General features: G+C 35.1%; 55 protein-coding genes and 1 riboswitch (2 of these 56 only partly in view). Of the genes, 27 read left to right on the top strand and 28 right to left on the bottom strand.

Annotated elements, in window-relative coordinates; genetic code table 11:
• The 5 genes from BMX53_RS01595 to BMX53_RS01575 form a co-directional block, all read left to right on the top strand.
• Positions 1–1211, top strand: the 3' portion of a protein-coding gene (locus BMX53_RS01595; RefSeq protein ID WP_074744312.1) for a TolC family protein. 85 nt of this gene lie to the left of the window's left edge; 1211 of the gene's 1296 nt are visible here — the last part of the coding sequence; its start codon lies beyond the left edge, outside the window; it ends in the stop codon at positions 1209–1211.
• A gap of 117 nt (positions 1212–1328) precedes the next feature.
• Positions 1329–2459, top strand: a complete 1131-nt coding sequence (locus BMX53_RS01590) for an Mrp/NBP35 family ATP-binding protein (RefSeq protein WP_038985017.1) — start codon at positions 1329–1331, stop codon at positions 2457–2459.
• A gap of 23 nt (positions 2460–2482) precedes the next feature.
• The gene (locus BMX53_RS01585) at positions 2483–2722 is read left to right on the top strand and encodes a NifU family protein (RefSeq protein WP_038985016.1); all 240 of its coding nucleotides are present in this window, start codon (positions 2483–2485) and stop codon (positions 2720–2722) included.
• 119 nt (positions 2723–2841) lie between these two features.
• Positions 2842–3894: an NAD(P)/FAD-dependent oxidoreductase gene (locus BMX53_RS01580; RefSeq protein ID WP_038985014.1), complete on the top strand. Its 1053-nt coding sequence runs from the start codon at positions 2842–2844 to the stop codon at positions 3892–3894.
• A gap of 1 nt (position 3895) precedes the next feature.
• Positions 3896–4234 (top strand): 2Fe-2S iron-sulfur cluster-binding family protein, encoded by a 339-nt coding sequence (locus BMX53_RS01575; RefSeq protein ID WP_038985012.1) that lies wholly within the window; start codon positions 3896–3898, stop codon positions 4232–4234.
• A gap of 120 nt (positions 4235–4354) precedes the next feature.
• Here BMX53_RS01575 and BMX53_RS01570 read toward each other — a convergent pair whose 3' ends face one another.
• A complete protein-coding gene (locus BMX53_RS01570) occupies positions 4355–5059 on the bottom strand; it encodes a DedA family protein (protein WP_038985011.1) in 705 nt (234 codons plus the stop codon).
• Positions 5060–5078: 19 nt separating this feature from the next.
• Positions 5079–6332, bottom strand: coding sequence for a dicarboxylate/amino acid:cation symporter (locus BMX53_RS01565; protein ID WP_038985010.1), 1254 nt, complete (start codon positions 6330–6332; stop codon positions 5079–5081).
• A gap of 304 nt (positions 6333–6636) precedes the next feature.
• Between BMX53_RS01565 and BMX53_RS01560 the strand changes: the two genes are divergently transcribed.
• From BMX53_RS01560 to BMX53_RS01545, 4 genes are all read left to right on the top strand, one after another.
• Positions 6637–8538: a S9 family peptidase gene (locus BMX53_RS01560; RefSeq protein WP_074744310.1), complete on the top strand. Its 1902-nt coding sequence runs from the start codon at positions 6637–6639 to the stop codon at positions 8536–8538.
• Positions 8539–9010: 472 nt separating this feature from the next.
• Positions 9011–10210 carry a C1 family peptidase gene (locus BMX53_RS01555; RefSeq protein WP_074744308.1) on the top strand — a complete coding sequence of 400 codons (1200 nt, stop codon included), beginning with the start codon at positions 9011–9013 and terminating at the stop codon, positions 10208–10210.
• 20 nt (positions 10211–10230) lie between these two features.
• On the top strand, positions 10231–11064 hold the full coding sequence (locus tag BMX53_RS01550) for a mechanosensitive ion channel family protein (RefSeq protein WP_038985007.1): 834 nt from the start codon (positions 10231–10233) through the stop codon (positions 11062–11064).
• A 112-nt stretch (positions 11065–11176) separates the two neighbouring features.
• A complete protein-coding gene (locus BMX53_RS01545; RefSeq protein WP_074744392.1) occupies positions 11177–11767 on the top strand; it encodes a type 1 glutamine amidotransferase family protein in 591 nt (196 codons plus the stop codon).
• A gap of 183 nt (positions 11768–11950) precedes the next feature.
• On the opposite strand, the gene dusB is transcribed toward BMX53_RS01545, so the two are convergent.
• Positions 11951–12943, bottom strand: coding sequence for a tRNA dihydrouridine synthase DusB (gene dusB / locus BMX53_RS01540; protein WP_074744306.1), 993 nt, complete (start codon positions 12941–12943; stop codon positions 11951–11953).
• Between the two features lie 154 nt (positions 12944–13097).
• Here dusB and BMX53_RS01535 point away from each other — a divergent pair, with 154 nt between their 5' ends.
• A complete protein-coding gene (locus tag BMX53_RS01535) occupies positions 13098–15464 on the top strand; it encodes a hypothetical protein (RefSeq protein WP_074744304.1) in 2367 nt (788 codons plus the stop codon).
• Here the strand turns inward: BMX53_RS01535 and BMX53_RS01530 are convergent.
• On the bottom strand, positions 15445–16602 hold the full coding sequence (locus BMX53_RS01530) for a Pycsar system effector family protein (RefSeq protein WP_038985003.1): 1158 nt from the start codon (positions 16600–16602) through the stop codon (positions 15445–15447). The genes BMX53_RS01535 and BMX53_RS01530 overlap by 20 nt on opposite strands.
• A 27-nt stretch (positions 16603–16629) precedes the next feature.
• Between BMX53_RS01530 and BMX53_RS01525 the strand changes: the two genes are divergently transcribed.
• Positions 16630–20373, top strand: a complete 3744-nt coding sequence (locus BMX53_RS01525; RefSeq protein ID WP_074744302.1) for a BamA/TamA family outer membrane protein — start codon at positions 16630–16632, stop codon at positions 20371–20373.
• Here the strand turns inward: BMX53_RS01525 and BMX53_RS01520 are convergent.
• Positions 20356–21237 carry an esterase-like activity of phytase family protein gene (locus tag BMX53_RS01520; RefSeq protein ID WP_038985000.1) on the bottom strand — a complete coding sequence of 294 codons (882 nt, stop codon included), beginning with the start codon at positions 21235–21237 and terminating at the stop codon, positions 20356–20358. The genes BMX53_RS01525 and BMX53_RS01520 overlap by 18 nt on opposite strands.
• A gap of 292 nt (positions 21238–21529) precedes the next feature.
• Between BMX53_RS01520 and lepA the strand changes: the two genes are divergently transcribed.
• Positions 21530–23326, top strand: a complete 1797-nt coding sequence (gene lepA / locus BMX53_RS01515) for a translation elongation factor 4 (RefSeq protein WP_038984998.1) — start codon at positions 21530–21532, stop codon at positions 23324–23326.
• Positions 23327–23412: 86 nt separating this feature from the next.
• The gene (locus BMX53_RS01510; protein WP_074744300.1) at positions 23413–24228 is read left to right on the top strand and encodes a hypothetical protein; all 816 of its coding nucleotides are present in this window, start codon (positions 23413–23415) and stop codon (positions 24226–24228) included.
• A gap of 71 nt (positions 24229–24299) precedes the next feature.
• Here the strand turns inward: BMX53_RS01510 and BMX53_RS01505 are convergent, their stop codons facing one another.
• The 7 genes from BMX53_RS01505 to BMX53_RS01475 form a co-directional block, all read right to left on the bottom strand.
• The gene (locus BMX53_RS01505) at positions 24300–27035 is read right to left on the bottom strand and encodes a M16 family metallopeptidase (protein ID WP_074744298.1); all 2736 of its coding nucleotides are present in this window, start codon (positions 27033–27035) and stop codon (positions 24300–24302) included.
• A 135-nt stretch (positions 27036–27170) separates the two neighbouring features.
• Positions 27171–27488, bottom strand: coding sequence for a thioredoxin (gene trxA / locus BMX53_RS01500; RefSeq protein WP_038984992.1), 318 nt, complete (start codon positions 27486–27488; stop codon positions 27171–27173).
• 1 nt (position 27489) lies between these two features.
• Positions 27490–28923, bottom strand: a complete 1434-nt coding sequence (locus tag BMX53_RS01495; protein ID WP_074744296.1) for an MBL fold metallo-hydrolase — start codon at positions 28921–28923, stop codon at positions 27490–27492.
• 73 nt (positions 28924–28996) lie between these two features.
• A complete protein-coding gene (locus BMX53_RS01490; RefSeq protein ID WP_074744294.1) occupies positions 28997–29788 on the bottom strand; it encodes a sulfite exporter TauE/SafE family protein in 792 nt (263 codons plus the stop codon).
• Positions 29789–29796: 8 nt separating this feature from the next.
• Positions 29797–30429: a Crp/Fnr family transcriptional regulator gene (locus tag BMX53_RS01485; RefSeq protein WP_038984983.1), complete on the bottom strand. Its 633-nt coding sequence runs from the start codon at positions 30427–30429 to the stop codon at positions 29797–29799.
• A gap of 89 nt (positions 30430–30518) precedes the next feature.
• Positions 30519–30932 (bottom strand): DUF6691 family protein, encoded by a 414-nt coding sequence (locus BMX53_RS01480; protein ID WP_074744292.1) that lies wholly within the window; start codon positions 30930–30932, stop codon positions 30519–30521.
• A gap of 211 nt (positions 30933–31143) precedes the next feature.
• Positions 31144–31704: a YeeE/YedE family protein gene (locus BMX53_RS01475; protein ID WP_038984980.1), complete on the bottom strand. Its 561-nt coding sequence runs from the start codon at positions 31702–31704 to the stop codon at positions 31144–31146.
• Between the two features lie 177 nt (positions 31705–31881).
• On the opposite strand from BMX53_RS01475, the gene BMX53_RS01470 reads away from it, so the two are divergent.
• The 8 genes from BMX53_RS01470 to BMX53_RS01435 all read left to right on the top strand — a co-directional run bounded on the left by BMX53_RS01470 (position 31882) and on the right by BMX53_RS01435 (position 40232).
• Entirely contained in the window at positions 31882–32241 is a 360-nt protein-coding gene (locus tag BMX53_RS01470) for a DsrE family protein (protein WP_038984978.1), read from the top strand.
• A gap of 64 nt (positions 32242–32305) precedes the next feature.
• Positions 32306–34750, top strand: coding sequence for a bifunctional UDP-N-acetylmuramoyl-tripeptide:D-alanyl-D-alanine ligase/alanine racemase (locus tag BMX53_RS01465; RefSeq protein ID WP_074744288.1), 2445 nt, complete (start codon positions 32306–32308; stop codon positions 34748–34750).
• 44 nt (positions 34751–34794) lie between these two features.
• Positions 34795–35235 (top strand): large conductance mechanosensitive channel protein MscL, encoded by a 441-nt coding sequence (gene mscL, locus BMX53_RS01460; RefSeq protein WP_038984975.1) that lies wholly within the window; start codon positions 34795–34797, stop codon positions 35233–35235.
• A gap of 146 nt (positions 35236–35381) precedes the next feature.
• Positions 35382–35999 (top strand): 4'-phosphopantetheinyl transferase family protein, encoded by a 618-nt coding sequence (locus BMX53_RS01455; protein ID WP_074744286.1) that lies wholly within the window; start codon positions 35382–35384, stop codon positions 35997–35999.
• Positions 36000–36046: 47 nt separating this feature from the next.
• The gene (locus tag BMX53_RS01450) at positions 36047–36766 is read left to right on the top strand and encodes a Bax inhibitor-1/YccA family protein (protein ID WP_038984971.1); all 720 of its coding nucleotides are present in this window, start codon (positions 36047–36049) and stop codon (positions 36764–36766) included.
• A 72-nt stretch (positions 36767–36838) separates the two neighbouring features.
• Positions 36839–37465, top strand: coding sequence for a nicotinamide riboside transporter PnuC (pnuC, locus tag BMX53_RS01445; RefSeq protein WP_074744284.1), 627 nt, complete (start codon positions 36839–36841; stop codon positions 37463–37465).
• Positions 37450–37848: an alternative ribosome rescue aminoacyl-tRNA hydrolase ArfB gene (gene arfB, locus BMX53_RS01440; RefSeq protein WP_074744282.1), complete on the top strand. Its 399-nt coding sequence runs from the start codon at positions 37450–37452 to the stop codon at positions 37846–37848. The genes pnuC and arfB overlap by 16 nt, the downstream gene beginning before the upstream one ends.
• Before the next feature lie 239 nt (positions 37849–38087).
• Positions 38088–40232, top strand: a complete 2145-nt coding sequence (locus tag BMX53_RS01435) for a TonB-dependent receptor (RefSeq protein WP_074744280.1) — start codon at positions 38088–38090, stop codon at positions 40230–40232.
• Between the two features lie 161 nt (positions 40233–40393).
• Here the strand turns inward: BMX53_RS01435 and BMX53_RS01430 are convergent, their stop codons facing one another.
• Positions 40394–40849, bottom strand: coding sequence for a hypothetical protein (locus tag BMX53_RS01430; protein ID WP_074744278.1), 456 nt, complete (start codon positions 40847–40849; stop codon positions 40394–40396).
• A gap of 154 nt (positions 40850–41003) precedes the next feature.
• On the opposite strand from BMX53_RS01430, the gene greA reads away from it, so the two are divergent.
• Positions 41004–41480 (top strand): transcription elongation factor GreA, encoded by a 477-nt coding sequence (greA, locus tag BMX53_RS01425; RefSeq protein WP_074744276.1) that lies wholly within the window; start codon positions 41004–41006, stop codon positions 41478–41480.
• 16 nt (positions 41481–41496) lie between these two features.
• Complete coding sequence (locus BMX53_RS01420; protein ID WP_038984960.1) at positions 41497–41886, top strand: HIT family protein; 390 nt, start codon at positions 41497–41499, stop codon at positions 41884–41886.
• A 37-nt stretch (positions 41887–41923) separates the two neighbouring features.
• On the opposite strand, the gene BMX53_RS01415 is transcribed toward BMX53_RS01420, so the two are convergent.
• Positions 41924–43075 carry a sensor histidine kinase gene (locus BMX53_RS01415; RefSeq protein WP_074744274.1) on the bottom strand — a complete coding sequence of 384 codons (1152 nt, stop codon included), beginning with the start codon at positions 43073–43075 and terminating at the stop codon, positions 41924–41926.
• A gap of 133 nt (positions 43076–43208) precedes the next feature.
• Here BMX53_RS01415 and BMX53_RS01410 point away from each other — a divergent pair, with 133 nt between their 5' ends.
• The 3 genes from BMX53_RS01410 to aat are packed head-to-tail and all read left to right on the top strand — an operon-like array spanning position 43209 to position 45474.
• Entirely contained in the window at positions 43209–44081 is an 873-nt protein-coding gene (locus tag BMX53_RS01410) for a flavin reductase family protein (protein WP_074744390.1), read from the top strand.
• A 25-nt stretch (positions 44082–44106) separates the two neighbouring features.
• On the top strand, positions 44107–44775 hold the full coding sequence (locus tag BMX53_RS01405) for a DUF3127 domain-containing protein (protein ID WP_074744272.1): 669 nt from the start codon (positions 44107–44109) through the stop codon (positions 44773–44775).
• Positions 44776–44829: 54 nt separating this feature from the next.
• Complete coding sequence (gene aat, locus BMX53_RS01400) at positions 44830–45474, top strand: leucyl/phenylalanyl-tRNA--protein transferase (protein ID WP_074744269.1); 645 nt, start codon at positions 44830–44832, stop codon at positions 45472–45474.
• 1 nt (position 45475) lies between these two features.
• On the opposite strand, the gene BMX53_RS01395 is transcribed toward aat, so the two are convergent.
• The 14 genes from BMX53_RS01395 to rplM all read right to left on the bottom strand — a co-directional run bounded on the left by BMX53_RS01395 (position 45476) and on the right by rplM (position 56996).
• Complete coding sequence (locus BMX53_RS01395; RefSeq protein WP_074744267.1) at positions 45476–46186, bottom strand: HesA/MoeB/ThiF family protein; 711 nt, start codon at positions 46184–46186, stop codon at positions 45476–45478.
• A gap of 15 nt (positions 46187–46201) precedes the next feature.
• Positions 46202–47311, bottom strand: a complete 1110-nt coding sequence (thiH, locus tag BMX53_RS01390; protein ID WP_074744265.1) for a 2-iminoacetate synthase ThiH — start codon at positions 47309–47311, stop codon at positions 46202–46204.
• Positions 47312–47313: 2 nt separating this feature from the next.
• Positions 47314–48090, bottom strand: a complete 777-nt coding sequence (locus BMX53_RS01385; RefSeq protein ID WP_074744263.1) for a thiazole synthase — start codon at positions 48088–48090, stop codon at positions 47314–47316.
• Positions 48087–48707, bottom strand: a complete 621-nt coding sequence (locus BMX53_RS01380) for a thiamine phosphate synthase (RefSeq protein WP_074744261.1) — start codon at positions 48705–48707, stop codon at positions 48087–48089. The genes BMX53_RS01385 and BMX53_RS01380 overlap by 4 nt, the downstream gene beginning before the upstream one ends.
• Positions 48697–49452 (bottom strand): hydroxymethylpyrimidine/phosphomethylpyrimidine kinase, encoded by a 756-nt coding sequence (locus BMX53_RS01375; protein WP_074744259.1) that lies wholly within the window; start codon positions 49450–49452, stop codon positions 48697–48699. The genes BMX53_RS01380 and BMX53_RS01375 overlap by 11 nt, the downstream gene beginning before the upstream one ends.
• On the bottom strand, positions 49419–50051 hold the full coding sequence (locus BMX53_RS01370) for a thiamine phosphate synthase (RefSeq protein ID WP_074744257.1): 633 nt from the start codon (positions 50049–50051) through the stop codon (positions 49419–49421). The genes BMX53_RS01375 and BMX53_RS01370 overlap by 34 nt, the downstream gene beginning before the upstream one ends.
• A gap of 12 nt (positions 50052–50063) precedes the next feature.
• The gene (gene thiC, locus BMX53_RS01365; RefSeq protein WP_074744255.1) at positions 50064–51878 is read right to left on the bottom strand and encodes a phosphomethylpyrimidine synthase ThiC; all 1815 of its coding nucleotides are present in this window, start codon (positions 51876–51878) and stop codon (positions 50064–50066) included.
• 47 nt (positions 51879–51925) lie between these two features.
• Positions 51926–52132: a sulfur carrier protein ThiS gene (gene thiS / locus BMX53_RS01360; RefSeq protein WP_074744253.1), complete on the bottom strand. Its 207-nt coding sequence runs from the start codon at positions 52130–52132 to the stop codon at positions 51926–51928.
• Between the two features lie 64 nt (positions 52133–52196).
• Positions 52197–52296: riboswitch (TPP riboswitch) on the bottom strand.
• 95 nt (positions 52297–52391) lie between these two features.
• Positions 52392–52871 (bottom strand): methyltransferase, encoded by a 480-nt coding sequence (locus BMX53_RS01355; RefSeq protein WP_038985156.1) that lies wholly within the window; start codon positions 52869–52871, stop codon positions 52392–52394.
• 49 nt (positions 52872–52920) lie between these two features.
• Positions 52921–54108, bottom strand: coding sequence for a dicarboxylate/amino acid:cation symporter (locus BMX53_RS01350; RefSeq protein ID WP_074744251.1), 1188 nt, complete (start codon positions 54106–54108; stop codon positions 52921–52923).
• 89 nt (positions 54109–54197) lie between these two features.
• Positions 54198–55163: a translation elongation factor Ts gene (gene tsf, locus BMX53_RS01345; RefSeq protein WP_038984936.1), complete on the bottom strand. Its 966-nt coding sequence runs from the start codon at positions 55161–55163 to the stop codon at positions 54198–54200.
• Positions 55164–55265: 102 nt separating this feature from the next.
• The gene (gene rpsB / locus BMX53_RS01340; RefSeq protein WP_038984935.1) at positions 55266–56006 is read right to left on the bottom strand and encodes a 30S ribosomal protein S2; all 741 of its coding nucleotides are present in this window, start codon (positions 56004–56006) and stop codon (positions 55266–55268) included.
• A 148-nt stretch (positions 56007–56154) separates the two neighbouring features.
• Positions 56155–56541, bottom strand: coding sequence for a 30S ribosomal protein S9 (rpsI, locus tag BMX53_RS01335; protein ID WP_038984933.1), 387 nt, complete (start codon positions 56539–56541; stop codon positions 56155–56157).
• A complete protein-coding gene (gene rplM, locus BMX53_RS01330) occupies positions 56541–56996 on the bottom strand; it encodes a 50S ribosomal protein L13 (RefSeq protein WP_038985154.1) in 456 nt (151 codons plus the stop codon). The genes rpsI and rplM overlap by 1 nt, the downstream gene beginning before the upstream one ends.
• Before the next feature lie 272 nt (positions 56997–57268).
• Here rplM and BMX53_RS01325 point away from each other — a divergent pair, with 272 nt between their 5' ends.
• On the top strand, positions 57269–57671 hold the 5' portion of the coding sequence (locus tag BMX53_RS01325) for an immunoglobulin-like domain-containing protein (RefSeq protein ID WP_074744249.1). The gene runs 134 nt beyond the window's last position; the window shows 403 of its 537 coding nt (coding positions 1–403); its start codon is at positions 57269–57271; its stop codon lies off the right edge, out of view.

Raw genomic sequence — 57671 nt, 5'->3', positions numbered from 1 at the left:
TGGATAAAGGGAAAGAAAATAGTTTAAGACTAATGGTGTCTGCTTTACAAACGCAAGTTGCTGAACGTCAAAAACAGAGTGTAGCATCTTACTATTTGCCAGATGTAACGTTTAATGGAGGTCAGAGTTATAACTTCGGTTCTGCTATTGATCCTACTACAAACAGTCGCGTTAGTTCAAATATTCAATCTACTAGAGCATCTTTAGACGCAGGAATAACACTTTTTGATTATGGTAATTTTATTCAACATAAAAGAGATTTGCTGAATGTTGATTATGCGCGATTAGATGAAGCTGAAGTGTTGTTTCAATATCAGATGTCTATTCTAGAGCTGTTTTACGAAATTATCGGCTCTCAGTCTTTGTTGGAAATTCAGAAGCAGCAATTAGTAAATAGTATGGCAAATCTTGACCGTGTACAGAAAGAGGTTGAGGCTGGTGCTAAACCTAAAAGTGACTTCTATGATATAGAGTATATTTATCACAGTGAAACGATTAGTATACAGCAGACTGAGAATAGTCTGTACAATCAGAAGTTAAAGTTACTTCATCTGTTGAATGTGGATACTGTTGAAGCTACTGACTTAAGTCTGGTACAAAAGGAGGAATCTATTGCACAATTGACAGCTTATGAGTTTAATCCTACAGTGGAACGAAACCGTGTGAAGCAACGACTTTTAGAGCAAGATAGAAAGCTGATAAAGTCGAAAAACTTACCTCGATTAGTAGGGAATTATCAGTATGGATCTTTCTTCTCAAAACCGTTTAATAGTGATGTAGAAGTACGCAGTAACCCCTTCTCTAAGCAAATGGGAGATAATAAGAGTCAGTATGTTAGTTTTGGGTTGAGTATACCTGTTTTTCAAGGAGGAAATGTACGTAGACAGTTACGTGTAAAGAATGAGGAAATACGGTTGAATACCTTGAAAATAAAGGAAAGTGAAGTAAACTTATCTAATCAAGTAAAGGAGCTAGAACAAGAGATTGTACAGCTAGATAATATTGCTAAACAACTGCATAGAAGTATTGAATTGTCAGAGAAATCCTTCAGTACAACACAAGCAAAATACGAAAATGGGAAGGTAGATATCTTCTCTTTTAACGCTGCAAAAAATCAATTATTGAATTCACAATTTGCTCTAATAAAGAACGCTTATAACCGCTCTTTCATGGGGGATAAAATGAGATTATATAATACAAATTCACTATAGATATTGGTTATCAGGGTATTTGTATTTAGAATATATTAACTTTAAAATTTCAAATTTTACTACTATATTTGCGATAGTCAGAATTTATATTAAATTGTTGAAAACTAATCGCATATAATGAAATTAGATAGAAAAGAAATCCTTAAGGCATTAGAGACTATTACTCTAGCTGGAGAAGGAAAAAACATGGTAGAGAGTGGAGCAGTCAGTAATGTAATGACGTTCGGAGATGAAGTAGTGGTAGATTTAGTGTTAAACACTCCAGCTTTACACATTAAGAAAAGAGCAGAAGTTGACGTGATGAAAGTAATTCACGATCAAGTATATGACAAAGCAAAAGTAAAAGTAAATATAAAAGTAGAAGCTCCAGAAAAACCTGAGATTAAAGGAAAAGCTATCCCTGGTATTAAAAATATCGTAGCTGTTTCTTCAGGAAAAGGAGGAGTAGGTAAATCTACTGTTACAGCTAACTTAGCTGCTAGTTTAGCTAATATGGGGTTCAAAGTAGGTGTTTTAGACGCTGATATCTATGGACCTTCTATGCCAATTATGTTTGACGTAGAGAGTGCTAAACCTATCTCTGTAGAAGTAGATGGACGTTCTAAAATGAAGCCAGTTTCTTCTTATGGAGTAGAAATTCTTTCTATTGGATTCTTTACTAAAGGAGACCAAGCAATTATCTGGAGAGGACCTATGGCTGCCAAAGCATTAAATCAAATGATCTTTGATGCAGACTGGGGAGAACTAGATTTCTTATTATTAGACTTACCTCCTGGTACAGGAGATATTCACCTTTCTATTATGCAGTCTTTACCGATTACAGGTGCAGTAGTAGTATCTACTCCACAAGCTGTAGCTTTAGCTGACGCTAAGAAAGGAGTATCTATGTTTATGTCAGAGAGTATCAATGTGCCAGTATTAGGTATTGTTGAGAATATGGCATACTTCACACCAGAAGAATTACCAAATAATAAATATTACATTTTTGGAGAGAATGGAGCTAGAAATTTAGCTGCAGACCTTAATGTACCTTTCTTAGGAGAAGTGCCTATCGTACAGAGTATTCGTGAAGCAGGTGACTATGGTCGTCCAGCTGCGTTACAAAACGATACTATCATCGCTAAAGTGTTTGAAGACTTAAGTAGAAATGTGGTAGAGCAAGTTGTATTGCGTAATGAATCATTGCCAGCAACTGAGGCTATTAAAATTACAACAATGGCAGGATGTTCTTCTGTTAAGAAAAACTAAGATTATAATTTATAGGAAAATATATGGCATCACAAACTATACAACAGAATGTAGAAAAGGCGTTAGATGAGATTCGCCCATTCTTACAATCAGATGGAGGAGATATTACTCTTATCGAGATTGTAGATGATAAGCACGTAAAAGTTCGTTTAGAAGGAGCTTGTACTGCTTGTAGCGTTAATCAAATGACGCTAAGTGCTGGAGTTGAGACTACTATTAAAAAGTATGCTCCAGAGATCGAAACTGTAGTTAATGTGGGATAAAAATACATAGTCAGTAATGTGTAATTAAGTGCAATCATGGTACTTATTACATATTATTGACTTTTATCATTTTTAATAAAAATCGCAAAGTATAGCTTTGCACTAAATTAAACTACATCATGATTGAGACCGATATAATAATTATTGGAGCGGGCCCTACTGGTCTGTTCGCTGTATTCGAAGCAGGATTATTAAAACTAAAATGTCATCTAATAGACGGACTTCCTCAACCAGGAGGTCAGCTAACAGAGTTATACCCTAAGAAACCTATTTTTGATATCCCTGGATATCCAAGTGTAGGAGCTGCAGAGTTAATAGACAACCTAATGGAACAAATCAAACAGTTCCAACCTGGTTTTACATTAAATGAAGTAGCTGAGACTGTGGAAAAACTTGAAGATGGTACTTTTATAGTTACAACTAATAAGGGGACAAAACATCATGGTAAGGCAGTAGCTATAGCTGGTGGATTAGGTTCATTCGAACCGCGTAAACCAGAGTTAGAGAATCTTGCATTTTATGAGGATAAAGGAGTTGAATACTTCGTTAAGAAACCAGAAATGTTTGCTGGGAAAAAGATTGTTATCGCTGGTGGTGGTGACTCTGCTTTAGACTGGAGTATTTTCTTAGCTGATGTTGCTGCAGAAGTGCATTTAGTTCACAGACGTAATGAGTTCAGAGGAGCTCTAGATTCAGTAGAAAAAGTACAAGCTTTAAAAAATCAAGGTAAGATTAATATGCTAACTCCTGGTGAGATAGTTGAATTAAAAGGATCTGATAAATTAGAGTCTGTAGTGGTGGACATCGAAGGTGAGAAACGAGAAATAGCTTGTGATTACTTCATTCCACTATTTGGATTAACTCCTAAATTAGGACCTATTGCTGATTGGGGATTAGAGATAGAGAAGAATGCTATTAAAGTAAATAATGCATTAGACTATCAAACTAATATTCCTGGTATTTATGCAATCGGGGACGTGAATACTTATCCAGGTAAACTTAAATTAATCTTGTGTGGATTCCACGAGGCTACTTTAATGTGTCAGAGTGTTTATAACATGCTTAACCCAGGTAAGAAATTTGTATTAAAATATACTACTGTTTCAGGAATTAACGGATTCGATGGAACACGTAAAGAAGCTGAAAAAGCAGTAGTAAAATCAATTGACTAAAATGGCAGAAGATATCAAAATTACTATTATAGATAGAGACGGAGTTTCTCATGAAGTTGACGCTCCTACTGATATGCAAATGAATGTAATGGAAGTAGTACGTGCTTACGAATTAGCTCCTGAAGGTACTATAGGTATCTGTGGAGGTATGGCTATGTGTGCTTCTTGTCAGTGCTATGTAATAAATGGTGATGAGGTAGAATTGCCAGAAATGAATCCAGATGAAGAGGCTATGTTGTCTGAAGCATTTAATGTGAAAGATAATAGTCGTCTAGGATGCCAGTTACACATAGAGCCTTCAATGGAAGGATTAGTAGTGGAATTAGCACCAGAATCATAACAAATATCCTTTATTATAAGAAAAGGGCTGTATCACATCGATACAGCCCTTTTTTGTTAGGTATAGTGTATAAAAAAAGGCTGTCTCAATGAAACAGCCTTCTGTATATTAAAATGTAGATTAAGCTTGATCTACATTGTCAACTTCTTTTTTTCCACCTTTACTTTTAACTAGTTTTAAAATTACTGGTAATGTAGTAACTAAAACTAAGAATAGAATGATGTACTCAATATAGTGTTTTAAGTCAATACCATAATCATTCAATAACCATACTTGTAAGTAGTGTCCAGCGAAGATTAAAGTAGTTGCCCATAAGAATGAACTAATCACATTGTACAACATAAATTTCTTAATATCCATGTGTACAATACCTGCAATAATAGGAGCAAATGTTCTCACTACTGGTAAGAAACGAGCGAAGATAATAGCTCTTCCTCCATGTCTTTCAAAGAATACTTTTGATTCGTATAAATACTTCTTCTTATAGATAAAGTTGTCCTTGACGTTGTAGAGGTAATTACCACTCTTCTTACCAAACCAATAACCAAAACTATTACCCAATATACCAGATAAGGCTACTAACGTGGCTAGTAATGCAACATTAAGAAAATCACTTTCGATAGGAAGTACTTCTTCCATTAATGCTGTACTGTAGATACCTGAAAGGAATAACAAGCTGTCTCCTGGTAAAAAGAAACCTGCAAATAAACCTGTTTCAGCAAATACAATAAATAAAACTACATATATACCAATAGAGTGTCCTGCAATCTGTAGATTTATATAGAATTCAGGGTTAATAAGTTGTGAAATTGTAAATTCGTCCATTATGTTTTATTTCTGTAACCTAACTTATTTGGCTAGGTTGTTCATGTTTTGTTTCAAATTTGTCAATTGCAGCAGTTGATAAAGCGTTACCTAACACGTTAGTCATACTTCTTCCCATATCACAGAAGTGATCAATAGGCAAGATGAATGCAATACCTTCTGGTGGAATATTAAACATCGCACAAGTAGCTACAATAACGATTAGCGAAGCACGTGGTACACCAGCTACTCCTTTACTCGTTACCATAAGTACTAGTAACATCAATATCTGATCTGCTATACTCATGTGAACATCGTAAATCTGAGCAATGAAGATAGATGCAAATGTCAAATACATCATACTTCCGTCAAGATTAAACGAGTAACCCAAAGGTAAGGTAAATGAAACGATTTTAGGAGAACAACCATACGCTTTTAACTGTTCTACAAGTTTTGGGAAAACTGCCTCACTACTTGTTGTCGAAAATGCAATTAATAGAGGTTCTTTTATAGCTTTTAATAATCTCCATACGTCTTTTCCGATAATTAAATAACCAACGAAGATTAGTACTACCCATAATAATGCTAAACCTGAAGCGAATGCAACTAAATATTTAGCATAAGTAAGGAAAATACTTAATCCGTATTTAGCAACAGCACCTGCGATAGCACCTAGTACACCTAGTGGAGCAGTCCACATGATATATGTTACCATTTTTAAAACTACCTCAGAGATTCTATCAAATAATTTGATAATAGATTTTCCTTTTTTTCCTAGTGTTGATAGGGCAATACCAAAGAATACTGAGAAAACAACGATTTGTAGTACTTCATTATGAGCAAAAGCTTCGAATATACTCTTAGGAATCATGTGCTCGATAAAGGTCTCTAATGAAAGTGAATTAGTCTTAGTAAGTAAGTCACTTGCGGAATCAGCCGAAATATCTTTAGAATCATTTAGACCTGTTCCAACACCTGGTTTAAACCAGTTTACTAATAGTAAACCAATCGTAAGAGAAACTAATGAAGCTGAAAGGAACCAACCCATTGCTTTAGCTCCAACACGTCCTACCATACTCATATCTCCCATCTTAGCGATACCTACCACAAGTGTACAGAATACTAAAGGAGCAATGATCATCTGCACAAGACGGATGAATATAGTACCTAATAATTTAATGTTACTTGAAAAAGATTCAGCATAATCATGGAAGTTATAATGAACAATACTTCCTGCTACTACACCTATTACTAGCGCAATAATAATAGCGATGAATAGTTTGTTGTTTTTCATATTAAAATAATTTGTGCGTGAAAATACCTATTTTTTTTTCAATAATGGAGTTCTTAATGAAAAAATAACGCACTTAGAGTTAGTTAGTATGAATAATTGATTGAATCCGTGCTTTTATAGCCTTTTTTTGATAATATTTATGAATATTTGGCTACTGACTTATTATACCTAAATAATATATGTAGAAGATGTTGGATAAAAATGTTCTTTATGTAATAAAAGGCCTTCATAATAATAGAATTACTTATCTTTCGGACGAAATCAAAAGAAAAGCCTATTTTTACGCTTTTATAAAACTCTAACAATGAAAAAAATATTCTTATTTGCTTTAAGCTTAGCGAGTTTATCTGCTTTTTCACAAGAAGTAATGACTAAAGAGCTTCTGTGGAAATTAGGAAGAGTAAGTCCTATTGGAGTTACTAAAGATGGTAAGAACCTAATCTTTAAAGTTAGCCATGCTAATATGGCTGAAGATAAGTTTGACTCTAAGACTTATCAGATTCCTGTAACTGGTGGTAATCCAGTAGAGATTAAGGAATATAAACACTTATTAAGTGATAAAAATATTTCTCCTGATGGAAAAACTATCTTATCACACGAAGCAGTTAAGATTAATAAAGTACTAGGTAAAGATATTTATCCTACTATGGAGAAATCTGATGCTTATGTATATGACGGATTAGATTACAGACACTGGGATACTTGGAATGATGGAACGCATAACCACGTATTCTTTGCTAACACAGATAATAAAGAGTCAAAAGTAGACATCATGGGTAACGAACCTTATGATGCTCCACAGAAACCTTTCGGAGGAGACGAAGATTATATCTGGACTCCTGACGGTAAAGGTATTGTTTACGTTTCTAAGAAGAAGTTCGGTACAGAGTACGCGACAAGTACCAATACGGATTTATACTTATACGACTTAGCTTCTAAACAAACTAAGAACTTAACAGAAGAAAATAAAGGTTACGATACACACCCTACTTATTCTCCAGAAGGACACCTTACTTGGTTACAAATGAAACGTGACGGGTATGAGGCTGATAAGAATGATATCATCGTAGATTACCACGGTATTAAGATGAATCTTACTGCTGGATGGGATGGTACTGTAGATAGTTACAGATGGAGTAAAGATGGTAAGAAGATTTACTTTATCGCTGCAGTAGGTGGTACTGTACAGTTATTCGAAGTTAACTTCCCAGGAAGAACTCGTATTGCTATTACTGTTAGACAGATCACTGATGGTAACTTTGACGTGAATAGTATTGTTGATGTTACTGGTGATACAGCTATCGTAACTCGTACAGATTTTAACCATGCTTCAGAAGTATATGCTTACAATATGTCTAAGAAGACATGGAACCAAATCACTAAAGTAAACAATGATGTTTACTCTAAACTTGCTTTAAGTAAGAGTGAAAAGAGAATTGTGAAGACAGTAGATGGTAAAGATATGGTTACTTGGGTAGTATATCCACCTAATTTTGATCCTAACAAAAAGTATCCAACATTACTTTATGCTCAAGGAGGACCACAGTCAGCATTATCTCAATTTTATTCTTTCCGTTGGAATTTCCAATTAATGGCAGCAGAAGGATATATCGTAGTAGCTCCTAACCGTAGAGGTATGCCAGGTCATGGTGTAGAGTGGAACGAAGCAATCTCTAAAGATTGGGCAGGTAAACCAATGCAAGATTATTTAGCTGCTATCGATGACGTAGCTAAAGAGAAGTATGTAGACAAAGAAAGATTAGGAGCAGTAGGAGCTAGCTACGGAGGATATTCAGTATTCTACTTAGCAGGTATCCACGAGAACCGTTTCAAATCATTCATTTCTCACTGTGGAGTATTTGACTTAGTGAGTATGTATGGTACTACAGAAGAGGTGTTCTTCCCTAACTTTGATACAGGAGGAGCATACTGGGAAAAAGACAATAAAGATGCTCAAAACGCTATCAAAAACTTTAACCCAATCAACAACGTTGATAAATGGAATACTCCAATCTTAGTAATCCAAGGAGGTAAAGACTACCGTGTGCCAATCGGACAAGGGCAAGAAGCTTTCCAAGCTGCTCAGTTAAGAGGTATCAAAAGTAGATTCTTATACTTACCAGACGAAAACCACTGGGTAGTAAGACCACAAAATGCTCAAGTATGGCAAGGTGAATTCTTCCGTTGGTTGAAAGAGACTTTATAGTATTTAAATAATATATATGTAGACAGTGCATTCTTGAGATAGGATGCACTGTTTTTTTATGGTGTTTAGTTCTAGATAGATTTATTGCTGTATCTATTTATTGAATGTATAATTTGGGATAAGATTGTTATGTGAGAATAGTATGAGTAGTGTACCAGCATTGTGACTCCATTAAAACCTGTTGTTTTAATGGAGTCACTATGCACACACTATGGAGTCAGTATGGACTCATACCTATCAAAATCAGTATAAGAATGCTCTTGTGTTGGTATAATTATAAAAATACTAGTATTTAATAGTGTATTGATGACAAAAGAAAACACTACGGCAATCACCACTTATTAAGTAGTTTAAAGAGGGAGTAACTAGTGTTTCGAAGAGGAGTGAAGTTAGTAAAACTAATTTTAATATATGAATAAGGGACTGTTTAAATCACTTTTTTTATCTTTACGATTCTAACAATCTAACAATTATGTATAAAAACCAATTAAAAGCATGGGTTTTAGCCTTAATGCTATCAGCCGGATATTCTGTAACTACGTTTGCTCAGGATAATTTAGTTAACTCATTAAAGCTTAATGCTAGTGCTAAGAGTAAAGAGTTATTTACATTCACAGATGTAGTTAACATCGAGAATACTTCTATTAAAAATCAAGGTTCATCAGGAACATGTTGGTCATACTCAGCTAACTCATTTATAGAGTCTGAGATGATGAGAATGGGAAAACGTCCTGTAGAAATCTCTCAAATATTTTCTGCACGTAATGCTTACATCGAGAAAGGTAAAATGTATGTGAAGATGCATGGAGCTGTTACTTTAGGTGACGGAGGAGCATTTCACGATGTAATGAATATGTATAAAAAATACGGTGCTGTGCCTCAATCTGTTTATTCAGGTTTGAACTATGGTACTGCTAATAATAAATTTGCAGAGATGGCTGCTATCCAAGAAGGAATCTTGAAAGCAGTAGTATCTAATCCTAACAAAAAATTGACTCCTAACTGGGAAAAAGCTTATACAGCTGCGATTGATGCTTATTTAGGAGAAGCTCCTAAAGAGTTCACTTGGGAAGGAAAGAAGTATACTCCTCAGAGTTTTGCTAAAGAGGTAGTAGGGATTAATGCAGATGAGTATCTAGAGATCGGTTCTGACTTAAACTACCCAATGTATGAGAAGTTTGTTCTATTAGTACCAGACAACTGGGCTTTTGATCAAGTGTACAATGTACAGATGAATGAATTAACAGAGATTATTGACAATGCTGTTAATAATGGATTTACTGTTGCATGGGCAGGTGATGTAAGTGAGAAATACTTTAGCTGGAAAAATGGTGTAGCATTTGTACCGGAGAAAGATTGGGAAGATATGTCTTCTGAAGAGAAAGATGAAATGTTCAATGGGCCAAAACCTGAGCGTAAGGTAACTCCTGAGATGCGTCAAGAAGCTTTTGATAATTATACTACTACTGATGACCATGGTATGCATATCGTAGGTATCTCTAAAGATCAAAAAGGTCGTGAGTACTATATCATCAAAAACTCTTGGGGAACTACGAATGACTATAAAGGGTATATGTATATGAGTAAAGAATACGTGAAGTATAAAACTACTGATATCATGGTACACAAAGATGGTTTACCAAAAGGTATTGCTAAGAAATTAAAAATGTAAAAAGAAAATAAATAATTGCTATGGAAAAATTTGCTGGAGGTTTAGAGAATATGATAAGTAATATTATGGGAGCCCTACCTAAGATAGGTGTAGGGGTTCTGATATTAATTATCGGAGGTTTTATAGTTAAAGCCTTTTTAAGAGGGTTGCGTCATCGCTTCGAAAAACGTGAAATGGAGAAGTCTCTTATGGGATTCTTATTGAGTATTATTCAAGCGATATTGTATATCTTATTATTATTGACTGCTGCGTCAACTATGGGAATACAGACATCGTCTTTCTTAGCGATGTTTGCATCTGCAGGTTTAGCGATTGGTTTAGCACTTCAGGGGAGTTTATCTAACTTCGCAGGAGGAGTATTGATCTTATTGTTTAAACCGTTTAAGGTAGGTGAGTATATCTCTAATACTAGTGGTGTAGAAGGAACAGTAGAAAAGATTGATTTACTATATACAACAATAACAGGAGCTACTGGGTTAAAGATCTATTGTCCTAATGGACCATTAGCGAACTCTGTTATTACAAATTATACAGATATCACTTCGCGTAGATATGATTTCGTTGTAGGGATTTCGTATGATGCTAATATTAAGACTGCACAGGACGTGATCTTAGCAGCGTTAGCTAAGTTTGATTTAGTAAAACAAGATCCTAAACCTATAATATTTGTAAATAGTTTAGCAGATAGTTCTGTTAATCTAAATGTACGTGTATGGATGGATAGAGCTAATTATTGGGATTCTGTATTTGTGATACAGCAGATCGTTAAGAATGCCTTGGATGAAGCTAATATTGAGATTCCATTTCCGCAAAGAGATGTACATGTTATCTCAGATAAACATATAAGAGATTAATAAATTACTTTAACTCCTTTCAATTTGAAAGGAGTTTTTTTTGCTATAATTTGTAGCTGTTGTTTTATTTATGTTGATACAAAATTGCTATATATTTGATAAAAAGAATAAGATGAAAGCAAATCATATTTATGTTTATTTATTTGATGGATATTCAGATTGGGAACTAGGATATCTGATGCCTGAGTTAAGAGAGGATAGTAGATATAAGATATTAACTGTCTCGGATACAGGAACTGATGTAGTGTCTAAGGGAGGCTTAAAGGTGAGTGTAGATATCAGTTTAGAAGATTTAGAGATAGATAATATTAGGTTATTTGTCATTCCTGGAGGACAGATGTGGGAGGAGAATCAGAATGACTTTAGCAATCTGGATAGAGTAGTCTATGGAGCATATACTCATAAATTACCTATAGCGGCTATATGTGGAGCTACGGTATATCTAGCACATAGAGGAATGCTAGATCAGGTCAAACATACTAGTAATGCTTTGTTTTATCTGAAAGGATTGGTTTCTACGTATGGAGGAGAAGTTAACTATAGTAATGAACTTGCAGTGTCTGATGTTAATATTATAACAGCATCAGGAATAGCACCATTAGAGTTCACTAAAGAGATTATGAAGGAATTAGAGTTTAACTCTGAGTATGTAGAGAGATGGTATCAATTGTTTAAATATGGAATTTTTCCTACAACTCAATAATATTGTTGTAAAAAGAACGTTTATAAGTAAATCGCTGCTCTAGCTTAGTTAGAACTTTGATTTAGTTAGTACAGCATAAGTTGTTGTTAGAGGCTTATGTCTGAGAATTTATTCAAAAAAGTGTTAGAAAAAGAAAATCCACCTGTAAGGTGGATTTTTTTTTATGATGTGAGATAGATATTTCTATTCTATTACGTAGTCTTTATACTCATCAGCTATCTTATCAAATAGAGCTAATAGCTCGATAGGATCATCTGTAGTAACTAACTGTAAACGGTGTGGTTTGAAACCATGAATTCCTTTAAAGTAGTTTGTATAGTGACGTCTCATCTCTACGATACCTAATCGCTCTCCTTTCCACTCCATAGACCAGATAAGGTGATTCTTAGCTGCATCTAATCTATCTTTAATAGTCGGAGGAGGTAATATTTCTCCAGTATTAAAGAAGTGCTTAATCTCATCGAATATCCAAGGATAACCGATAGCTGCACGTCCAATCATCATACCGTCTAACCCAAAAGTCTCTTTGTACTCTAATGCCTTTTGAGGACTGTCTATATCTCCATTACCAAAGATAGGGATTTGAATACGTGGATTGTTCTTAATGCGCTCTATATGTGTCCAGTCTGAGTGGCCTTTATACATCTGTGCTCTAGTACGTGCGTGTATGGTTAGTGCCTGTACACCTACATCCTGTAGTCTCTCTGCTACTTCGTCTATGTTGATAGAATCTTCATCCCATCCTAGACGTGTCTTTACAGTCACAGGTAGGTGTGTACTGTTAACTACAGCTTTAGTTAGACGTATCATTAAGTCAATATCTTTTAATACACCTGCACCTGCACCTTTAGAAACTACTTTCTTAACAGGACAACCGAAGTTAATATCTACTAAGTCTGGCTGTACAGTCTCTACGATTCTAGCTGACTGTGCCATAGCCTCTTCGTCACCTCCGAATATCTGAATACCCACAGGGCGTTCATAGTCAAAGATGTCTAGTTTCATCTTACTTTTCATCGCATCTCTGATTAATCCCTCAGAAGAGATGAACTCAGAGTACATTAAGTCAGCCCCATGTTTTTTGCACAGACGGCGAAAAGGTGGGTCACTCACGTCTTCCATTGGAGCTAAAAGTAATGGATGATCAGGAAGTTCTATATTGCCTATTTTAATCATATTCGTTCAAGAAATTTGTTGCAAAAGTACAATTTTTTTGGATTTTAGATTTTTAGTTTAGTTAATGTTATCTATAAATGGTATAAGTGAAGGTTAAGCAAGAGGTACACATTTAGTTATTTCGTATCTTTATATTCTAAATCACACCACTATTATGAGATTAGCTACTTTCGATTTTACTCCTTTTGAAATCAAATTTTCATTTCATCGATTGATTAATGCGATGCATCTGTTTATAGATGATCCAGAGAAAAATGAGATGAAGAAAACTTATTTTAAAGATCTATTGGATCGAGTTAGTCAAGTACCTAGTCTGTTAGAACCTATAGTAGAACCAAAGATACTACATGATAACGCTGTATTAATTAATGAATTATTAGAAATACTCTTTCCGATAGCTCTGACAGATAATGAAATTAAAGCTGTAGGTATGCCTTTTCAGAATCTGATGTTTAATCACAGTAGAAGGTTTAAAAAAATAATAGAGGAGAGTGGGGGTAATTATAATATAGAGATTCGAGATTTTAATCAACATCAGTACTATATAGCTTGTTGTTGTATTATTATGAATCACTACTTTAAAGCTTCTTTTGACTTAACTAGACCTTTATTTATTGACTTACCTGATGAGAGAGGAATTATACATCACTATCGCGTTCTTTATAATGCAGACTTTGTGGAGGTAGTTCCTAAAGAGAATGCTGTGATGTTATCTAAGGAAGACATTGAATTGTTAGAAGACAATTTCGACAATTTTGAATTGTGGGTAGAGAAGTTTCCTCAGCACAGTTGGCAACTGAATGGTTTTGGTATTATTAATTTAGTAGATGTAACTATAGAGAATGCTCTATCATTACTTAAAGAGAATTTCTTAAAGTCAGAGCTTCAGTGTGTGCCTATCGGAGATATTATCGAACCTTTATTTAGCTCGATCTTTAAAGTGCCTAACCTACAGATTGGGTTTACTCCTTTAGTACCTGATATTATTGTACAAAAGGAGACTAATGAAATGATGGCTATGTCTAGTTTCTTATTAGATGAAGAAGAAGGAACTATTGTGTTGTCAAAGAAGGCATATAATACGATAGTAAACGAACATGGATATTATAGTATATCTGATGTCGACCTAGCTGTATTAAATGATGAAGATGCGCAGATGTGTCTTAACTTACAAGCTAAGGGAGTTAAGAGTTGTCTGTTTAGCCCTGTTGTTATCTCTAGTGGTGTAGAGGGAGTTTTAGAGATTATATCGACTGAAAAGCGTGTGCTAAATAGCGTAAATGCTCAGAAACTTAATGCATTGATGCCTATTATATCTGAAACATTTGAGCGAGTGAAGTCGGATATGCAAAATTATGTAGAGGCTATCATACAACGTGAGTTTACGACTATACATCCTAGTGTCTATTGGAAGTTTATAGAGGAGGCTAGACGTAATTATATCGAGAGTGTGGTAGATAAAGATTCTTTTATCAATCCTATTTCGTTTAAGAATGTGTATCCGTTGTATGGTGAGATAGATATTAAAGGATCAGGAGCGTTGCGTAATGAGGCTATTCTAAGTGATCTTAGAGAGCAGTTGCAGAAGCTTATTGCTATATTTAATAATTGTGCTTTAGCAGGAAATGCTTTGATATTAGAAAGACATATTCTGAAACTAGAGGCTTATTTACGACAGTTAGAAGCGAACTTTATAAGTGGATTAGAGCAAAGAATTCAAACGTATGTAACAAATGAGATACATACTTATTTAAACAAAGAAGAACACTTGTTCTGTAAAAACTCCTTAGAAGAATACTTTACTTATATAGATAGACAATTAGGTATCTATTATAGATATAGAAAAATATATGATACACAAGTAGGGAAGATGAATAAGAGCTTCTCTGACTTGTTAGATTATCGCCAAGAGGCTGCTCAGAAGGTGTTTCCACATTATTATGAGCGATTTAAGACGGATGGAGTAGAGCATAATCTGTATATAGGTAGTTCTATCTGTCCGACAATGTCCTTTGACTTTACTTATTTACATAATCTTCGCTTGTGGCAATTACAAGTGATGAGTGAACTGATGTGTGTACATTATCGCAATAATATACAGGATGCTTTGACGATGGACGTTACTGTATTAATTTTAGTATATGACTCCTCTCTAGGTATTCAGTTTAGAATGGATGAGAAACGATTTGATATAGATGGTTCTTATAATACTCGTTATGAGATTATTAAAAAGCGTCTAGATAAGGCGTGTATTAAAGGATCTACTGAGCGCATTGTACAACCTAAGAAGATTACAATAGCATTTGCGTCTAATTATCATCTAGAGGAGTATCTAGGTTATATAGAGTTTGGACAAAAGATAGGTTTACTAGACAGCCATCTAGAGCAGTTTTTGATAGAAGATATGCAGAGCGTATCAGGTCTAATAGGGATACGTATAGGTGTTAACCTTGACTACGATGTAGAAGACCTTGATTACGATACGTTAATGCATAGATATCTTAAAAGCCAATACCTCTAAATGCTAGTGTAAACGTGATTACAGATAACAATATTCCTAGAGTGAAGATCGCATAAGTAATACGCAAGAACTTATACTTCTTGTTTAGGACAATACCTAAGCTATAAAGATCCTTTGTTAAGGCATGATGTAGATAATCTTTATCCTTCATGATTTCTTTTAAAGCTTCTTCATATTCTTCAAAAGGCATTTGATGGAATGTTCCAAAGAATAATAGATTCACTTCTCTTTTCTCTACTTGAGCTTTAGTAAACTGACCAGAAGTTAGCTTAGGACGTGTTGACTGTATCGCAAAGATAATGGTGGCTACACTAAAGATTAGTAGTACAAATGTCGGTATAATCAAGTGAGCATTACCTGGACTGTCTAACTTAGGTATAAGTGTAGATAGACAGATAGAAATAATAATAGCATTAACAGATAATAGAATATTCGCTTTCCTATCTGCTATAGCACTTAATGATGTGTGATTTCTAAGAGTTGTTCTGAATAGCGTATCGATAGTTCTATTAGATTCTACCTTTTCTTTTTTCTTCTTGTTAGACTTTATTTTGTCTATGTTAGACAGTACGTCTAGTAGATTCTTTTGTTTGTTAGGTTGCCAGTGTTGTTGTGTGTAGGCTGTGTAGTAGCGATGTCTGTATAACATCACATCTCTATTCTGTTCTAACCACTCCAATTTAGTAAATGTTTTACAACACAGTTGTTCGATTTCTTTTTTAAGAAGGTTACTCGTCGCTACATAGTTGTCGTCTGAGAAGTGTGCAAAGTCAGCATCCTTAATAATGCATTCTAGGTCATTCTCAGGTGTATAGTCTAGCTTGGTAGCCCTGATTAGTTGCATTACAGTTAAGACGTCATCATGAGCTACACCATTCTCTAAAAGGTAAGTTTGTGCAATCTGTGCACCTCTTTCTTCATGACCTTCCCAAGAGTTGATGTAACCTACATCGTGAAACCATGCAGCATAACGCAATAAGTCAGCTTCATGTGAAGTAACTGTCTCATGTGTTAAAATTTCTTCTAAACCATTAACTACACGTAGAGTATGGTTAAAATTGTGGTACGTATATTGATGTGATAGTGTATCTTTGTGTATCTGAAAGATATGCTCTTCAATCTTTTGTAGAATAGTCATGTTCATAACATTTATAACCCCTAAAATATGAAATTATTTTCTGACATACCGTTAAAGCTTTCGAAAATCCCTGTTATACTATCGATTAGTACTGTTGGAGTGTTGTTTTCATGTGCAACATTAGAACCTCAGTATAAAATTGGAAAAGGTGAAAAGGTAGAAGTTGTACATAATGAGAATAGTTCAGTAGCTCATACTTATTATCTGATAGGTAATGTAAGTCAGGCAAATAACAAGGAAGAGAAAGCTCACTTTAAAGCTTTTGACAATATTATAAAACAGGCAAGCACAAAGGAATCAACGCTTGTGTTCTTAGGGGATAATACAAAGAAAGGAGTGTCTAAAGAGACTTCTAAAAAGCGTGTGAAGGAAGAAGAGGCTTTAGAGAGACAACTTCAATTGGTCAAAAACAATAAGGGTAATACTGTTTTTATTAATGGTGAGTCTGATTGGGATGGAGGTTACGAGGGAGTTAAACGATTAGAAAAACTCTTGGTAGAAAAGACAGGTGATAAGAAAATATTGTTGCCTCGTAAAGTATGTGGATTAGAGCGATTAAAGATAAATGAAGAGACTGTTTTATTAGTTATTGATAGTCAGTGGTATTTAGAGAATTGGGATGATCACTCTAACATTAATGAAGATTGTGATATTAAAACAAGAGAAGATTTCTTCGAAGAAGTAAGAGGAGAGATTAATAAAAATCAGAATAAGGTGGTATTATTAGCTATGCATCATCCTGTGTATAGCAATGGTAATCACGGAGGAAAGTTCTCTGTAAATGATCACTTATTTCCTTTTGGAGGGAGTGTTCCTTTGCCTGTTGTAGGAAGTATTTACAACTATACTCGTTCTATGTCAGGCTTTAATAATCAAGATTTACAGAGTAAAAAATATAATGAACTGAATAAGCGTATTCGCACTACTGCTCAGATGTATAACAATGTAATTATCGTATCTGCTCACGAGCACAATATGCAGTATGTAGAGAGAGAAGGTGTTAAGCAGGTGATTAGTGGAGCGATGAGTAATCTTAGTCCTGCCAGGGCTATAGTGAAAGGCGACTTTTCTGCTGGACAGTATGGATATACTACGGTAGAGGTGATGAAGGATAAGAGTGTGAAATTGTCATTCTATGGATATGATGGAGAGAAATACGATAAGTTGTATTCTAATACTATATTAAATTCTTTTGCCAATCAAGACAATGCTGTAGCAGTAGAGAACAAAGTGAATACCGCTGAGGTAGAAGCGAGTGTATATCCTAAAGAGTGGACAGAGAAGACAGGTTGGTATAAGTTCTTATGGGGACAACATTATAGAGATGTATATGGTACACCTATCACTGCTTCTGTGGCAGACTTGACTACATTAAAAGGAGGACTTACACCTACTATTTCGGGTGGAGGTAATCAGTCGATGTCTTTAAGGATGGTCGATAAAGATGGAAAAGAATATGTAATGCGCGGTGTGAGAAAGAGTGTTAATCGCTTTGTGCAGACTGCTGTGTTTAAGGATCAGTATGTAATGAACTCTTTTGAGAATACTTGGGCAGAACGTTTTATCTATGACTTTTATACTACTTCGCATCCCTATACTCCATTCATAATAGGTGGATTATCTGATAGAATAGGATTGTATCACACTAATCCAGAGTTGTTCTATGTTCCTAAGCAGATTGCTTTAGGACGCTTTAATGATAAGTATGGTGATGAACTATATATGATAGAAGAGCGTCCATCTGCTGGGTATGAGGATGAAGTAAGCTTTGGTAATGCAAAGGAGATAGTGAGTACTACTGATCTTATTGCTAAACTGCGTAAAGATGAGAAGTATGAGGTAGATCAGAAAGCGTTTATGAGAGCACGTATTTTCGATATGCTTATTGGAGACTGGGACAGACATGGTGATCAGTGGAGATGGTCAGAGTTTATAGAAGGAGATAAGGTTATTTATAGACCTGTACCAAGAGATAGAGACCAAGCTTTTGCTAAGATTGATGGAGCTTTATTATCACTGATAAAAAAGTTACCACCACTTAGACATATGCAGAATTATACTGAGGAGTTTGCTAATCCACGTTGGATTAATAAGACTGCTTTTCCTCTAGATCAATATTTATTGAAGGGAACTTCATTAGAAGATTGGTTAACGGAGGCGAGAGATATTGTTGCTCAATTAGATGATGAGGCATTAGACGAAACCTTCAGTAAGTTGCCTAAAGAGGTACAAGGAAAAGAAGTAGATGATATTAAGAGAATATTCAAAGCGAGAAGAAGTAAGATAGGGGAGTTCTTACCTAAATACTATAAGCAATTACGCGAGTATGTTATTTTATCAGGAACAGATAAGAAGGACTTGTTTAATATAGAGAGATTATCAGGAGGAGATGTATTATTAAAACAATACCGAATTAAAAAGGACAATAGTGAGGTATTAGTTTTCGAGAAGACATATAAAGCAAATGAGACAAAAGAACTTTGGTTATATGGCCTGAATGATGAGGACTCTTTTAAAGTAACTGGAGACGAAAAAGCGAAGATAAAAGTAAGACTAATAGGTGGGAAGAATCAGGATAGTTTCTTGATTGATAATCCTTCTAAGGTCATCGTATATGATTATGCAGATAAGACGAATGAGGTAACGGCAGGTAGTTCTAAAGTGAGAACAGTATTGAGTAACAAGTATGATATCAATAACTTTAACTATGAGAATGTTCCACTTAATGTAAATATGTTATTGCCTAATGTTGGTTATAATCCTGAAGATGGTGTTAAACTAGGATTACATTACAGTTCAACTCGTTCTAAGTTTATACAGGATCCTTATACAGCTAAGCACGTTGTTAATGCGTTCTATTCATTCAATACAAAAGGGTTTGAAGGAGAATATAAAGGTTTCTTTCCAAATGCTACGAATAATTGGATGTTTACGATAGGTGGTCGTGCTACCAGTCCTAATTTTGCTGTAAACTATTATGGTCTAGGGAATGAGACGCATTACTTTGATGAAGAGAAAGGTGATGAATACAAACGTGTAAGAGTAGAGAGTTATTCTGTTACGCCTGGATATAGATATGAAGGAAAACAAGGAGGAAGCTTTGAAGCTAATGTAGAGTATAATGCACTGAAAGTACAGGACAAAGAAGGGCGTTTTATCACAGATAATCCAGAGTCAGTTAATGTAAGAGTATTTGATGTTCAGCACTACGGTGGATTGAAGTTAGAATACCACTATGAGCAATATAATTATCCCGCAAATCCTACAGTTGGTTTTGGTTTTACATCAAAATTAGGATGGAAGATGAACTTAAAAGAAACAGAACAGAACTTCCCTTACTTAGATTTAAAAGCAAACTTTGTTCACTTTATTGATAGAGGAGAGAGATTAGTCTTTGCTACGAACTTTACGTATCAGACAAGATTAAATGATAATTATGACTTTTACCATGCTGCTACGATAGGAGGAAATGCTAATCTGAGAGGATTTAGACCAGAGCGTTTTACAGGTAAGACATCTTATGTTCAGACTACAGATTTAAGGTTTAATGCAGGTCAGTTTACTGCTGGATTTATTCCTATGAGCTATGGTTTCTACGGAGGATTTGACTATGGTAGAGTATGGCAACCAGGAGAGTCATCTAATAAGTGGCATAACTCTTATGGTGCAGGTCTGTGGGTTAATGCAATAGAACAAGCGACTCTACACTGCTCTTATTTTAGCAGTGCAGATGGAGGTCGCTTTGTATTTGGATTAGGGTTTGGGTTTTAAAGCACCCAAATCCACTTTATAGATTTTACCACCTGTGTTATCTTTTACTTCATCAGCTAGATAGACAGTATTATTGTCACCAAATGTTACTGATTCTTTTTGAGATACGTGGTGAAGTTTGTGTTCAGTTATTTTACCATCCATAATTGCATTAGGATTAAACCCTTCGATTATCCATAGTTTAGAATGAGAAAGCAATACAAATGTCTTCTCATCAGGACTCATAGCTGCACCAGTTATAGCACAGTGTTTATATACATTACATCCATTGAATGTCTGTACATGCTCAGCTTTGTGGTGACCAGCTTTATTTGGTACTTTATATACTAAAGATGTTCCATCAAATCCTTTACTTCTGTTCTTTGTGAAGATATAGAAGTTGTTGTTGTATAGAATGAACGCCTCTGCATCATAGAATAATTCAGTGTCTTTAGGAGGGAAGGCTTTTTGTTCAGGATATTCAAAAGAGATGATATCTGCTACATCTGCCTTGTCTTTTTGTAAGTCTTCTTTATTGATCTTTAGAATACGCAGGTCTTTTCTAGTATTTTTATTATTTCCGAAATCTCCGATATATAGGTTTCCTTCTCTATCAGCTGTTAACTCTTCCCAATCAATATTCTTTTGATTTTTAATCTTTAACGTATGTGCTATTTTACCATCAGCTTTTACTTGATATAGTTCACCTTTGTTTCCACTATCTTGTAAAGTCCAAAAGGAGTTAGATGAGGTATCATAGTATAATCCTGATACTTCTTTTAAGTTATTAGGTAGTATGATATGATCTTTAGTTATTTCGCTTTTCTGTCCACAGCTAACCAATGTAGTTAGCGAGAATAGAGATACTGCTAGAAGTGATTTCATAGTCTGAATTTTTAAAACATAAAGTTACTAAATGTGTCAATACAAAACATATATTCTGAAGGGATTTGTGAATGTATAGATACAGAATACCTTTTAAAAGAATAATACCCTTGCTTATAGATAAAAAAATCCCTAAAAATTGAAACTTTCAAGTATATTTGCAAAATATAGGCTAAGTCTCTTTTAAATAGAAGAAAACAAAAGTCTTACAATAGAGATACACGATTATTGAATGTCATTTCAATGCTTCTAATGGGCGTGTACTCGTAATTATAACTTTGATTTAACGAAGATGAAGAACATTAGAAACTTTTGTATTATTGCTCATATTGACCACGGTAAAAGTACGTTAGCAGATAGATTATTAGATGCTACACAGACTGTAACTGCGCGTGAGCAACAAGCTCAGCTTTTGGATAGTATGGACTTAGAACGTGAAAGAGGTATTACTATCAAATCTCACGCTATCCAAATGGAATATACTTATAAAGGAGAGCAATACATACTTAACTTAATCGATACCCCAGGGCACGTAGACTTTTCTTATGAAGTTTCTAGGTCTATTGCAGCGTGTGAAGGTGCGTTATTGATTGTAGATGCAGCTCAGAGTATTCAGGCTCAGACTATCTCTAACTTATATTTAGCATTAGAGAATGACTTGACTATTATTCCAGTTTTAAATAAAATTGACTTACCAAGTGCTAACCCAGAAGAGGTAAGTGATGATATCGTTGATTTATTAGGATGTGATTACGAAGAGATTATTCCTGCATCTGGTAAAACAGGTCTTGGAGTAGAAGATATCTTAGCAGCTATTATCGAGAGAGTACCTGCACCAAAAGGTAATCCTGATGAACCATTACAAGCTTTAGTTTTTGACTCAGTATATAACCCATTCCGTGGTATTGAAGTTATCTTCCGTGTGGTTAATGGTTCTATTAAGAAAGGTCAGAAGATTAAGTTTATGGCTACTGGTAAAGAGTATTTCGCAGATGAGATCGGAACTCTTAAATTAAACCAAGTGCCTAAACAAGAGATTAAAACAGGTGACGTAGGTTATCTAATCTCTGGTATCAAAGAAGCAAAAGAGGTTAAAGTAGGGGATACTCTTACTGATGCTAAAGAACCTACTCAGAACATGATTGAAGGTTTTGAGAACGTGAAACCGATGGTATTCGCAGGTATTTATCCAGTAGACACTGAGGATTATGAAGAACTGCGTAACTCTATGGAGAAACTTCAGTTAAACGATGCTTCTTTAGTATTCGCAGCTGAGAGTTCTGCAGCTTTAGGTTTTGGTTTCCGTTGTGGATTCTTAGGAATGTTACACATGGAGATTATCCAAGAGCGTTTAGAGCGTGAGTTTAATATGACTGTTATTACTACAGTACCTAACGTTTCGTACTTAGCTTATACTAAGAAAGAACCTAATACGCCTATCGTAGTAAATAACCCATCTGACTTACCAGAACCATCTAAATTAGAGAGAGTAGAGGAGCCATATATTAAAGCTACTATTATTACTAAATCTGACTTCGTAGGTCAAGTAATGAGTCTATGTATCGATAAACGTGGTGTTATCACAAACCAAACTTACCTAACAGAAGATAGAGTAGAGTTAATGTTTGATATGCCATTAGCAGAGATTGTATTTGACTTCTATGATAGATTAAAAACAGTATCTAAAGGATATGCATCTTTTGACTATTCACCTATCGGAATGCGTACATCTAACTTAGTTAAAGTTGACGTAATGTTAAACGCTAACGTAGTAGATGCTTTATCAGCATTAATGCACGCAGACAATGCTTACCACATTGGTAAGAAGATGTGTGAAAAGTTGAAAGAATTAATCCCTCGTCAACAGTTTGATATTCCTATCCAGGCAGCTATCGGAGTGAAAGTTATCGCTCGTGAAACTGTAAAAGCGTTACGTAAAGACGTAACAGCTAAGTGTTATGGAGGGGATATTTCTCGTAAACGTAAATTACTTGAAAAACAAAAAGCAGGTAAAAAACGTATGCGTCAAGTAGGTAACGTAGAGATTCCACAAGAAGCATTTATGGCTGTATTAAAGTTGAATGACTAACAGCTATTCACAATATTTAATGAAAAGACTATCAACTTTGGTAGTCTTTTTTTTTGATTAAAACTGACAAACAAAACAAAAACCTAATGAAAAAAACGCTAATCGTATTTGCATTGCTTGCATTAGTAGCATGTAAAGACAAAAAAGAAGAAGAAGTTTCTGCAGAACCTATCACTCCAACAGAAGAAGTGGTAGAGGAGGTAGAAGAAGAGAAACCTGTATTAACAATTTACGAGAAAGAAGAAAACATACTTTTAGACATTCTTATACCTCGTTATTACGATAAGGATGTGCATCAAGCACAGTTTAATAAGGTTAATGACAAGTGGCTTGCTTTTGAAGAAAAGAAAGGTTTGTTTCAAGTGATAAAGGCTGATTATGCTATAAGCGAAGAAGTAAATGAGTGTACAGAAAGTGAACAGTTAGGAATATTCACGACAGGACCTATTGAACCTATTTTCTTTTTAGGGCCAAATGCATTGATTAAGAAAGGAACTAAAGTAGCCGTTAATATAAAAGAACAACCACTATGGCCTGAAACTCCACAAGAGTACTTGTTCAATGGGAAACAATATATCCTTAGAGCAGAAGGAAAAGAACTAGATTCTTATAATTATACTGATGATAGTGGTAAAGCTAAAAAGTATAAGAAGTTTAAGAATTATAAGCTATACTTGTCTGTAGATGGTGAAGCAGAGCAGTTAGTATTAGATATACCAGAGTTTAATGATACTTTCGTTAAATTGTTATTTGTAGGAGACTTGGATGATGATGGTAACTTAGACTTTGTATTTGATACTTCAGCAGATTACGAAGTTCAGACAGTAGAAGTATATCTATCTCGAGGAGCAAAACACTTTATCTATTTAGCTGGAGAAGTTTCTGTAGACTTTGCATGTTAATAGATTGATATAAAAGAGCGAAAGCCCATTGACTAGTCAATGGGCTTTCGCATTTATAAAAAATAATCTAATTATTTCTTCGTAAAATCACCTGCATAGATAGTAGTGAACTTAGAAGGTTGTAGATACTTCTTAGCAGCATCATTTACCTGTTTTACAGTTAACTTCTCTATTTCAGCATTTAATTTCTCATACTCACTAAATGGGATGTCATATTGTAAGAACTGAGATGATAAAGACATTAAGTAACCGTCTAGCCCTAGATTAGTCTGTCTAGTACTTACCCATGAAGATTTGTTTGCTTTTAGCTCTTCTTCAGTGATACCAGATGTTACTAACTTATTGAACTCTTCATTGATTGCTTTTTCCACATCTCCACGTTTAGTAGGGTTTAGGAATGCATAGATCATCCAAGCAGAATCATCTCTTTTAGGATCAGTAGGAACACTAAGAGAAGTACCTGCACCATAGCTAATACCTTCTTTCTCACGTAGACGTTGAGGTATACGAGCAGTCATAAATCCTCCACCCATTACTTCATTAACGAATGTTAATGCAGCGTAGTCAGGGTTTGATCTATTCATCTTGAAGTTAAGTTTACCTACTGCTACAGCATTTTCTTTATCTGGAGTTTCAAACAATTGTTTGTCTTGTTTAGTCTCCACATAGTTAGGAGTAGCTTTTTCGTACTTAGCTTTACTTGTAAAGTTAGCGAATGTACTTTCGAATAACTTATCTGTAGCAGCTTTGTCACTCATACCGATAACTGTAGCTACACCATTATTAGCACCAAAGAAGTCTTTATAGAACGCCTTGATATCAGCTGTTTTTACATTCTTGTATCCATCGATATCTTCTTGCGTAGATGGAGAGTAATAGATACTACCTTTCTCTTCTTTAGAGGTTAATTGAGATAGCTTATTAAAAGCAATAGATTGTGGATCACTAAGCTCTGCTTCTAAAGCTGTAATAGTCTCTAATTTTAGTTTCTCTAACTCTGATTCAGGGAATACAGGATTAGTAAGAACATCTTTTAAGATAGCCATAGTCTCGTTTATACTGTTTCTATAAGAAGAAATATTAATGTAAAAACTTTGTCCACCAAAACGAACACTTACAGAAGACTTCAGTTGATCTAACTTATCTTTTATCTGTTGTTTAGTCATTGTAGTAGTACCAGCAGTAAGCAAGTTAGCAGCTACTTCACCAATGTATTGTTTGTTCAGTAAATCTTTTTGGTTACCTACAGGCAGTGTCATACTGATCTGTACCTTCTCACCTTTAATATCTTTATCGATTACTCCGTATTTTAATCCATTCTGTAGCTTGTTAGTAGAATAGTTCTTTTGAAGATTAGCGATAGAGGCTTCAAAAGGTCTAAGCTCAGCAGAAGCTTCGCGTCCTTTATAGTTTTCTACTAATGCTTTGATATCTTTATTTTGGAACTCATCAGCCTTAACTCTTTCCTCACCTTTAGTAGGAATAAACATACCTACTGTACGATTATTCTCTCTAAAGTACTTCTTAGCTACTCTATTGATATCTTCTAGCTTTAAGTTTTCTACATTGTCTCTGTATAAATTAGCTAAACGATAATCACCAGCACCAATTATTTCAGTAAGGTTAATCGTGTATCCTAAAGTATTGTTTTTGATGTTCTCTAAACCTTTAAGAATATTAGTTTTAGCTCTATCTAGATCCTCTTGAGTATAGTTAATAGTTCCTATTTTAGCTAGCGCAACTTTTACATCTTTCAATGTAGTATCAAGGTTTCTATCATTTGGAACATCGAAGTTGAATAACACAAAACCTGCGTCTCTCACAGTAGGGTTAAAAGCCCAAATACTAGATACCTTCTTAGTCTCTACTAATTCTTTGTATAAATATCCTGAAGGGTCATTAGTTAATATAGATTCTAGAGCTGATAGTGCAGCATAGTCTTTATCTGCAAATGAAGCAGCGTGATAAAGCATATTAATATGTTGAGAATCTCCTGCGCGTTTTACCTCTACATACTTTTCACCATCTTGAGCAGGCTCTACAGTGAAGATTTCATCTAATACACGTGTAGGTTTAGGTATCACAGAGAAGTAGTCCTCTATGTACTTTAAAGCCTTCGCTTCATCAAATTTACCTGCTATTACTAGAGTAGCGTTATCAGGCTGATAGTATTTCTCATAAAATCGTTTTAACTGAGGTGTTTTTACACGTTCTATGTCTTCTTTTGATCCGATAGTACTTAGCCCATAGTTATGCCATAAATAAGCTGTATTAATCGTTCTTTCCATTAATACTCCAGTAGGATTGTTTTCACCAATCTCGAATTCATTGCGCACTACAGAAAACTCTTTGTATAAGTCTTCTTGTAAGATAGTAGCATTTACCATACGGTCAGCTTCCATTTGCAATGCCCAAGCTAAGTTCTCATCTGAAGCAGCGAATATTTCGTAGTAGTTCGTACGATCATACCAAGTAGTACCATTAGCACGACCTCCTTTGTCAGAGATCATCTTTTTGATATCTCCTAAGTTCTTAGTACTCTTAAATAGCATGTGCTCTAGTAAGTGAGCCATACCTTTCTCACCGTATCCCTCATGTTTAGAACCAACGTTATAAACGATGTTTACGATAAGGTTACTCTGAGTAGCATCAGGAAGTAATAGGACTTTTAGCCCATTTGATAACTTGTATTCTTTAATGTCTTCAACAGTAGTAACGAAGGTTGGTTTTGACTTCTGTTGAGCAAAAGAGTAATTAGCCGCACTTATTGTTAATGCAAACAAAAGTGTGTACACTATTCTTTTCATAAATTAGTTTTTAAGGTTAATGAGTTAAATATAATTATATTTTATTAATAATTAACCAACTGAAAATTAATGACATGAGTTGTCTTTGAATAGTGATATAAAAAAATAGCTACTCGATAAGGAGTAGCTATTTCTCTAGTAATTATTTTTATATTGTTCGATATGGTTTAGCAGAGTTTGCTTATCCATATAACCTGACTGTTTCCACAGAAGCTTTCCTTTTCTAAACAGCATTAACGTTGGTACACCTCTCATTTGATATTGCGTACTATACTGAGTAGTAAGAGCCGTATTCTTGTCTACATCAATCTTGATAATAGAGATATCGTCTTTCAACTCTTTTTTTACCTCTTCTAATACTGGAGCAAGCATCTGACATGGTCCACACCACGTAGCGAAGAAATCAACTAAGGTTAACTGATCTCTATCGATTAACTCTTGAAAATTACTCATATTAGTTTGCTTTAGCAGTGCTACTACATGTAGAGCTACACGTAGCCTCTACGATAGGAGCAGATGTATTCTTAATAGCACCAAAACCTCCGATAACATCAATCATATTATGATATCCTCTTGCTTTTAAAATAGAAGAAGCGATCAATGAGCGGTAACCTCCAGCACAGTGGATATAGAACTTACCTGTAGTAGGGAAGTCAGCGATATTATCATTGATAAAGTCTAATGGAGAATGCGTTAAGTTTTTGTACTCTAAGTGAGCAGAGTTATACTCACCTGGTTTACGTACATCCACGACTTTAATATCTTCACTAGCTAATTTGTCAGCTAATTCTTGAGCAGTTACTTGTTGTACAGTGTCATACTCAAAACCTTCTGCTTTCCAAGAATTGAACCCACCTTTTAAGTATCCTAACGTATTGTCATATCCTACACGTGATAGACGAATGATAGCCTCTTCTTCACGTCCTTCAGGAGTGATTAACATGATAGCTTGTTTAATATCTGTAATTAATGCACCTACCCAAGGAGCGAATTGTCCATCTAATCCGATAAAGATAGCACCTGGTATATGACCAGCAGCGAAGTCTGCAGCAGAGCGTACATCTAAGATTAGAGCACCTGACTCTTCTGCTAATACCTGAAACTCTCTTGGAGTTAATGCTTTATTATTATCGATGATTGTCTCTACGTTTTCGTAACCTTCTTTATTAAGTTTTACGTTTAATGGGAAGTACGCAGGTGGAGGTAATAATCCATCAGTTACTTCTTTTACAAATTCAGCTTCAGTCATATCAGCACGTAGAGCGTAGTTAGTTTGTTTTTGGTCACCTAATGTACCTACAGTCTCTTTGCTCAAGTTTTTACCACATGCAGACCCTGCACCATGCGCTGGATATACAATAACGTCATCTGCTAATGGCATAATCTTAGTGCGTAAACTTTGATATAATGTAGCTGCTAACTGTTCTTGTGTTAGATTAGCTGCTTTTTGAGCTAAGTCAGGACGTCCTACATCTCCTAAGAACAATGTGTCTCCACTAAAGATAGCGTGATCTTTACCATTCTCGTCTTTTAGTAAGTATGTTGTACTCTCCATAGTATGACCAGGAGTGTGTAATGCTGTGATAGTGATATTACCTAATTTAAATACTTCTCCATCAGTAGCGATATGCGCCTTAAATGTAGGGTTAGCATTCGGTCCGTATACGATAGGAGCATTAGTCTTATCAGCTAATGTTACGTGTCCACTCACGAAGTCAGCGTGAAAGTGTGTTTCGAATATGTATTTAATAGTAGCATTATCCTTAGCCGCTCTGTCTAAGTAAGGTTGTACCTCTCTTAGTGGATCGATGATTGCTACTTCACCATTACTTTCTATATAATAAGCTCCTTGAGCTAAACATCCTGTATAAATTTGTTCTATTTTCATATTGTCGTTTATTTCTTTGTTTGTAGTAAAATTATAAATATGTTTTTAAAAATACAGTAACTTAGGTTACATATTATAAAAACACTTCTTTAATTAAGATATATATTGCCATAATTAGTACAAAATATCCAAATCCCTTTTTTAAGTTTTTGTCTGGGACAAATCGTGTTAGGTAGATGCCTATAAATATACCTATGATAGATATCGCACTAAATGTTAGTAGCATCCCCCAGTCCATAGCAGTGTGTCCTAAGTCTCCTAAAAAACCTATTAATGACTGTATAGCTATAATGCAGAGTGATGTACCTACAGCCTGTCTCATCGGCATCTTAGCGAATAATACTAATGCAGGAATGATCAAGAAACCTCCACCAGCACCTACTGTACCAGCTAATAACCCAATCAAGATTCCCTGTATAAACAATCCTGATAATGCGGGCTTAGTATCCTGTATTTCTTCTTGTTTTTTAGGTCTGATCATCTTCGTAGCAGAAGTGAACATCACTAATGCAAACAAGACCATCAATACTATATTCTTATCGATACTCCAACTACCAATACTGATAATGTCTGGAACTAATGGGAGTAAGTAAGCTCTGGCAATATAGACAGTAATCACAGAGGGTATACCAAATAAGGCTACTGCTTTTAGATCTACTTTTTTGTCAATATAGTTTTTGATACCACCAACTAGTGAAGTAGAGCCAACTATAAATAGTGAGTAGGCTGTAGCAATAAAGGGTTCTACCTTCATAATATATACCAGTATTGGGACAGTCAGTATAGAACCTCCACTACCGATAAGTCCAAGTGATATCCCGATAAGTAAGGCTAATGCATAACCTATTAATGATGTATAATCCATAGCTATGATTAAGGTTTAAGCAACTCGATGTATTTGCGATTGAGTTGTATAATACCTTCGTTTTCTAAGGTTTTTAATATTCTGGAGATAACTACCCTTGATGTATTCAGTTCGTCTGCCAGCTCCTGATGAGTATTATTGATAAATCTACTGTTGTAAATTTTTGCTTTGTTTCTAAGTAGATTGCACAGTCGTTCCTCCATATTCATAAACGCTAAACTGTCTATAGCCGTCAGCATCTCATTCATACGATTGTTATAACTATTTAGTACGAAGTTTCTCCAACTCTTGTATTTGACTAACCATTCGTCCATCTTGCTTACAGGTACCATCACTACACTACCATCGCGTTCAGCTATAGAGCGCACCTGACTCTTAGTCTCTCCTAAACAGCAGGTCAATGTCATGGCACAGGTATCACCTTCTTCTATAAAGTAGAGTACTATCTCACCTTCTCTTTGGTCTTCGCGTATGATCTTAATAGCACCTTCCAGTAGGAGAGGTATTTTCTTAATATACTCACCTATCTCCATAAGTTTTTCGCCTTCTTTGAAGTCCTTTATTGTAGAGACTTCTATGATCTCATCTAATAACTTTTCCTCAAAGATAGGACTGTATTTAGCCCTGATAATATGCTCCATAAAAGAATAAACTAGTGATTAAAATAATGTAAATTACATTACTGAAGCAAGATATTAAAAGTATTGGAATCTAGGGTAGAAATATCATATTAATGAGGTAACCATTTTCTGATTATTCCATAGAACCACGTTCCTAATAGAGCTCCAATAATAGCTATCAAGATAGGTAAGAAACCTGCTCCAAATAGTGCAAACATCGGTCCAGGACAAGCGCCTCCTAAGGCCCAGCCTAATCCGAAAAAGATACCACCGATGAGGTAGCGCGGTACGCTCTTCTCTTTAGGAGTGAACTCTATAGGATTACCAGAGAAATCTTTAATATTCTTTTTCTTGATGATATAGGTTGCAGCTACAGCTATGGTTAAGGCTGTTCCCATAATTCCATACATGTGGAAACTGTCGAATTGAAACATTTCATAAATGCGGAACCACGATGCTGCTCCTGATTTAAACATTCCTATCCCGAAAAGCATTCCAACTAATAAATAGGCTAATTTTTTCATTGTATATTGTTTATATAACTATTTGTATTGTTTGATATTGGTATCTGTGCAGATCCAGTTTTGTATTGGGTGAGTCCGTAGTGAGTCCGTTATGAGTCTGTGGTGAGTCCGTTGTTTTGTATTATTTAACGGAGTCATTATGGATGTATAGTGGATAGAGTACTTACTTATCCAATACAAGACTTAAGGCATACTAAATCTAATATGTAACTTAGAAGATTAGAGGGAATAATAAATGTACCATAATCAATCCTCCAATAAAGAAACCAATCACTGCTATAAGTGATGGCAACTGTAGGTTACTTAGTCCACTGATGGCGTGGCCCGAAGTACATCCTCCTGCATATCTCGATCCAAATCCTACGAAGAATCCTGCCAATAGCAGTAAACCAATCGACTTGACAGATCCGAATATTTCGTTAGAGAATAGCTCTGTAGGGATGTATGCTTTACCAGCACTCTCTATACCTAATTGATTTAGTTTATCTATTGTGTTTTGCCCTAAGGGTATAGCGGCAGGTTCTACACTAAGAAAGTGATATGCTATAAAACCTCCTAAGATAGTACCCACTAAGAATAACAAGTTCCACGTCTGTGCTTTCCAATTGAAACAGAAAAAATCACAACTTTTACCTGCTCCCATCATAGAGCACATCGTGCGTAGATTAGAGGAGAACCCAAAGCTCTTACCCATTAATAAAAGTAGTATCAGTGTAGCTGCGATAAATAATCCTCCTACGTACCAAGGCCATGGGCCATATATCCATTCCATATCTGTTGTTTTAAATTTTGATAAGACAAAGTTCCTTATTATAACTGACAAGAAATGTAACCTAGGATACATAAGTGCAAAAAAAGAAAGTAGAGATTATTAGTCGCTTTCGGTGGTTTTTAGTAGTTTTATAGAACCAAAAAAATAGAACCCAAAACTTAAAAAATAGATACACTTATGAAAAATACAAAACACAACGTTGTATTTCAATTAAACACTGACAACATTAATGAACAAAATGCTTTAATGACTTATGTTACTAATGTTAGAAATCACTGGAATGAGGATGTGACTATTCATGTAGTAGTACACGGACCTGGTATCGGTATGCTGAGAAAAAGCAAGACGATGGTAGGTGAGCCACTTAAAGCTGTGATGCAAAAAGGAATTCATTTCTTTGCGTGTGAGAATACAATTAATGCTCGTAAGATAGATAAGGCAGATATCTTAGATAATGTGTCTTTCGTACCTTCTGGTTTGGTGTATATCATCGAAAAACAAGAAGAAGGTTGGTCTTACATAAAATGTAATTTTTAAGACTTTATATAGATAGAGTGTCGTAGAACTCTCTTTACCTTTGTATATCAAATAGTGCAAAAGAATGAAATTTAATACGGATGCGTTCTGTTCTTTTATTGGAGCAGACATTATAGGAAATAACAAGAGTGAGTATGTAGATATTACTAATATATCCGTAGATAGTAGGTCGTTACAAAACGATCAACACACATTGTTTTTTGCGTTAAAAGGAGGTAATCACGATGGACATGATTATGTCGATGAGCTGGTAAATAAAGGAGTTAGATATATCGTTATATCTGACGAATCTAAAGTACACCCTACACAAGGTGTGCTATATTTTAAAGTTAATAATACATTAGCTGCACTTCAGAGTGCAGCTATTTTTCATAAAGATAGTTTTGATTTTCCCGTTATCGGAATTACTGGTAGCAAGGGAAAGACTGTCGTAAAAGAATGGCTAAACTATCTGCTAAGTGAAGAATATAGGATTATCAAGAGTCCTAAAAGTTATAATTCTCAGACGGGTGTACCTCTATCTATCTTTGGGATGGAGGAAAAGCATAATCTAGGTATTTTCGAGGTAGGAATCTCTACTATAGGAGAGATGGAGAAGTTAGCTAAAGTAGTGAAGCCTACTATAGGTGTATTTACTGCACTGACAGAAGAGCACGGAGAAGGGTTTCAGTCTCTGGAGCAAAAGGTAAGTGAGAAGGCAAAACTATTTGTCAATGCTGAGGTAGTGATCTGTGAGCTAAATGAGTTATTACTTAAATATCTGTCTCCTATAACATCTGTATATACTTGGAGCCTTAGTGATGTTAGAGCTAATGTATATGGGCAAGTAACACAATCTACCTTATCTATTGTTGTTAATCAAAAAGACTGTTTTTCTGTAGAACTTCCTTTTACAGATGATAGTTCTGTACACAATATCATGACGTGTATTAGTATGATGGTTTATTTAGGCTATACAGCTGATACTATTGCTATGCGTATTAAAGGTCTTTATCCTGTAGAGCTGCGTATGCAGGTCAAGAATGGAGTGAATAATTGTACTATAATAGACGATGCTTATAATGCAGATTATCAGTCGTTATCTATAGCTCTTGACTTCTTAGAGAAGCACAAAGTTAGCTCGTCTAAGACAGTTATCTTATCAGATATGTTTAAGAGTGGCTTTGAGGTAGAAGAGATTTATAGTCAGCTAAAAGAATTGTTGGTTACACATCATATTACGCGTATTATCGGTATCGGTGAGCATATCAGTAAGTACCTGGTAGGCGTTAGTAATGCTTATCTGTATAAAGATACAGAGGAGTTCTTACAGAAGGTTTCTGTAGATGACTTTACGGATGAGAACATCTTGGTCAAAGGGGCTAGAGGCTTTCGCTTTGATAGGATAGTGACTATGTTGGAGAAGAAGACACATGAGACTGTATTAGAGGTCAACCTGACTGCTATGTGTCACAATCTTAATTTTTATCGATCTAAGCTTAAACCTGAGACTAAGATTATGGTAATGGTAAAGGCGTTCGGATATGGTAATGGTAGCTATGAGATAGCTAAGTTATTAGCTCATGAGAATGTAGATTATCTAGGTGTTGCTTTTGCTGATGAAGGAATAGAACTGCGAAAGGCTGGTGTGAATACTAAGATTATAGTGATGAATCCTGAGATTAATGCTTTCTCTGCTATGATAGCGTATGACTTAGAACCAGAGGTGTACTCTGTACGTGAGTTAAATGCTTTCTTAAAGGTAGCAAGAGAACGCAACTGTTATGAGTACCCGATCCATATTAAGTTAGATACGGGGATGCATAGACACGGATTCTTGACAGGAGACTTAGACGAACTAATCGAAGTACTTAGACATACTAATGTAGTAGAGGTGAAGTCTATATTCTCTCATTTATCTTCGAGTGATATGCCCGAGTACACTGATTTTACTTTAGGGCAAATAGATATGTTTACACAGAATTCGGATAAACTAATGCAGGAGCTAGATATTAATCCTATTAGACATATTTTAAATACATCTGGTATTTTTCACTTTACAGCATATCAGTTTGACATGGTAAGATTGGGTATTGGATTATATGGAGTAGGAAATGATAAAGAAGAAATGCAACAATTGGCTAATGTGAGCACTCTTAAAACTCGCATAATGCAAATAAAGGAAATAAATGATGCTGATAGTGTTGGATATGGTAGAAGATTCCGTTCACAAGGTCGAACTCGTATAGCCACAGTACCAATTGGTTATGCTGATGGCGTGCATCGATCATGGGGTGCAGGTGTCGGCTATGTCTTGGTAAATGGGCAAAAAGCAGAAATAACAGGTTCGATTTGTATGGATATGTTAATGATTAATGTAACAAATATAAATTGTGAAGAAAATGATGAAGTCATTATTTTTGGTAAAGACCTGCCTGTCACTATAATAGCTGAAAAAATAAATACTATACCATATGAGATTTTAACAAGTATTGCACTTCGCGTTAAAAGAATTTTTTTTGTAGAGTAAAAAAGTTATATTTTTAACACTTCAAAACTTAAACAATCAAGATTATGGGATTTGTAAAAGAATTTAAAGAATTCGCTGTTAAAGGGAATGTAATGGACCTTGCAGTAGGGGTTATCATTGGGGGAGCATTCGGTAAAATCGTTACAAGTGTAGTTAACGACGTTATCATGCCTATCGTATCAGCTATTATTGGTACACCAGACTTCTCTAATATGTATTTAGTGTTAAAAGGAGATGCACCTGACGGAGCTCCATTAGCAGCAGCTAGAGGAATTGACGGAAACGTTGTATTTGCGTATGGTAGTTTCATTACTGAAGTTATCAACTTTACTTTATTAGCACTGTGTGTGTTCTTATTAGTTAAAGGAATCAACACATTGAAGAAGAAAGAAGCTGCAGCAGTAGAGGAAGCACCAGCAGGACCACCAGCACCTACTCAAGAAGATCTTTTAGCTGAAATTAGAGATTTATTAAAGAAACAATAAATTAGAATAATCACTAATATTTAAAAGCCGCTCGTTTGAGTGGCTTTTTTTGTAGTATAAAGTAGAGATTACTTCCCTTGAGTAAATGATGTAATGAAGAGTTTTTTATTTCATATATCTTTGCCTTATTAATTAGAGATGAGAATATGCCTTTAATAAAAGAGATAATAGAAGATAATTATAGAGTACTTATCTGGAGAGTAGAAGAGAATCTGGATAATCTTAGAGAGGGTGTTGTACTGCGAGAGGCTACAAAAGAGCGCTTCAGTAAAATGAAATCAGAGGTACATCAAAAAGGCTTTATGGCCGTGAGACATTTGTTAAGTGCTGCTGGGTATTCTGATTTAGATTTGTGTTATGATGAGAATGGTAAACCGTCATTAGTAGATGGTTCTCATATTTCTATATCTCACTCTTTTGAATATGCGTCTATCATAATAGGAACTGAGAATGTAGGAATAGACGTGGAGATGAAAAGAGATAAGATAAAACGCATCGCTAATAAATTCTGTAATACAATAGAATTGGAGTTAGCTACAAACGCACAAAACGAAATAGAGGTGTTAACTGAGGTGTGGTGTGCTAAAGAAGCTATGTTTAAAATGTGTGAATCTCGTAGTCTGAGTTTTAAAGATGATATGAATGTATTGACTGGAGAGAAGCGAGCTATTGTGAATAATGAAATATTTAAACAACTGTTTGAATATAAGCTAATTGATTTAGGTAATTTCGTGTTGGTTTATGCGTTAGAATCAAAATCATAGTATAAATTATAATTTTAATTACTATTTTTGGTAAAAATATAAAAGGAATGGAAAATAATTTTAACAATTTGAATTACATGGTGCCTGTTGCTCAGGAATCTGAGACAGTAAGAGCACAATTTTATAAAAAGACTTATGCTACCCTAGCTATGGGAGTATTAGCTTTTATTATTTTAGAAACTATTATGCTTAATACTCCATTCGTAGTAGAAGGAATGTTTAAGCTTATCGGAATGGGTAAATTCTCATGGCTTATCGTGATTGGTGCTTTTATGGGAATTACTTGGTATGCTCAAAAGTTAGCTGATAATACAACAAATAAGACACAACAGTACGCTGGGTTCTTCTTATATACATTCGCAGAAGCATTAATCTTCGTGCCTATTATGTATATCGCTTTAAGCATGGCACCTAATGGAGCTTTATTAGCTCAAGCTGGTATCTTGACTTTAGCATTATTCGGAGGATTGACAGGAGTAGTATTTGGATCTAGCGTTAATTTCTCATTTATGAGATCTATCCTAACTATTGGATTCTTTTTAGCATTAGGAGTTATCATCGCTGGTATGATCTTCGGATTTGACTTAGGTTTATGGTTCTCATTAGCTATGGTTGGATTAGCATCAGGATCTATCTTATACTCTACTTGGCAGATTAAGAATGAGTACGCAGCGAACCAATACATCCCTGCAGCTCTATCATTATTTGCATCTTTAATGTTATTATTCTGGTACATCCTAAGAATATTAATGAGCAGAAACAACTAATTAGAAAGATAAATTATACATTTGAACCGCGTTCTCTTAGAGAACGCGGTTTTTTTATACAACACACTACTTATGTTTGACTTTTTCTTTGGAGCTTATAAAGAGGCGAGTTCTCTTCAGATAATATTAGAATCAATAGTATTTATATTCGGTATACTGAGTGTATGGTATGCGGGTAAGGAAAATATCTTAGTCTATCCTACAGGTATTATCGCTACTATTATTACAGTTTATTTATTATACGTTATCGGTTATTATGGAGACATGATCTTAAATGGATATTACTCTATCATGAGTGTTTACGGATGGTATAATTGGTCTAGACAGAAAGATGGAGATACAGTGCTTAAGATTAGTCGAACTAATATGCGAGAGAAGGTTAACGGTATTATTATATTCTTTGTGACATTAGTGGTAATCTACGGTGTATATCATTTCTCTGGGAAAGAGATTTTACCCGAAAATTATATAGATATCATCACGTCAGGTATCTTCTTTACGGGGATGTACTATATGGCTTTAAAGAAAATTGAGAACTGGACATTATGGATTATAGGTGATATCGTATCTGTTCCCTTATATGCATATAGAGGATATGGTATTTTAGCAGTACAATTTGCTATCTTTACTGTATTGGCCACGATGGCTTATATCTCGTGGTATAAAACTATAAATAGAGGAAAATGCTTAGAGAAGTAATAGAAAAAGAATTGAGCTTTAAGGCAGTACGCAGTAGTGGTGCTGGAGGTCAGAACGTTAATAAAGTGTCTTCTAAGGTAGTGTTGTCTTGGGACTGTATGAATTCGCAAGGAGTATCTGATGAAGAGCGTACGCTACTGTTAGAACGTCTAAAGAACAGATTTAATAAGGAGGGAGTACTTATCTTAGATGCAGATAATACACGTAGTCAGATTAAGAATAAAGAGATTGTAGTAGACCGTTTCTTTCAATTGTTAGCTATTGGGTTGCACATAGAGAAAGAACGTAGAGAAACTAAGACTCCTCGTCGAGTAATACAGAAGAGAAAAGAGAATAAACAACAGAATTCTTTAAAGAAAGCCTTGAGAAAAAGAGTGTTATAAGTCTAACTGTGTTAAAGAATTTATCTTAATTGAATTGTTGTTTTTCTTTCGAAAAACAGCCTATATTTGTACCATAAATCTCAAAGGGGTGCCGTACGGCTGAGATCATACCCATAGAACCTGGGCAGGTAATGCTGCCAAGGGAGTAAGAACAGTTCTTGCTAGAACTGTTATGGACTAGTGTAATTATTAATTAATAAGAATAATTGCCCCTTTTATTTGTAGATACTTTTTTACGAATGAAAAAAACTTTACTACAATCTTTAGTCTTGACAGCTACCTGTATAGGTGCTACAGCTTACGCTCAAGATAAACAAGTAAAAGATTCTATTCAACAATCAACACTTAACGAAATTGTATTATCTGCTGTTCGTGTGGATGAGAAGACACCTATCGCTTATGCTAACTTGTCTAAGAAGGACTTAGGTAAGCGTAATCTAGGTCAAGATATTCCTACGATGATGTCTTATATGACTTCTGTGGTGACTACTACAGACGCGGGTAATGGGATAGGGTATTCTAGCTTTAGAGTACGTGGATCTGATGCTACTCGTGTCAATGTAACGCTAAATGGTATTCCGTATAACGATGGAGAGTCTCAAGGTTCGTTTTGGGTAAATATGCCTGACTTTACTTCTTCTGTACAGAATTTACAGTTGCAACGTGGAGTAGGAACATCAACTAACGGCTCTGCTGCTTTTGGTGCAAGTCTTAACTTAAAGACAGATGACTATTCTCATGATGCTAATGGAGAAATATCTAATTCTTTTGGTAGTTATAATACTCGAAAGTCTACGGTTAAGTTCAGTACTGGTTTAATCAATGACAAGTTTGAGATTGCAGGTCGTTTGTCTGATATGAAGTCTGATGGATATATCGATAGAGCTTTGTCTAAGATGAAGTCATATTATTTACAAGGGGTGTATGTGGGTGAAACGTCATTAGTAAAAGCTGTAATGTTCGGTGGAAAACAGAGAACTTACCAAGCGTGGAATGGTGTATCTCAGGCGGATATAGATAAGTACGGACGTAGGTATAATCCTGCTGGAAAGTATAAGGATGATCAAGGAAATACACAGTTCTATGATAATGAGACTGATAATTATATACAGACACATTATCAGCTACACTGGAGTGAGAAGTGGTCTTCAGCATGGTCATCTAATGTGTCTCTTCACTATACTAAGGGTGATGGATATTATGAGAATTATAAGACTAACCAAAAGTTTAAGACGTATGGTTTTAATCCTATCGTGGTAGATGGTAAAGAGGTAAATAAGACTGACTTAATTAGACAGAAGAGTTTAGCTAATCATTTCTATGGAATGGTGTTCAATACGAATTATACTGCTGATAAAATAAGTGTAATCGTAGGAGGAGGAGCTAATAAATATGAAGGTGATCACTTCGGTAATGTGTTATGGACTAGAGAACCTGTGAAGCTAACGCCTAATTATGAATACTATAGAGATGATGCTGTAAAGACAGATATGAACTTCTATGCGAAGGCTACTTGGCAGTTCGCTGATAAGTGGAGTTTATATGGAGATATGCAGTATAGACGTGTGACGTATGAGGCTAACGGTATTGAAACAGGTTTAGTAGATGATAAGTTTAACTTCTTTAATCCTAAAGGAGGTATTACATATCAGGTAGATGATTCTAATCAACTGTATTTCTCCTATGCTAAAGGAAATAGAGAGCCTAATCGAAAGGATTATGAAGGTGAAGGAAAGCCTAAGTCTGAGAGTATGGATGATTATGAGCTAGGATGGAGATTTAAAGGGAATAGAGCTACTGTAAATGTGAATGCATATTACATGAAGTATAAGAACCAATTAATCTTAACAGGAGAAATTAATGATGTAGGAGGGATGTTAAGAGCGAATAGTGGGGATAGCTATAGAGCAGGTATTGAGATAGATGCTAATGTACGTGTATTAGATAAGCTATACTGGGCTCCTAGTATGACGATAAGTGCGAATAAGAATAAAAACTTTATGACTACAGTGGATGGACAGGCAGTAAATTTAGGTACTACTAATATTGCGTTCTCACCTGACTTCATCGCATCTAATGCTATTACTTATCTACCAGTAGAGGGAATGAGTGTATCCTTGCTAACTAAATTCGTAGGTGAGCAGTATATGGCTAATCTAGATGCAAAAGAGTCTAAGTTAGATTCTTATTTTATCAATGATCTTAGTGCTACGTATGAGTTTCCTATTAAGGGATGGGTAAGATCAGTAGGAGTATCTGTATTGGCAAATAATATATTTAATGTGAAGTATATGTCTAACGGATATTATGACCCAGAATGGGGACCATCATATTATCCACAGGCAGAGTTTAATATTTTAGCTGGGCTAACTATTAAGTTCTAAATATTATAACCAAGCAATCTAATAGGCTAGATTACTTATAACAAAAAAACACCATAGCGATATGGTGTTTTTTTGTTATAAGTATTAGGTATTTCAGATTAGTTGTACCTAGTTCACTTGCTGTAAATAAGGTATACTTCTTTGCTTTATAGATATGATGTCTAGTAGCGAATTCTTAGTGCTCCATTAGATTCGTATACTGGATAAGGTTTTAGTTGGACATACTTTAATCCAGGAGTCATGGATTGACCTGTGATTAGACTAAACTGCGCCTCTTGTCCATTGTGCTTATCTTTACATTGACAATATACATAGATATCATTTTTCTTCTTTTGAACTAATTTAGAACATGGAGTAGCAGCATTGTGATCAGGGCAGGTTAATTCCCATGCAGAGTAATATCTTACATTATTAACAATCGCAATCCCATTATATCCGTGATTATAGTCAATGTAAGTCCCATTAGGAACACGTAAATCATTTGCAGAAGGGAGGTTCAGATTTAAATCAAAATTAATATTAACTACAGGAATATTTGGGTAGTTATTATCGTTGTTACTCTTACTACAAGAGATAGTTATGACTATGGTAAATAGGATTAGAAATATCTTCTTCATTTTAATAAACTATTTGAAAAACAAATTTAATTATTTAACTTTGACAAATATAACAGAACAGTCAATTATTGATTTAACGAAAAAATAAAAATATCTTTATAGTGAAGAATCCCGTTTTTATGGGATTTTTTCTATTTATATAAACGAGTTAATTATGAGTAAGATTTCGTATTATACTGCGGAAGGTCTTAAGAAACTAAAAGACGAATTAGAGCAGTTGAAAAGTGTGGAGCGTCCAAGAGCATCTCAAGCGATAGCTGATGCAAGGGATAAGGGAGACTTGTCTGAGAATGCAGAGTATGATGCTGCCAAAGAAGCACAAGGATTATTAGAACTAAAGATAGCTAAAGTAGAAGAGGTAGTAGCGAATGCTAGATTAATAGACGAGTCTCAGTTAGATACGTCTAAAGCTTTAGTATTGTCTAAAGTAAAAATTAGGAACCAAGCTAATGGTATGGAGATTACCTATACATTAGTAGCAGAAAGCGAAGCTGATCTTAAAGCTGGAAAGATTTCTGTAACTTCACCTATCGGAAGAGGGTTGTTAGGAAAATCAGTAGGAGATGTAGCAGAGATACAGGTTCCTAATGGTACGATGAAGTTTGAGCTTCTTGAGATTTCTAGAGACTAATTAAAATATATATATTATGAGTTCTATTTTCACTAAAATCATTACTGGAGAGATTCCTGCTTATAAAGTAGCTGAGGATGATAACTTCTTAGCATTCTTAGATATCAATCCTAATGCTAAAGGACATACGTTATGTATTCCAAAAAAGGAAATCAATAAGATTTTTGATATGGAAGAGGATCATTATATGGAATTGATGAAGTTCTCTCGTAAGGTGGCTAAAGCACTTGAATTAGCAGTGCCTTGTAAAAGGATCGGTATGGCTGTAGTAGGGCTAGAAGTACCTCATGTACATGTACATCTAATACCTCTACAAGAGATGGATGATATGCGATTCACTAAGAAAGAAAAGTTAACTCCAGAGGAATTCACAGATGTAGCTAAAGCTATTAGTAGTCATCTATAAGACTACTCATTATAAAACAAAAAAGGTTGCACTGATATTAGTGCAACCTTTTTTTGTTATAAGTAATACAGAATGTGGTTCCTTTACCTACTTCTGATTGTGTTACTTTTATCTTTCCGTTTTGGAAGTCTTCTACTATCCGTTTTGTTAATGATAATCCTAGACCCCATCCACGTTTCTTAGTGGTGTATCCTGGCTCGAAGATCTTTTTGAGTACTTTCTTCGGTATACCGCTACCAGAGTCTGTGATAAAGATGTTTACAGCCTTAGGTGTGTCTTGGATATGGATATCTAATTTTCCTTTCCCTTTCATGGCATCTATAGCATTCTTGATTAAGTTCTCTATGGTCCAACTGTGTAACTCTTTGTTAAGAGGTATCATGATTTCATAATCAGGACTATCCATAGTGAATAGGACTTGCTTAGAATTTCTGATAGAGAAGTAGTCAAATGTCTTACGGGTTTCGGCTATGATGTCTACATCAGTTAGTTTAGGTATAGAACCTATCTTAGAAAAACGGTCTGCGATAATCTGTAGCTTCTTTACGTCTTTCTCTATTTCTTCTGTGATATCTGGACTAATATTGTCTAGTCTCATAATTTCTATCCATCCTAGTAGTGAGGAAAGAGGTGTACCTATCTGGTGAGCAGTTTCTTTAGCCATACCAGTCCACAGTTTGTTTTGAGTAGCTACTTTATTACTTCTGTAGAAGTAAAATAATAAGACAGTGAAAAACAAGAAAATCAATACTAGGGTCACTGGATAATATTTCAGTTTAGTTAGCAGTGAAGAGTTACCATAGTAGACATACTGTGTTTGCTTACCTACTTTTAGTATGATAGGAGGGTTCTGTGATTTTAGTTTTCGCAGTAGAGCTTGTTTTTTCTCTATAGTATTGACTACATGTTCGTCTATGTTATTTAATGCTAGGATACTGTCGTTGACATCTGTCTGTATGATAGGAATAGTTTTATTCTCCATCATGATTAGAAATGGTAAGGATACGTCTGCTTCTATAGAAGTGGCTATATCTAAAGTGTTAAGTGCCTCTGCCCATATTTTCATTTTAGTTCTTTCTTCTGTTTTATAGGTTTGAAAGAAGGAATAAGTGTTCCACAGAATGACTAATAGGGTTATCAGTGCGGCAGTGATTACTGACCAGCGAAATATTTCTTTCTTATTTCTCAAGTTTTGAAATGGTTTAGTAATGAGAATTAAAAGTAATTAAAATAAATGAATTGATTTTGCTTTAATGTGGTATTAAAAATTTTATCGTTCTTAAAAGCTTTTGTAACTTTACTTTTCTTCAATTATGAAATATATGAAATCATTAGAACCTAAAGATATATCTGTAGTAGAACTACAACGATTAATGCAAACGTCTATAGGACCTCGTCCTATAGCTTTAGCTAGTACTGTGGATGCTGATGGAAGACCTAATCTGTCTCCATTTAGCTTCTTTAATATGGTGAGTACTAATCCACCTATATTGGTGTTCTCTCCGTCTAGAAGAGTGAGAGATAATACGAATAAACATACTCTGTTTAATGTTCAAGGTAACCTTCAGGTAGTGATTAATGTGGTAACTTATGATATGGTACAACAGACATCTCTATCGAGTACTGAATATCAGGATGGGGTGAACGAGTTTATAAAATCGGGATTGACTATGGTGCCTTCTGATATAGTGAAACCATTCAGAGTGAAGGAGAGTCCTGTACAATATGAATGTGTAGTACAGGAAGTGATAGGTCTAGGAAATGAAGGAGGAGCAGGTAATTTAGTTATCTGTGAAGTAGTGAAAATACATGTAAACGAAGATGTACTAGATGAAAATGGGCAAATAGATCAACATAAGATAGACTTAGTGGCTCGTATGGGAGCTAATTGGTATACACGTGCTAATGAAGGGATATTCGAGGTAGAAAAACCGTTGACTACACTTGGTTTAGGGGTAGATGCATTACCAACTGGTGTGGTAGAGAGTGGCGTGTTCTCGGGTAATGATTTGGGTGTTTTAGGTAATATAGAACAGTTGCCTAGCAAAGATGAGGTGCTAAGTTTTGTAAATTCTAATGTTGAATTAAAAGAAATATTGACATCTAAGAATCAAATCAATAAATTTAAATTAGCAAAAAAATATTTAGAAGAAAATAATGTACCTTTGGCTTGGAAAACAATTTTAGCCGAATAGATTGTAATTAAAAATAGAGATTAAAATGGAAGTTACAGGAAGAATCAAACTAATTGGACACATACAAGATATTAGTTCATCATTTAGAAAAAGAGAAGTAGTAGTAACTACTGAAGAGCAATATCCTCAACATATTATGATTGAGTTTACTCAAGATAAAGTGAACTTATTAGACTCTTATCAAGTAGGTGAGCAAGTTAGAGTTTCTATTAATTTGAGAGGAAGAGAGTGGCAAAGTCCACAGGGAGAAATGAGATACTTTAATACAATTCAAGGGTGGAGAATAGAACATATGATGCCTGCTCAACAAGGTGGTAATATGGGACAAAACCAACAACCTTACATGGGACAACAAGATAATATGCAGTCTCAATATGGTAATGCTGGTATGCAACAACAGTCTAACCAACAACAAGGTTTTGCTCAAAATAACCAAGCGCAACAACAAGGTGGATTTAATCAAAATCAACAACAAGGTTTCGCTCAAAATAATCAAGGTCAACAAGCAGGAGGATTTAACCAAAACCAACAGTTTAATCAACAACAAGGTTTTGCTCAAAATAACCAAGCACAACAACAAGGCGGGTTTAACCAAAACCAACAAGGTTTTAACCAAGGACAAAGTAATATGGGACAACAGTTTCCTCCAGCTTCTAGCTATATGGAGGAAGATCACGATGATCTACCATTCTAAAAATATTCTTTTAACTGTCCCTAGGAGTATTCTTAGGGACTTTTTTTTAGTATTATGATATCAATTTTAGATAGTAACTATTTATATTTTCCGGCTGTGGAGAACACCCACGAGTCAGGTATATTAGCATTAGGTGGTGATCTATCTGCGAATAGATTAATACTAGCTTATAAGTCAGGTATATTTCCTTGGTTTGAAGATGGAGAACCTATTACTTGGTGGTCTCCTAGTATGCGTATGGTTTTAGAGCCACATGAAGTGCATATTTCTAAAAGTATGCGTAATGTACTGAAGAAAGATCAGTTTACAGTGACTTTCAATACTTGCTTTGCTGATGTGATTAGCAATTGTCAGAATGCTAAACGCGATGGACAATTGGGAACATGGATTACAGATGATATGATAGATGCATATTGTAATCTACATAGACTAGGTTTAGCTCAGTCTGTTGAAGTATGGCTAGAAGGAGAACTTGTAGGTGGCTTATATGGCGTAGATATGAAACCAGTATTCTGCGGAGAGAGTATGTTCTCCTTTGTACCAAATGCTAGTAAAGTTGCTTTTATTTATCTATGTGAGTATCTACAAAAGAAAAAATACTCACTTCTAGATTGTCAGGTGTATAATGATCACCTAAGCTCTTTAGGAGCTTACGAAATACCTAGAGAGGTGTATATGGAGTATCTTCCTAAAAAGTAAGTTAGGTATATCTTAGTTTATTTATTTCCCAAGTTAATGTATTAAGTATTAGTAATTGGCCACTTAGTGTGGGTAATTCTAGTATTGCTTTTAATGTTTCGTGTGCCACAATAGTACCTATAATTCCTGGAAAAGTACCTAATACTCCGTTTAGGTTACAGTTAGGAACATCTTCTACTGCAGGTGGTTCAGGAAATAGGTTACGTAGATTAGGAGAGCCTTTGTGGTTAAATACACTAATCTGCCCTTCGAATCCGAATATTGTTCCAGATACTAGTGTTTTGTTTAGTAATACACATGTATCGTTGACTAGATAACGTGTGGAAAAATTATCACTTCCATCTACGATAATATCATAATGTCTTAATATCTGTTCAGCATTGTTTGTATTGAGTTTTTGATTATAGACAGTGAAGTTTATATGTGGATTAATCTGTTTGATGCGCTGATAGGCAACTGCTGTTTTATTTTGATTGATATCTTCTTCAGTAAATAATATTTGACGATGTAGATTGTGTTGTTCTATTGTATCAAAGTCAACTACTGCAAGTGTGCCCACGCCACAACTCGATAAGTATGTAAGTACTGGAGAACCTAATCCTCCAGCACCTATTACTAATACTTTAGCTTGTTTTATCTTCATTTGACCTTCTACACCTACTTCTGTTAGATTCATTTGTCTGCTGTACCTTAAAAAATCAGTAGTATCCATATTGTAATGTTTTAGTTATTGATATGCTTTATCCCAGTCTTTCCATACTGGTTCATAACCTGCCTTTTTGATTAAAGAATATATTTCGGCTGTAGTTCTGTTATCACAGATTTCAAATTGTTCTAAAGAATCTTCATCAACACTATATCCACCTGGATTAGTCTTAGAACCTGCGCTCATCGTAGTAGCTCCTAGTTTGAAGACATTATTTCTCAGTATTTCACTTTCTCTAGTTGATATCGATATTTCTAAGTCTTCATTCCATATTCTATAGGCACACATAAGTTGTATTAGATCTTTATCTTCCATAATGAAGTTCGGTTCTATCACACCTTCGGCAGGCCTTAATCGTGGAAAAGAAACAGAGTATTTGGTTTGCCAATAGGTCTTTTGTAAATAATCGATGTGTAGTGCATTAAAGAAACTGTCTACTCGCCAATCTTCTAATCCTAGCAGTACTCCGAGTCCTATCTTATGTATACCTGCTCTGCCTATTCTATCAGGAGTGTCAAGTCTATATTCGAAGTTAGATTTCTTCCCTTTAGGGTGATATTGTTTGTATACTTCTTTGTGATAGGTTTCTTGATACACTAATACCGCATAGACACCTAGTTCTGCTAATTGTTCATATTCGTCTTGTTTTAACGGCTGTACTTCTATAGATATGGTAGAGAAAGACTGTTGTATCTGTTGAATACTCTGTTTGAAGTAGTTGATATTAACGATGTGATTAGCTTCACCTGTGACTAATAGTATGTGATCATATCCTTGACTTTTAATTACTGATACTTCTTGTTCTATTTCTTTTGGAGTCAGTGTTTTTCTCCTAATGTTGTTGTCTAAACTAAACCCGCAATAAGTGCAGATATTATTACACTCATTGCTTAAATACATAGGAGCGTAAAGTGATATGGTTTTACCAAATCTCTTTTGAGTAAGTTGTTGGCTTAGCTGTGCCATCTGCTCTAAGTATGGTGAAGCAGCAGGAGAGATGAGATGTAAAAAATCTGTAAGTGTTTTTTTGGGTTGTTGAAGACTTTGTTCTACTTGAAAAGAAGTTGTGTTATATATTGTTCTTTTGACTTCTTCCCAATTGTATTGTTCATAAGTATGGATAAAAGACATAGTTATTCTAATAAAAATGCGGTTAAAGGACTTGAGGCGTTAGCATGACTTGCAATAGGAGGTAGTTTGGCTTCATAGGCAAGTCTACCTGCCTGTACAGCAAGTTTAAAAGCTTCAGCCATTTGTACAGGATTACCTGCTACTGCTATTGCTGTGTTCACTAGCACAGCATCAGCACCTATTTCCATAGCTCTAGCTGCATCAGATGGGGCTCCTATACCTGCATCTACAATAACAGGTACTTTACTGTTCTCAATTATTATTTCTAAGAAATCTATTGTTTTTAGGCCTTTATTAGTACCTATAGGTGCTCCTAAGGGCATAACAGCAGCTGTACCTACATCTTCTAGTCTTTTGCACAATACGGGATCAGCGTGTATATATGGAAGTATAATGAAATCGAGTTTAGCTAATTCTTCTGTAGCCTTTAGTGTTTCTATAGGATCAGGTAGAAGGTATTTAGGGTCAGGGTGTATCTCAAGCTTCAGCCAGTTAGTTTCTAATGCCTCTCTAGCTAACTGAGCAGCAAAGATCGCTTCCTTAGCATTTCTAGCTCCAGAAGTATTAGGCAATAGATTAATATGCGGATGGTGTAGATGAGAAAGTATAGCATCTGTATCTGTTGAGGTATCAATGCGCTTAAGGGCTACAGTGACTAACTCACTTTCAGAAGCTAGTGTTGCCTGTTCCATCTCTAGGTTAGAGCCATATTTACCTGTGCCTAAGAACAGTCTAGATTGGAAAGTCTTGTCTGCTATTTTGAGTGGTTGTATGTTCATATTAGTATGCTGTTTAGTTGTTGTATTAGTGTTTGTTTGTCTTGACTGTGTTGAAGTAATCCTGATATGGCTATACCATGTATTCCTGTTTGTTTTAAGGCGCGTACATCCTCTAGTTGTATTCCTCCTATAGCTATAATGGGAATGTTTATATCTGTGTCTCTCATTTGCTTGATTAACTTACTATATCCACTTAAACCTAGTATAGGACTTAGTTGTTGTTTGGTAGATGTAAATTGATATGGTCCAAGGCCTATATAATCACAACCTTCGTAATGTCTGAGCAATATATCTTCAAATGTATTAGCTGTACCACCTATGATTTTGTTAGGTAGATATTCTCTAGCCTGAGTGATGCTCAAATCTGTTAGTCCTAAGTGTACACCATCCGCATCTATAGCTTTAGCCAAGTCTACATAATCATTAATAATTAGGGTGGCATTATATTGTTGACAAAGTTTTTTTACTTGTTCTGCAGTTTGCCAAAGCGTTGTACTAGTTGTGTTTTTAAATCTGTATTGTACCCACTGCTGTCCTGCAGCAAGAACAGATTCGATGTGATACAACTGTTCTTGTGGAGTATCACCATGACTGATGTATTGTATTTTATTTAGCATGATATCCAAGTAATGTGTGGTTAGAATTGAGGAATGACTCGATATATAGTTTAGCAGTTTGTATGGCTTCTAATACGGTATATCCTTTTGCGATATTAGCTGTAATAACTGAAGAAAGAACACAGCCAGAACCGTGTTTTGGGTAATCTGAAAGTGTTGTTGGAGCTATAGTTTGTATATGTTCTTTATGGATATAATAGTCAAAGCCTAAAGCGTTAGGATTATGTCCTCCTTTTAGTAGTACATCACAGTATAGACTCAAGGTTTGAGCTTTCTGGATAGCATCATCTTTATTCGTTATTAGCTGATGTATCTCTAAATAATTTGGAGTGATAAGGTCTATCTGTTTTAGTACTGTTGTTAGTAATTCAGAGGTATCTAATTCAGTAAAATCAAATCCACTAGAGGAACGCAATACAGGGTCCCATACTATGACTGTCGTAGGAGATAGTTTCTTGATTAAAGTGATACAATGTTGTAAGACATCTAGGTCTTTGATAATACCTATCTTAATAGCTGAGATAGTATAAGTCTTTAGTAATGTTTCTAATTGTTTTATCAAATACCTATTATCTTCCCATTGGACACTACTAAAACTATCTTCAGTTTGTATTGTATTAGCTGACAGTACAGCCATCGGATATACGTTAGCTTGTTCAAATGTTCTAACATCAGCTAAAACCCCAGCACCACTTGTAGGGTCAAAACCTGCTATTGCCAATGCAATTGGTCGTAATGTTGACATAATTCAAATTGTTTTAAAGGTTGGTCTGCTTCCCATATAGTTCCTAGTAAAGCATAGTCATCAAACCCCATTGTCTTGAGTTCTTTTATTCGATAAGGTGTAATACCTCCTAATGCAACTAAGGTTGTATTAAAGTTTGTTCTCAGTCGTATCTCTTCTGTCCAATTTATTGATGAGGAATATCCTTTTTTAGAGATACTCGGATAGATGGGACTAATAAACACTCTTTCTATAGTTGTTGATAACTTATTAACTTCAGTTATACAGTGAACAGATGTTGATAACTTAGGTAGTTTATACTTGTAGTTATTAACAAATGAACAATTATCTGTTGATAAGTGTGTATAAGTACTGTTTAAATTGTTGATAAGTGCTATATATTGTTCAAAAAACCATTCTTTATTGTTGATAACTATGTTTGGTATGTGAATAACTAGACTTTGATGATAGCAATTATCAATGTTTTTTACCCATAATCGTAGCTCATTTATATCCATATTTGGTTTGCGGACATGAAGTAAAGACAAGCCTTTTTCAAACATTTTGTTGATAAGGCTTGCTTCATTTACCATGGGAGTAGGAGACGTTATAACCACCATAATACTCAAGTATTATAGATAGATCTCTTTTCCTAGTTCTATAAACTCTTCTGATTTTTCACGCATACCTTGTTCTGCTGAGTCTCTGATTTCTTGAGATATCTTCATAGAACAAAACTTCGGTCCACACATAGAACAGAAGTGAGCTACTTTTGCACCATCAGCGGGTAGTGTTTCATCGTGAAACTCTCTTGCTGTATCTGGATCTAGTGATAGATTAAACTGATCTTCCCATCTAAACTCAAAACGAGCTTTACTTAATGCATTATCTCTATACTGTGCTCCAGGATGTCCCTTTGCTAAGTCAGCTGCATGTGCTGCCAGTTTATAAGTAATAACCCCATCTTTAACGTCTTTTTTATTAGGTAAACCTAAGTGTTCTTTAGGTGTTACATAACATAGCATAGCAGTTCCATACCATCCTATCATAGCAGCACCTATAGCTGAAGTGATATGATCATATCCAGGTGCTATATCTGTAGTTAGAGGTCCTAAAGTATAGAATGGAGCTTCTCCACAGTCTCGTAGTTGCTTCTCCATATTTTCTTTAATCATGTGCATAGGTACGTGACCAGGACCTTCTATCATTACTTGTACATCGTGTTTCCAAGCAATCTTCGTCAGTTCTCCTAAAGTTTCTAGTTCTGCAAACTGAGCAGCGTCATTAGCATCAGCTATTGAACCAGGTCTTAGTCCATCACCTAGAGAAAAGGCGATATCATACTTCTTCATAATCTCACATATTTCTTCAAAGTGTGTGTATAAGAAGTTTTCTTTGTGGTGGAACAGACACCACTTAGCCATAATAGAACCACCACGAGATACAATACCTGTTACACGGTTAGCTGTTAGATGTATATATCGAAGTAGTACTCCAGCGTGAATTGTAAAGTAAGAAACTCCTTGCTCAGCTTGCTCTATTAGGGTATCTCTAAATATCTCCCAAGTAAGATCTTCTGCAATTCCTTTTACCTTTTCTAATGCCTGATAGATAGGAACAGTTCCAATAGGCACTGGTGAGTTTCGGATAATCCACTCTCTCGTCTCGTGTATATTTTTACCTGTTGACAAGTCCATAATAGTATCTGCTCCCCAACGACAAGCCCATACTGCTTTCTCTACTTCTTCGTCGATAGATGAGGTAACTGCACTATTACCTATGTTGGCGTTTATCTTCACTAAGAAATTACGACCTATAATCATAGGCTCGCTTTCTGGGTGGTTGATATTATTAGGGATTATGGCACGTCCACTTGCTATTTCTTCACGTACAAATTCGGGAGTAATGAAATTCTTAGGTGTATTAGCACCAAAGCTATTGCCTTGGTGTTGATGTCTCATTGCTTCAGTAGTATAGTTTAACTGCTCTATTCTCTGGTTTTCTCTGATAGCTACATACTCCATCTCAGGAGTTATAATTCCTTTCTTAGCATAATAAAGTTGAGTAACATTAGCTCCTGCTTTAGCTTCTTTAGGGTTATGTCTAAACTCAAAGCGCAAGTGATCTAATTTATCATCTGCTAATCTAGCTTTACCATATTCAGAAGTGATAGATGAGAGTGTCTCTACATCATTTCTATCTAATATCCATTCTTCTCTTAGACGAGGAATACCTTTTCGGATATCGATGGTGATGTTAGGATCTGTGTAAGGTCCTGATGTATCATAGACTGTTACGGGATTGTTTTTTTCGGTACCTCCGTTAGATAGTTTAGTGTCATTTAGAGATATTTCTCTCATCGCCACCTGTATAGGATATAGTGTTCCCTTTACATAAATCTTTTTAGAGTTAGGGAAAGGTGTTTGTGAGATACTGTGTTGTTCCATTGTTTTATAAAGTTTTAAATAGTGATTACTTGTTTATACGAATGGAATCAACCACCTTGTGTAGCGGTTATAATTAAGATATCATCTGTTGCAGATAGTATATGAGTTTCCCAACTGTGTTTAGAAATAACACATTGGTTGACAGCAATAGCAATACCTTTCTGTTTGTTTGGATTATAAATATCCAACATTGACTGAATGCTTAATGTATCAGAGTCAAATTGTACTAGTTGATTGTTGATTTTGAGTTCCATTCCTTTTCGTTTTTATATATAACTTTAGGAATGGCTACAATAGGGTACGAACGTACCTCTCTAATGAAGTCATCTTACTTTTCCCTACGCTAGTATTAACTAGATCAGGTTCCAAGGGTGAAGTCTCAGCCTACAATATGATGTAGACACCCCTAAAGCTTGAGACAAATATAGATAAATATTTATACCAAACAAATTATATGTTCAGTTACCATACGGCATAAAAAAAACGCTGAGGTATAATTCTCAGCGTTTTTTGTTATATTCTTTCAGCGTATATAATGTAGTATCTAGGAGTGAACCATCTCAGTATTGGTCTGAAACCAAGTTTCTTAATGGGATGTGTCCAACTGTCTCTGTCGATGATCTTATATCCAGCTTTTTCTACAAGCCAATCCAGTTGCCATGGTTCAAATTCATGGTAATGTCTATCTAACATATCTGTTTTACTTCTGTATGCAGTCGAAAACCATAATCTTAGAGGAACTGAAATTACTATTTTAGGAGCTTTATTAGCTTTTAATACAGTGTAAGGATTAAGTAAATGCTCTACTATTTCGAAAGCAGTAAGTACATCGTAATTGGTATTTACTAGAGCACTTTGATTCTCATCTAGGTCTTCACCTGTAGTATTGATAACTTTATACCCATCCTCTTGCATTATTTTGCTTAAAGGGTTTATTACTCCTAGATCCAGTATAGTAGATTCTTTTGAAATATGTTTGTTTACAAATTCCATTGTTTTGTGGAATCGTTTACTCGGATATGTTTTTTCGTACATAGATATTTTAACTCGCTGATATAGTTTCAGCCTCAGTTGTGTTTTTTGATATTTTATTTACAATGATTGCTATAGCACCATCTCCCATTACGTTACATGCAGTACCGAAACTATCCATAGCGATGTATAATGCAATCATTAAACTCTGTTGTTCAGTATCAAACCCTAAGATAGAAGCTAATACTCCTAGTGACGCCATAATAGCCCCACCTGGAACACCAGGAGCTGCCACCATAGCTATACCTAGCATAAAGATAAATCCTACCATTACTGTAAAGTCAATGCTTTGCCCTTGAACTAGCATTAGAGCTATCGCACAGGCTACTATCTTTAGTGTACTACCAGATAAGTGAATAGTGGCACATAGAGGAATAGTGAAACCTGCAATTTTAGGACTCACATTATTTTTTAGTGTTTGTTCTAACGTTACTGGTATAGTTGCAGCAGATGACTGTGTCCCTAGAGCAGTGAAGTACGCAGGTAGCATATTTTTCATTAACTCAAATGGGTTTTGTTTACTGATCATACCAGCAATTACGTACTGGAATAATAGTACAAAAATATGTAAAACAAAGATTACTCCAATTATCTTTAAGAAAGTACCTAGCACTACATAAACCTGACCATTGTAAGTCATGTTTAAGAATATACCGAAAATAAACAACGGTAAGAAGGGGATGATTGCCTTATTGATTAATGACATGATAATATTCTGAAAGTCGTTAAAAATGCCTTCTAAATACTTGAAATCACCTTTAGAAATACCTATTCCCAATATAAAAGATATAATCAATGCACTCATAACGTCAAACATAGGGGGCATTTCTATATTAAAATATGGAGATAAGTTCTTTGTAGATTCTACTACATCACCTAACTGCCCTAAAGAAAGGATATTTGGGAATGTAGCTATACTCACTCCGTAGGATACGAAACCAGCAAAAAGAGTGGAGCCATATGCGATACCGGTGGTTATCAAAAGAAGTTTACCAGCGTTCTTACCAATGTTACCAATAGCTGGTACGATAAGCCCAATGATGATAAGCGGAATAGAGAAGCCTAAAAAGCCTCCGAAAATACTATTGAAAGTACTAAAGATTCTTCCTATTGATTCAGGAAGATAATTACCTAACACACTACCTAATCCGATAGCGATTACAATCTGAATTAACAGATTCTTTTTTAAGAATTTCATAATAAAAATAGTTGCGTCAGGTAAAAGTAATAAAAAAAGCCTCAGAATAAACTGAGGCTTTTAATAAATATTGCTAAAAGGTTAAATGATTAACCTAATGAAGCTCTTTTGAATCCTGTGATTTCTACGTTGAAACCTTTAACATAGTCAGACACTTTTTTAGATTCATCTTTGATGAAGTTTTGGTCTAATAATGCTTTTTCTTGGTCTAAAGTAGTGTTATCACTGATGAAACGTTGGATTTTACCTGGTAAGATTCTATCCCAAATGTTTTCTGGTTTACCTTCAGCTTTTAATTCAGCTTTAGCATCTTCTTCCGCTTGTTTTAATACTTCTTCAGTAATTTGAGCGTAAGAAATATATTGAGGTACATTTTTAAGAGTTTTTCCTAAACGTACTAATTCTTCATTTTCTTTAACGATAACAGCGATACGAGCTTCAGTTTCTTTAGCTACGAATTCTGCATCAAAATCTTTGTAAGATAAAGTATCAGCACCCATAGAAGCAACTTGCATAGATACGTCTTTAGCAATCTCGTCAGCTTTAGCAACAGCTTCAGATAAAGCAGTGATAGCAGCGATTTTGTTTCCGTGAACGTAAGATCCGATGAAAGCACCTTCTAATACTTCGAAAGAACCGATCTCGATTTTCTCACCGATAACTCCAGTTTGCTCAACACATTTTTCAGCAACAGTCATAGTAGCGTCAAATGGAGAAGCTAAGAATTCTTCTTTAGAATTGAAGTTGATAGCTTTTTCAGCTAATTCTTTTGCTAAAGCTTGGAATCCTTCGTTTTTACCTACGAAGTCAGTCTCACAGTTTAATGTAAGAACAACACCTCTAGTTTTGTCTGCATTAACTAAAGCTACAGCAGCACCCTCGCTTGACTCACGGTCAGAACGGTTAGCAGCAACTTTTTGTCCTTTTTTACGTAAAACTTCGATTGCTTTATCGAAATCTCCTTCAGCTTCAACTAAAGCTTTTTTACAGTCCATCATTCCGGCACCTGTTTGTTGTCTTAGTTTATTTACTTCTGCAGCAGTAATATTTGCCATTTTAAAAGAGTATTAATGAGTTAATAAAAAAAAGTCGTTATCGACAGTGTATACAAAGGTAGACAACTATCAGCATAACGACTTTATGATATTGTTAAAAAATTATGCCTTAGCAGCAGGAGCTTCTACTTTAGTAGCTTCTTCTTTTTCAGACTTTCTTTCTGCATTACCTTCGATAATAGCAGAAGTCACTAATGATAAAATTTTATCGATTGATTTAGAAGCATCATCGTTTGCTGGAATAACGAAATCAACTTGACGTGGGTCAGAGTTCGTATCAACCATAGCGAAGATCGGAATGTTTAATTTTTGAGCTTCTTTTATCGCAATGTGTTCAGCTTTAATATCTACAACAAATAGAGCTGCTGGTAGACGAGTCATGTCAGCAATAGAACCTAAGTTTTTCTCTAATTTTGCACGAAGACGTTCAACTTGTAAACGCTCTTTCTTAGAAAGAGTCATAAATGTACCGTCTTTTTTCATTCTATCGATCATAGCCATTTTCTTAACAGCTTTTCTGATAGTAACGAAGTTTGTTAACATACCACCTGGCCATCTTTCAGTGATGTAAGGCATGTTAGCAGCAGCTGCTTTTTCAGCTACGATGTCTTTCGCTTGCTTTTTAGTTGCAACGAAAAGGATTTTTCTTCCTGATGCAGCGATTTTTTTCAAAGCTTCATTAGCTTCTTCAATTTTAGCTGCAGTTTTATATAGATTGATAATGTGAATACCATTACGCTCCATATAGATATAAGGAGCCATGTTTGGATCCCATTTTCTAGTCATGTGTCCGAAGTGAACACCTGCTTCTAGTAAATCTTTTACTTCTACTTTGTTTGCCATTTTCTAATAGTTTACGTTCTGTTACTTTAGCAATAATCTAAGTAGCAATACCGAAGTACTGGTCTTGATTATTTAGATGCTAAACTACCTCTTACAGCATTTTGTAAGTGGGGCAACAAAAACCCAGATTTTTAATAATAAATAAATATTAACGTTTAGAGAATTGGAATCTCTTACGAGCTTTCTTCTGACCGAATTTCTTACGCTCAACCATACGAGGGTCACGAGTAAGTAATCCTTCTGGTTTTAAGATTGCTCTGTTCTCAACATCAAGTTCACACATTGCTCTAGCGATAGCCATACGCACTGCTTCAGCTTGTCCTGTTGTTCCTCCACCGTATACATTTACTTTTACGTCAAAGTTCTCAGCGTTTTCAGTCATTGAAAGTGGCTGTAATACTTTGTACTGTAATGTACCAGTTGGGAAATAAGTTTTAAAATCTTTTTTGTTAACTGTGATGTTTCCTGTTCCTTCTGAAACGTAAACACGAGCAACAGCGGTTTTTCTTCTACCGATTTTGTGAATAACTCCCATTACTTAATTTCGTTTAAATTAACGGCCTTAGGTTGTTGAGCTTCATGTTTGTGCTCAGAACCTACATTAACATTTAAATTACGGAATAATTGTGCTCCTAATTTGTTTTTAGGCAACATTCCTTTTACTGCTTTCTCGATTAATAATGCAGGGTTTTTTTGTTGCATTACTTTAGCAGTTAATTCTCTTTGTCCTCCTGGGTAACCTGTGTGACGGATGTAAGTCTTGTCATCTAATTTGTTACCTGTTAGGTTGATTTTCTCTGCGTTGATAACGATTACGTTGTCTCCACAGTCTACGTGCGGTGTGTAACTTGGTTTGTGTTTACCTCTTAAAAGTACTGCAACTTTAGAAGCAAGACGTCCCAAATTTTGACCTTCAGCGTCAACAATTAACCACTCTTTTTGAGCAGTTGCTTTGTTAGCCGATACTGTCTTGTAGCTTAAACTTTCCACAATAAATTTGTATTTAATTAAACATTCCATTCCCAATTAAGGGAGTGCAAAAGTACAATTAATTCTGTACTTTACAAATTTCTACTTCCTTTTTTCGAAAATATTGGCTCTCAATTGTTTGACTAACAATCGTATCGGTACTCATTCATGTCTTGTGATATATGCTTTTTAGGAAGTAATATTTACTATTAATTTTTTTTATAGTATTTTCTTTCTTTGACTGTGTTTAAATGTCAGGTATTTAGTATTTTAGGTGTTAATATTTTAAGTGTATGAGAAGAGTTATTACATCTTTTTTGTTTGGACTTGGTCTACTTTCTGTTATTGCATGTGTAGATAAAGAAGCAGAAGAGTCTTATAGTTACCCGATAAGTGATACTGATTCGACTATAGTAGATAGTGAAGAGGTGCCAGATGAGGATATGATGTGGAGACAACCACCTGATATAGCATTCAGTGGTTTAGATAATGTCATGGAACATGTGCACAGTACATCGACACAGCTAGTATATAGCTCCGTACCTGATGTAGTACAGATGGTGGTGACTAATAGTTCTGAATGGGATATAGTATCAGAGCCTGGATATGAGATAAGCAGAAAGGAAGGTGACGATTGGGTATTATTAGATATGTCTCATATCACATTTGAACAGGAGAATGATAGTATTAAGATAG

The sequence above is a fragment of the Myroides marinus genome, assembly GCF_900109075.1.
GTDB lineage: Bacteria > Bacteroidota > Bacteroidia > Flavobacteriales > Flavobacteriaceae > Flavobacterium > Flavobacterium marinum_A.
Note: the sequence above shows the minus strand (reverse complement) of the source record. Positions and strands in the feature narration are given on the sequence as shown.

Bases quoted from the DNA above. Each gene is read 5' to 3' on its own strand.
- BMX53_RS01590 (WP_038985017.1), top strand. From the start codon at position 1,329: ATGAAATTAGATAGAAAAGAAATCCTTAAGGCATTAGAGACTATTACT.
- BMX53_RS01585 (WP_038985016.1), top strand. From the start codon at position 2,483: ATGGCATCACAAACTATACAACAGAATGTAGAAAAGGCGTTAGATGAG.
- BMX53_RS01580 (WP_038985014.1), top strand. From the start codon at position 2,842: ATGATTGAGACCGATATAATAATTATTGGAGCGGGCCCTACTGGTCTG.
- BMX53_RS01575 (WP_038985012.1), top strand. From the start codon at position 3,896: ATGGCAGAAGATATCAAAATTACTATTATAGATAGAGACGGAGTTTCT.
- BMX53_RS01570 (WP_038985011.1), bottom strand. From the start codon at position 5,059: ATGGACGAATTTACAATTTCACAACTTATTAACCCTGAATTCTATATA.
- BMX53_RS01565 (WP_038985010.1), bottom strand. From the start codon at position 6,332: ATGAAAAACAACAAACTATTCATCGCTATTATTATTGCGCTAGTAATA.
- BMX53_RS01560 (WP_074744310.1), top strand. From the start codon at position 6,637: ATGAAAAAAATATTCTTATTTGCTTTAAGCTTAGCGAGTTTATCTGCT.
- BMX53_RS01555 (WP_074744308.1), top strand. From the start codon at position 9,011: ATGTATAAAAACCAATTAAAAGCATGGGTTTTAGCCTTAATGCTATCA.
- BMX53_RS01550 (WP_038985007.1), top strand. From the start codon at position 10,231: ATGGAAAAATTTGCTGGAGGTTTAGAGAATATGATAAGTAATATTATG.
- BMX53_RS01545 (WP_074744392.1), top strand. From the start codon at position 11,177: ATGAAAGCAAATCATATTTATGTTTATTTATTTGATGGATATTCAGAT.
- dusB (WP_074744306.1), bottom strand. From the start codon at position 12,943: ATGATTAAAATAGGCAATATAGAACTTCCTGATCATCCATTACTTTTA.
- BMX53_RS01535 (WP_074744304.1), top strand. From the start codon at position 13,098: ATGAGATTAGCTACTTTCGATTTTACTCCTTTTGAAATCAAATTTTCA.
- BMX53_RS01530 (WP_038985003.1), bottom strand. From the start codon at position 16,602: ATGACTATTCTACAAAAGATTGAAGAGCATATCTTTCAGATACACAAA.
- BMX53_RS01525 (WP_074744302.1), top strand. From the start codon at position 16,630: ATGAAATTATTTTCTGACATACCGTTAAAGCTTTCGAAAATCCCTGTT.
- BMX53_RS01520 (WP_038985000.1), bottom strand. From the start codon at position 21,237: ATGAAATCACTTCTAGCAGTATCTCTATTCTCGCTAACTACATTGGTT.
- lepA (WP_038984998.1), top strand. From the start codon at position 21,530: ATGAAGAACATTAGAAACTTTTGTATTATTGCTCATATTGACCACGGT.
- BMX53_RS01510 (WP_074744300.1), top strand. From the start codon at position 23,413: ATGAAAAAAACGCTAATCGTATTTGCATTGCTTGCATTAGTAGCATGT.
- BMX53_RS01505 (WP_074744298.1), bottom strand. From the start codon at position 27,035: ATGAAAAGAATAGTGTACACACTTTTGTTTGCATTAACAATAAGTGCG.
- trxA (WP_038984992.1), bottom strand. From the start codon at position 27,488: ATGAGTAATTTTCAAGAGTTAATCGATAGAGATCAGTTAACCTTAGTT.
- BMX53_RS01495 (WP_074744296.1), bottom strand. From the start codon at position 28,923: ATGAAAATAGAACAAATTTATACAGGATGTTTAGCTCAAGGAGCTTAT.
- BMX53_RS01490 (WP_074744294.1), bottom strand. From the start codon at position 29,788: ATGGATTATACATCATTAATAGGTTATGCATTAGCCTTACTTATCGGG.
- BMX53_RS01485 (WP_038984983.1), bottom strand. From the start codon at position 30,429: ATGGAGCATATTATCAGGGCTAAATACAGTCCTATCTTTGAGGAAAAG.
- BMX53_RS01480 (WP_074744292.1), bottom strand. From the start codon at position 30,932: ATGAAAAAATTAGCCTATTTATTAGTTGGAATGCTTTTCGGGATAGGA.
- BMX53_RS01475 (WP_038984980.1), bottom strand. From the start codon at position 31,704: ATGGAATGGATATATGGCCCATGGCCTTGGTACGTAGGAGGATTATTT.
- BMX53_RS01470 (WP_038984978.1), top strand. From the start codon at position 31,882: ATGAAAAATACAAAACACAACGTTGTATTTCAATTAAACACTGACAAC.
- BMX53_RS01465 (WP_074744288.1), top strand. From the start codon at position 32,306: ATGAAATTTAATACGGATGCGTTCTGTTCTTTTATTGGAGCAGACATT.
- mscL (WP_038984975.1), top strand. From the start codon at position 34,795: ATGGGATTTGTAAAAGAATTTAAAGAATTCGCTGTTAAAGGGAATGTA.
- BMX53_RS01455 (WP_074744286.1), top strand. From the start codon at position 35,382: ATGCCTTTAATAAAAGAGATAATAGAAGATAATTATAGAGTACTTATC.
- BMX53_RS01450 (WP_038984971.1), top strand. From the start codon at position 36,047: ATGGAAAATAATTTTAACAATTTGAATTACATGGTGCCTGTTGCTCAG.
- pnuC (WP_074744284.1), top strand. From the start codon at position 36,839: ATGTTTGACTTTTTCTTTGGAGCTTATAAAGAGGCGAGTTCTCTTCAG.
- arfB (WP_074744282.1), top strand. From the start codon at position 37,450: ATGCTTAGAGAAGTAATAGAAAAAGAATTGAGCTTTAAGGCAGTACGC.
- BMX53_RS01435 (WP_074744280.1), top strand. From the start codon at position 38,088: ATGAAAAAAACTTTACTACAATCTTTAGTCTTGACAGCTACCTGTATA.
- BMX53_RS01430 (WP_074744278.1), bottom strand. From the start codon at position 40,849: ATGAAGAAGATATTTCTAATCCTATTTACCATAGTCATAACTATCTCT.
- greA (WP_074744276.1), top strand. From the start codon at position 41,004: ATGAGTAAGATTTCGTATTATACTGCGGAAGGTCTTAAGAAACTAAAA.
- BMX53_RS01420 (WP_038984960.1), top strand. From the start codon at position 41,497: ATGAGTTCTATTTTCACTAAAATCATTACTGGAGAGATTCCTGCTTAT.
- BMX53_RS01410 (WP_074744390.1), top strand. From the start codon at position 43,209: ATGAAATCATTAGAACCTAAAGATATATCTGTAGTAGAACTACAACGA.
- BMX53_RS01405 (WP_074744272.1), top strand. From the start codon at position 44,107: ATGGAAGTTACAGGAAGAATCAAACTAATTGGACACATACAAGATATT.
- aat (WP_074744269.1), top strand. From the start codon at position 44,830: ATGATATCAATTTTAGATAGTAACTATTTATATTTTCCGGCTGTGGAG.
- BMX53_RS01395 (WP_074744267.1), bottom strand. From the start codon at position 46,186: ATGGATACTACTGATTTTTTAAGGTACAGCAGACAAATGAATCTAACA.
- thiH (WP_074744265.1), bottom strand. From the start codon at position 47,311: ATGTCTTTTATCCATACTTATGAACAATACAATTGGGAAGAAGTCAAA.
- BMX53_RS01385 (WP_074744263.1), bottom strand. From the start codon at position 48,090: ATGAACATACAACCACTCAAAATAGCAGACAAGACTTTCCAATCTAGA.
- BMX53_RS01380 (WP_074744261.1), bottom strand. From the start codon at position 48,707: ATGCTAAATAAAATACAATACATCAGTCATGGTGATACTCCACAAGAA.
- BMX53_RS01375 (WP_074744259.1), bottom strand. From the start codon at position 49,452: ATGTCAACATTACGACCAATTGCATTGGCAATAGCAGGTTTTGACCCT.
- BMX53_RS01370 (WP_074744257.1), bottom strand. From the start codon at position 50,051: ATGGTGGTTATAACGTCTCCTACTCCCATGGTAAATGAAGCAAGCCTT.
- thiC (WP_074744255.1), bottom strand. From the start codon at position 51,878: ATGGAACAACACAGTATCTCACAAACACCTTTCCCTAACTCTAAAAAG.
- thiS (WP_074744253.1), bottom strand. From the start codon at position 52,132: ATGGAACTCAAAATCAACAATCAACTAGTACAATTTGACTCTGATACA.
- BMX53_RS01355 (WP_038985156.1), bottom strand. From the start codon at position 52,871: ATGGAATTTGTAAACAAACATATTTCAAAAGAATCTACTATACTGGAT.
- BMX53_RS01350 (WP_074744251.1), bottom strand. From the start codon at position 54,108: ATGAAATTCTTAAAAAAGAATCTGTTAATTCAGATTGTAATCGCTATC.
- tsf (WP_038984936.1), bottom strand. From the start codon at position 55,163: ATGGCAAATATTACTGCTGCAGAAGTAAATAAACTAAGACAACAAACA.
- rpsB (WP_038984935.1), bottom strand. From the start codon at position 56,006: ATGGCAAACAAAGTAGAAGTAAAAGATTTACTAGAAGCAGGTGTTCAC.
- rpsI (WP_038984933.1), bottom strand. From the start codon at position 56,541: ATGGGAGTTATTCACAAAATCGGTAGAAGAAAAACCGCTGTTGCTCGT.